Annotated in this window: 49 protein-coding genes (2 of these 49 running past the window's edge); 20 read left to right on the forward strand and 29 right to left on the reverse strand. The window is 60.7% G+C overall.

What is annotated here, in order from left to right; translation table 11 throughout:
* The 7 genes from AB1462_RS07300 to AB1462_RS07330 form a co-directional block, all read right to left on the reverse strand.
* Positions 1–1,089, reverse strand: the 5' portion of a protein-coding gene (locus AB1462_RS07300) for an amino acid deaminase (protein WP_367246470.1). The gene continues 120 nt to the left of window position 1, outside the view; 1,089 of the gene's 1,209 nt are visible here — the first part of the coding sequence; the start codon lies at positions 1,087–1,089; its stop codon lies beyond the left edge, outside the window.
* 9 nt (positions 1,090–1,098) lie between these two features.
* Positions 1,099–1,863: an IclR family transcriptional regulator gene (locus tag AB1462_RS07305; RefSeq protein WP_090409928.1), complete on the reverse strand. Its 765-nt coding sequence runs from the start codon at positions 1,861–1,863 to the stop codon at positions 1,099–1,101.
* A gap of 106 nt (positions 1,864–1,969) precedes the next feature.
* Positions 1,970–2,359 (reverse strand): RidA family protein, encoded by a 390-nt coding sequence (locus AB1462_RS07310; RefSeq protein WP_090403356.1) that lies wholly within the window; start codon positions 2,357–2,359, stop codon positions 1,970–1,972.
* 16 nt (positions 2,360–2,375) lie between these two features.
* The gene (locus AB1462_RS07315) at positions 2,376–3,158 is read right to left on the reverse strand and encodes an amino acid ABC transporter ATP-binding protein (protein WP_090403354.1); all 783 of its coding nucleotides are present in this window, start codon (positions 3,156–3,158) and stop codon (positions 2,376–2,378) included.
* Entirely contained in the window at positions 3,155–3,817 is a 663-nt protein-coding gene (locus tag AB1462_RS07320; RefSeq protein ID WP_090403352.1) for an amino acid ABC transporter permease, read from the reverse strand. Before AB1462_RS07320 ends, AB1462_RS07315 begins: the two co-directional genes overlap by 4 nt.
* A gap of 11 nt (positions 3,818–3,828) precedes the next feature.
* The gene (locus AB1462_RS07325) at positions 3,829–4,491 is read right to left on the reverse strand and encodes an amino acid ABC transporter permease (RefSeq protein ID WP_090403350.1); all 663 of its coding nucleotides are present in this window, start codon (positions 4,489–4,491) and stop codon (positions 3,829–3,831) included.
* 52 nt (positions 4,492–4,543) lie between these two features.
* A complete protein-coding gene (locus AB1462_RS07330) occupies positions 4,544–5,392 on the reverse strand; it encodes a transporter substrate-binding domain-containing protein (RefSeq protein WP_027608633.1) in 849 nt (282 codons plus the stop codon).
* 333 nt (positions 5,393–5,725) lie between these two features.
* On the opposite strand from AB1462_RS07330, the gene AB1462_RS07335 reads away from it, so the two are divergent.
* The 4 genes from AB1462_RS07335 (at position 5,726) to AB1462_RS07350 (ending at position 8,300) form a co-directional block, all read left to right on the forward strand.
* Positions 5,726–5,974, forward strand: a complete 249-nt coding sequence (locus tag AB1462_RS07335; RefSeq protein WP_259193116.1) for a hypothetical protein — start codon at positions 5,726–5,728, stop codon at positions 5,972–5,974.
* Between the two features lie 77 nt (positions 5,975–6,051).
* Complete coding sequence (locus AB1462_RS07340; protein ID WP_259193117.1) at positions 6,052–6,399, forward strand: co-chaperone YbbN; 348 nt, start codon at positions 6,052–6,054, stop codon at positions 6,397–6,399.
* A gap of 192 nt (positions 6,400–6,591) precedes the next feature.
* Complete coding sequence (locus AB1462_RS07345) at positions 6,592–7,335, forward strand: hypothetical protein (protein ID WP_367246471.1); 744 nt, start codon at positions 6,592–6,594, stop codon at positions 7,333–7,335.
* Between the two features lie 11 nt (positions 7,336–7,346).
* Complete coding sequence (locus AB1462_RS07350; protein WP_259193120.1) at positions 7,347–8,300, forward strand: hypothetical protein; 954 nt, start codon at positions 7,347–7,349, stop codon at positions 8,298–8,300.
* 26 nt (positions 8,301–8,326) lie between these two features.
* Here AB1462_RS07350 and AB1462_RS07355 read toward each other — a convergent pair whose 3' ends face one another.
* The 3 genes from AB1462_RS07355 to rpiB form a co-directional block, all read right to left on the reverse strand.
* Positions 8,327–9,889 carry a TerC family protein gene (locus AB1462_RS07355; RefSeq protein WP_259193121.1) on the reverse strand — a complete coding sequence of 521 codons (1,563 nt, stop codon included), beginning with the start codon at positions 9,887–9,889 and terminating at the stop codon, positions 8,327–8,329.
* Positions 9,890–10,259: 370 nt separating this feature from the next.
* Positions 10,260–11,240, reverse strand: coding sequence for a sugar-binding transcriptional regulator (locus AB1462_RS07360; protein ID WP_027608636.1), 981 nt, complete (start codon positions 11,238–11,240; stop codon positions 10,260–10,262).
* A 63-nt stretch (positions 11,241–11,303) separates the two neighbouring features.
* Positions 11,304–11,765, reverse strand: coding sequence for a ribose 5-phosphate isomerase B (gene rpiB, locus AB1462_RS07365; RefSeq protein WP_016969738.1), 462 nt, complete (start codon positions 11,763–11,765; stop codon positions 11,304–11,306).
* A gap of 283 nt (positions 11,766–12,048) precedes the next feature.
* Between rpiB and AB1462_RS07370 the strand changes: the two genes are divergently transcribed.
* The 7 genes from AB1462_RS07370 to dhaL all read left to right on the forward strand — a co-directional run bounded on the left by AB1462_RS07370 (position 12,049) and on the right by dhaL (position 19,343).
* Positions 12,049–13,536, forward strand: coding sequence for a sugar ABC transporter ATP-binding protein (locus tag AB1462_RS07370; RefSeq protein WP_090403344.1), 1,488 nt, complete (start codon positions 12,049–12,051; stop codon positions 13,534–13,536).
* A complete protein-coding gene (locus AB1462_RS07375; RefSeq protein WP_027608638.1) occupies positions 13,533–14,510 on the forward strand; it encodes an ABC transporter permease in 978 nt (325 codons plus the stop codon). The genes AB1462_RS07370 and AB1462_RS07375 overlap by 4 nt, the downstream gene beginning before the upstream one ends.
* A gap of 36 nt (positions 14,511–14,546) precedes the next feature.
* A complete protein-coding gene (locus AB1462_RS07380) occupies positions 14,547–15,554 on the forward strand; it encodes a substrate-binding domain-containing protein (protein ID WP_090403342.1) in 1,008 nt (335 codons plus the stop codon).
* 150 nt (positions 15,555–15,704) lie between these two features.
* The gene (locus AB1462_RS07385; protein WP_315338493.1) at positions 15,705–16,460 is read left to right on the forward strand and encodes a GolD/DthD family dehydrogenase; all 756 of its coding nucleotides are present in this window, start codon (positions 15,705–15,707) and stop codon (positions 16,458–16,460) included.
* Positions 16,461–16,488: 28 nt separating this feature from the next.
* Entirely contained in the window at positions 16,489–17,604 is a 1,116-nt protein-coding gene (locus AB1462_RS07390) for an alcohol dehydrogenase catalytic domain-containing protein (RefSeq protein WP_090403338.1), read from the forward strand.
* 86 nt (positions 17,605–17,690) lie between these two features.
* Positions 17,691–18,692 (forward strand): dihydroxyacetone kinase subunit DhaK, encoded by a 1,002-nt coding sequence (locus tag AB1462_RS07395; protein ID WP_090403332.1) that lies wholly within the window; start codon positions 17,691–17,693, stop codon positions 18,690–18,692.
* Between the two features lie 3 nt (positions 18,693–18,695).
* A complete protein-coding gene (gene dhaL / locus AB1462_RS07400) occupies positions 18,696–19,343 on the forward strand; it encodes a dihydroxyacetone kinase subunit DhaL (RefSeq protein WP_090403330.1) in 648 nt (215 codons plus the stop codon).
* Here dhaL and AB1462_RS07405 read toward each other — a convergent pair.
* On the reverse strand, positions 19,300–20,196 hold the full coding sequence (locus tag AB1462_RS07405) for a LysR family transcriptional regulator (RefSeq protein ID WP_367246472.1): 897 nt from the start codon (positions 20,194–20,196) through the stop codon (positions 19,300–19,302). The genes dhaL and AB1462_RS07405 overlap by 44 nt on opposite strands.
* Positions 20,197–20,346: 150 nt before the next feature.
* On the opposite strand from AB1462_RS07405, the gene AB1462_RS07410 reads away from it, so the two are divergent.
* The gene (locus tag AB1462_RS07410; protein ID WP_367246473.1) at positions 20,347–21,855 is read left to right on the forward strand and encodes an MFS transporter; all 1,509 of its coding nucleotides are present in this window, start codon (positions 20,347–20,349) and stop codon (positions 21,853–21,855) included.
* Positions 21,856–22,196: 341 nt separating this feature from the next.
* On the opposite strand, the gene sohB is transcribed toward AB1462_RS07410, so the two are convergent.
* Complete coding sequence (gene sohB, locus AB1462_RS07415; RefSeq protein WP_090403324.1) at positions 22,197–23,222, reverse strand: protease SohB; 1,026 nt, start codon at positions 23,220–23,222, stop codon at positions 22,197–22,199.
* A 195-nt stretch (positions 23,223–23,417) separates the two neighbouring features.
* Here sohB and AB1462_RS07420 point away from each other — a divergent pair, with 195 nt between their 5' ends.
* A complete protein-coding gene (locus tag AB1462_RS07420) occupies positions 23,418–24,128 on the forward strand; it encodes a histidine phosphatase family protein (RefSeq protein ID WP_090403321.1) in 711 nt (236 codons plus the stop codon).
* A gap of 56 nt (positions 24,129–24,184) precedes the next feature.
* The gene (locus tag AB1462_RS07425) at positions 24,185–24,499 is read left to right on the forward strand and encodes an SCP2 sterol-binding domain-containing protein (RefSeq protein ID WP_259193127.1); all 315 of its coding nucleotides are present in this window, start codon (positions 24,185–24,187) and stop codon (positions 24,497–24,499) included.
* A 67-nt stretch (positions 24,500–24,566) separates the two neighbouring features.
* Here AB1462_RS07425 and AB1462_RS07430 read toward each other — a convergent pair whose 3' ends face one another.
* Complete coding sequence (locus AB1462_RS07430) at positions 24,567–27,242, reverse strand: glucosidase (protein ID WP_367246474.1); 2,676 nt, start codon at positions 27,240–27,242, stop codon at positions 24,567–24,569.
* A 69-nt stretch (positions 27,243–27,311) separates the two neighbouring features.
* The gene (locus tag AB1462_RS07435) at positions 27,312–28,721 is read right to left on the reverse strand and encodes an OprD family outer membrane porin (protein WP_315338500.1); all 1,410 of its coding nucleotides are present in this window, start codon (positions 28,719–28,721) and stop codon (positions 27,312–27,314) included.
* Positions 28,722–29,009: 288 nt separating this feature from the next.
* Between AB1462_RS07435 and AB1462_RS07440 the strand changes: the two genes are divergently transcribed.
* A complete protein-coding gene (locus AB1462_RS07440; protein WP_259193130.1) occupies positions 29,010–30,386 on the forward strand; it encodes a VOC family protein in 1,377 nt (458 codons plus the stop codon).
* 158 nt (positions 30,387–30,544) lie between these two features.
* Here the strand turns inward: AB1462_RS07440 and AB1462_RS07445 are convergent, their stop codons facing one another.
* Complete coding sequence (locus AB1462_RS07445; protein ID WP_090403311.1) at positions 30,545–30,769, reverse strand: DUF465 domain-containing protein; 225 nt, start codon at positions 30,767–30,769, stop codon at positions 30,545–30,547.
* A gap of 175 nt (positions 30,770–30,944) precedes the next feature.
* Between AB1462_RS07445 and tkt the strand changes: the two genes are divergently transcribed.
* On the forward strand, positions 30,945–33,008 hold the full coding sequence (gene tkt, locus AB1462_RS07450) for a transketolase (protein WP_315338501.1): 2,064 nt from the start codon (positions 30,945–30,947) through the stop codon (positions 33,006–33,008).
* Between the two features lie 1,120 nt (positions 33,009–34,128).
* Here the strand turns inward: tkt and AB1462_RS07455 are convergent.
* The 5 genes from AB1462_RS07455 to AB1462_RS07475 all read right to left on the reverse strand — a co-directional run bounded on the left by AB1462_RS07455 (position 34,129) and on the right by AB1462_RS07475 (position 38,451).
* A complete protein-coding gene (locus tag AB1462_RS07455) occupies positions 34,129–34,587 on the reverse strand; it encodes a transposase (protein ID WP_367246475.1) in 459 nt (152 codons plus the stop codon).
* A gap of 90 nt (positions 34,588–34,677) precedes the next feature.
* Positions 34,678–35,757, reverse strand: coding sequence for a polyamine ABC transporter substrate-binding protein (locus tag AB1462_RS07460; RefSeq protein WP_090404355.1), 1,080 nt, complete (start codon positions 35,755–35,757; stop codon positions 34,678–34,680).
* Between the two features lie 60 nt (positions 35,758–35,817).
* Positions 35,818–36,159, reverse strand: a complete 342-nt coding sequence (locus AB1462_RS07465; RefSeq protein WP_367246476.1) for a cupin domain-containing protein — start codon at positions 36,157–36,159, stop codon at positions 35,818–35,820.
* Positions 36,160–36,186: 27 nt separating this feature from the next.
* Positions 36,187–37,593: an NAD(P)/FAD-dependent oxidoreductase gene (locus AB1462_RS07470; protein WP_367246477.1), complete on the reverse strand. Its 1,407-nt coding sequence runs from the start codon at positions 37,591–37,593 to the stop codon at positions 36,187–36,189.
* A gap of 48 nt (positions 37,594–37,641) precedes the next feature.
* Positions 37,642–38,451, reverse strand: coding sequence for a helix-turn-helix domain-containing protein (locus AB1462_RS07475; RefSeq protein ID WP_367246479.1), 810 nt, complete (start codon positions 38,449–38,451; stop codon positions 37,642–37,644).
* A gap of 257 nt (positions 38,452–38,708) precedes the next feature.
* On the opposite strand from AB1462_RS07475, the gene AB1462_RS07480 reads away from it, so the two are divergent.
* A complete protein-coding gene (locus tag AB1462_RS07480; RefSeq protein ID WP_003217129.1) occupies positions 38,709–38,981 on the forward strand; it encodes a DUF1652 domain-containing protein in 273 nt (90 codons plus the stop codon).
* A 143-nt stretch (positions 38,982–39,124) separates the two neighbouring features.
* Here AB1462_RS07480 and AB1462_RS07485 read toward each other — a convergent pair whose 3' ends face one another.
* On the reverse strand, positions 39,125–41,572 hold the full coding sequence (locus AB1462_RS07485) for a UvrD-helicase domain-containing protein (RefSeq protein ID WP_367246481.1): 2,448 nt from the start codon (positions 41,570–41,572) through the stop codon (positions 39,125–39,127).
* Between the two features lie 219 nt (positions 41,573–41,791).
* Between AB1462_RS07485 and AB1462_RS07490 the strand changes: the two genes are divergently transcribed.
* Positions 41,792–42,487, forward strand: a complete 696-nt coding sequence (locus AB1462_RS07490; RefSeq protein ID WP_090404366.1) for a pirin family protein — start codon at positions 41,792–41,794, stop codon at positions 42,485–42,487.
* A 63-nt stretch (positions 42,488–42,550) separates the two neighbouring features.
* Here AB1462_RS07490 and pgm read toward each other — a convergent pair whose 3' ends face one another.
* From pgm to AB1462_RS07510, 4 genes are all read right to left on the reverse strand, one after another.
* On the reverse strand, positions 42,551–44,194 hold the full coding sequence (gene pgm / locus AB1462_RS07495; protein ID WP_090404369.1) for a phosphoglucomutase (alpha-D-glucose-1,6-bisphosphate-dependent): 1,644 nt from the start codon (positions 44,192–44,194) through the stop codon (positions 42,551–42,553).
* A gap of 96 nt (positions 44,195–44,290) precedes the next feature.
* Positions 44,291–45,697 carry a PLP-dependent aminotransferase family protein gene (locus AB1462_RS07500; RefSeq protein ID WP_367246484.1) on the reverse strand — a complete coding sequence of 469 codons (1,407 nt, stop codon included), beginning with the start codon at positions 45,695–45,697 and terminating at the stop codon, positions 44,291–44,293.
* A complete protein-coding gene (locus AB1462_RS07505) occupies positions 45,694–47,112 on the reverse strand; it encodes a hypothetical protein (protein ID WP_090404377.1) in 1,419 nt (472 codons plus the stop codon). The genes AB1462_RS07500 and AB1462_RS07505 overlap by 4 nt, the downstream gene beginning before the upstream one ends.
* A gap of 705 nt (positions 47,113–47,817) precedes the next feature.
* The gene (locus tag AB1462_RS07510) at positions 47,818–48,840 is read right to left on the reverse strand and encodes a zinc-dependent alcohol dehydrogenase family protein (protein WP_259194039.1); all 1,023 of its coding nucleotides are present in this window, start codon (positions 48,838–48,840) and stop codon (positions 47,818–47,820) included.
* Positions 48,841–49,108: 268 nt separating this feature from the next.
* Between AB1462_RS07510 and AB1462_RS07515 the strand changes: the two genes are divergently transcribed.
* Positions 49,109–50,023 (forward strand): LysR substrate-binding domain-containing protein, encoded by a 915-nt coding sequence (locus AB1462_RS07515; RefSeq protein WP_090404385.1) that lies wholly within the window; start codon positions 49,109–49,111, stop codon positions 50,021–50,023.
* Between the two features lie 157 nt (positions 50,024–50,180).
* On the opposite strand, the gene AB1462_RS07520 is transcribed toward AB1462_RS07515, so the two are convergent.
* The 3 genes from AB1462_RS07520 to AB1462_RS07530 all read right to left on the reverse strand — a co-directional run bounded on the left by AB1462_RS07520 (position 50,181) and on the right by AB1462_RS07530 (position 56,666).
* Positions 50,181–53,894, reverse strand: a complete 3,714-nt coding sequence (locus AB1462_RS07520; protein ID WP_367246486.1) for an ATP-binding protein — start codon at positions 53,892–53,894, stop codon at positions 50,181–50,183.
* Between the two features lie 24 nt (positions 53,895–53,918).
* On the reverse strand, positions 53,919–55,010 hold the full coding sequence (locus AB1462_RS07525; protein WP_315337723.1) for an ABC transporter substrate-binding protein: 1,092 nt from the start codon (positions 55,008–55,010) through the stop codon (positions 53,919–53,921).
* 537 nt (positions 55,011–55,547) lie between these two features.
* Positions 55,548–56,666, reverse strand: a complete 1,119-nt coding sequence (locus AB1462_RS07530; RefSeq protein WP_367246488.1) for an NADH:flavin oxidoreductase — start codon at positions 56,664–56,666, stop codon at positions 55,548–55,550.
* A 102-nt stretch (positions 56,667–56,768) separates the two neighbouring features.
* On the opposite strand from AB1462_RS07530, the gene AB1462_RS07535 reads away from it, so the two are divergent.
* Positions 56,769–57,152, forward strand: a complete 384-nt coding sequence (locus AB1462_RS07535) for a helix-turn-helix domain-containing protein (protein ID WP_123424552.1) — start codon at positions 56,769–56,771, stop codon at positions 57,150–57,152.
* 421 nt (positions 57,153–57,573) lie between these two features.
* On the opposite strand, the gene AB1462_RS07540 is transcribed toward AB1462_RS07535, so the two are convergent.
* Positions 57,574–57,671 carry the 3' end of a TetR/AcrR family transcriptional regulator gene (locus tag AB1462_RS07540; RefSeq protein ID WP_090404517.1) on the reverse strand. It continues 523 nt past the right edge of the window, so 98 of the gene's 621 nt are visible here — the last part of the coding sequence; its start codon lies beyond the right edge, outside the window — the gene reads right to left on this strand; its stop codon occupies positions 57,574–57,576.

Here is a 57,671-nt window from a genome sequence, read left to right on the forward strand (position 1 = left end):
GCGCAGCTCGACACCTGCCGCGACGGTCATGAAGGCGTGTTGGTCCATCACCGCGGTGACGGTGCAGGCGCTCACATCATCGCCTTCCGCCGGTAGGATCCCGGCCCGGTAGCGTTTGAGCGGCACCGGCAAACCGGCGTCGTAGGCCACGTCGCGCTTGCCCAGGGCGATCACCGCAAAGCCAGGCTCAGGCAACGACTGCACATGGGCCCAGACTTCGAGGGCCGGACGCAGGCCTTCATGAAGGTCGCTGCGGCGGTCGAGCACACAGCATTGCGCCGCTTTGTAGATGCCATGGTCGTGCGCCACGTAGCTGCCGGGGCGCAGCACGCTGAGGAAACGGCCGGCGGCGTTTTGCGTCTCGAAGGACTCGGCGATCAGGTCGTACCAGGCCGAACCTGACGCAGTGATAATGGGCTTGGGCAGGTCGAAGGAACCATTGTTTTGCAGGTCGACAGCCAGGCGCACCAAACTGGCGGCGAAGTCGCGGATGCCGCTGATGGCGTGCTCGCCGTGGATCACGCCTTCATAACCTTCGATACCGGTGAGGGCCAGGGCCGGTTGGGCCTTGATCGCCTTGGCCAGGTCGCGCACTTCCTGCTCGCTGCGGCAACCGCAACGGCCGCCGACCACGCCGTACTCGATCATCACGTTCAGGCGCAGGCCACGGGCGGCGAAGAACAGGCCCAGGTCGGCGACGTTGTCCGGGTGGTCAACCATGCAGTGGAAGTCAAAATCCTTGTCGGCCAGCAGGTCGGCGATCAACGCCATGTTCGGCGCGCCCACCAACTGGTTGGCCATCAGCACGCGGCGCACGCCACCGGCATAGGCGGCGCGGGTCTGCACCGCGCTGGCCAGGGTGATGCCCCAGGCGCCTTGGGCGATCTGGCGCTGGAACAGCGCGGGCATCATGCTGGTTTTGCCATGGGGCGCGAGTTCGGCGCCGCTGTTGCTGACAAAGTCCTGCATCCAGCGAATGTTGTGTTCCAGAGCGTCGCGGTGCAGCACCAGGGCGGGCAGGCTGACGTCGCGGACCAAGTGGGCACCGACGGCAGCGGCGCCCTTTTCAACGGCATTGATGGCAGACATGGAAAACTCCTATTCGTTGATGCGACGGGCCAGGTTGTTGGCGCTGTCGATCAACACCCGGCGATAGTCGTTGTAGTTTTTGCTGGCATCCGCCCGTGGGGCGACGATGCACAGGGTCGCAATGCTGACGCCCTGCGCGTCCCGGACCGGGGCGGCGAAGCAGTGGGTAAAGGTGTCGGCCACGCTGTCGAAGGAAAAGAAGCCATCGAGGGTGGCCTGGCGGATTTGCGCGAGGAAGGTCTCCAGCGGCAGGCGCTGGCCATCCGGCAGGATAAAGTCGTCGTGGTCGATCAGGTCGATGATCTGCTGGTCGCTCAAGTGCCCCAGTAACAGGCGCCCGGACGCCGTCCATGGGATCGGCGCGTCTTCACCGATGTCCGAGGAAATGCGGAAATGCCGCTCGCCTTCACGCATCAGCGCCACCGTGTATTTGCGCCCGTTGAGCAGGCACATCTGCGCGGTTTCGTGGGTCTGGCTAACGATCTCCTGCAAGGCGTGGTCGGCCTCGCGGGTCAGGTCGAAATGGCGCAGGTGCGCCTGGCCGAGGAAGTACAACTGACGGCCGAGGTAGACGTGACCGTCCTTGCCCACGGTTTCGAGGATGCGCCGCTCCAACAAGGAGGCGACCAGCTCGTAGACGGTGGATTTGGGACTGCCGATGCCGCTGGCAATATCATTCGGGCGCAGGGGCTGGCCGACTTCCTTGAGAAAATCGAGGATATCGAATGCACGGTCCAGGCCTTTGGCGCGGCGTTTGATGGTGTCTTCGGTCATGGCAATTTCGGTCCGGTCGAAATGGTAGGGCTGGCGCAGGTCCACTGTGGGAGGGGGCAAGCCCCCTCCCACATTTGATCTCTGGTGGGCTTAAGAGTGGGGCAATTTAGCCCTTTTTCTTGTAGGCCACGCAATCAATCTCGACTTTGCAGTCCACCATCATGTTGGCCTGCACGCAGGCCCGCGCCGGGGCGTGTTCCGGGGTGAAGTACTCGCCGAAGACCTTGTTGAAACTCCAGAAGTCCCGCGGGTCTTCCAGCCACACGCCCACCCGCACCACGTCTTTCAACTCGTAGCCGGCTTCTTCGAGGATCGCCACCACGTTGCGCATGGTCTGGCGGGTTTGCTCGATGATCCCGCCGCTGATGATTTCGCCGTCCACCGCAGGCACTTGGCCCGAGACGTACAACCAGCCGTCCGCTTCCACAGCGCGGGCGAAGGGACGAGGCTGGCCACCGCCGGCAGTACTGCCGGCTCCGTAACGAGTGATGCTCATAAAACTTTGCTCCTGATTAAAAACGAATGTTCTTGAGAAATTCCGCCAGGCGCGGCGATTGCGGCCGCTCGAAGATGGCCTTCGACGAGCCCTGCTCTTCAATCCGGCCCTGGTTCATGAAGACGATCTGATCCGAGACTTCATAGGCAAAACGCATTTCGTGGGTGACCAGCAACATGGTCATGCCCTCTTCCGCCAGGCCCTTGATCACGCTGAGCACCTCACCCACCAATTCCGGGTCGAGGGCCGAGGTGACTTCGTCGAACAGCATCAGGCTGGGGTTCATCGCAATCGCGCGGGCAATCGCCACACGCTGCTGCTGGCCGCCGGACAACTGGCCGGGGAAGTGGTTGCGGCGCTCCAAAAGTCCTACGCGATCCAACCATTTTTCCGCGAGCGCTACTGCCTCGTCCTTAGGCATTTTCTTAACTTTCAATAAGCCCAGGGTCACGTTCTGCAACGCGCTCAAATGTGGGAACAGGTTGAACTGCTGGAACGCCATGCCGGTCATCGCCCGGTGCTGGGCGATCACGCGCTCGGGGTGACGCACGCGCTTGCCGCCGATCTCGCTGTAGCCGATGGACTCGCCGTCCAGGGTGATCTGCCCACCCTGGAATTCTTCCAGCAGGTTGACACAACGCAGCAGTGTGGTCTTGCCCGAGCCGCTGGAGCCGATCAACGTCACCACGTTGCCGCGCTGCATGGACAGGTCGACGCCCTTGAGCACTTCAACCTCGCCGTATTGTTTACGCAGGCCGCGAATGTCCAGCAGCGGTTGGGTTGTTTGAGGTTGGTTCATGGCAAGGCCACCCGCTTTTCAATGTAGCGCCCGAATAACTCGATGGCGTAGTTGATGACAAAGAACAGAAACCCGGCGAACAGGTAGAACTCCAGGGTCATGAAGGTACGCGCGATCACTTGCTGGGTGCTCAACAGCAATTCGGCGACGCCGATCACCGAGAGCAAGGTCGAGGCCTTGACGATTTCCGTCGAGGAATTGACCCAGGTCGGCAGGATCTGCCGCAGTGCCTGGGGCAACAGCACGTAGGCGAGTGACTGCCGGAATGTCAGGCCAATCGCCTTGCCGGCTTCCAACTGCCCACGGGGAATGGCTTGCAGCGCACCGCGCACGATTTCCGAAACGTGGGAACCGCAGAACAACGTGAGCCCGACGGCGCCGGCCTGGAATGCGCTGATTTTCCAGCCGAGCGCCGGCAGCATGTAGAAACACGCCAGCACCAGCACAAACACCGGGGTGCCACGGATCAAATCGACATACAGGCGAAACGGCGCACGCATCCAGAACTTGCCATACGTCAGCACCAGCCCGGCGAAGATACCGATCAGGGTGCCAAAGATAATCGCCAGCACCGAGCAATAAATGCTGGTCTGAAACCCCGCCCAGAGGGTATCCCGGGCGATCCACAACTCATGCAGCCAGCTGGGAGACTCGTACATGGAAACCCTCCTTAACGACGGATCGCCAGACGCTGTTCCAAGTAACGGAGCAGCATGGCAATGAGGTAACAGGCCGCCACGTAGAGCGCGGTCGTGACCAGCCAGGTTTCAATCACCCGGTAGCTTTCGACGTTGATCTTGCGGGCGTAATAGGTCAGCTCGGGCACCGCGATGGCGGCGGCCAGCGAGGTATCCTTGAACAGCGAAATGAAGTTGTTGGACAGCGCGGGCAACACGTTGCGCAGCATCACCGGCACGGTGATATAGGCGCGGATCCGCCATTCACCCAGGCCGATGGCCAAGCCGGCTTCGCGCAAGCCCTTGGGAATATTCAACAGCCCGGCGCGGAACACCTCGGTCAGGTAGGCACCGGCGTACAGCGACAGGGTGATGATGAACGACGGGATCTTGTCCAGGCGGATGCCCAGGCTGGGTAAGGCGAAGTAGATCAACAGGATCAGCACCAGGATCGGCGTATTACGGATCACCGTCACATAGACCGAGGCGAAGATGCGCAACGCGCGGTGCCTGGACAGCATGGCAAACGCCATCAACAGGCCGATCACGCAGCCGATGGCGATCGACAGCAAGGCCAGTTGCAGGCCCAGGCCGAGCCCCGCCAGCAAGGTGTCGAAATCGCGCCACACGGCGGCAAAGTTCAACTGATAGTTCATGGTCAGCAGTACCTGATTGGGGCGCCGTGACGGCCGCCCCGATTATTCCGAATCACTTGAATTCAACAGGGAAACCAATCGCCGGCTCTGGCAGGTCTACACCGAACCACTGCTTGAACGAGGCCTTGTAGGTGGGGAACTCCACACCGGTCATGGCTTCATGCAGCGCGGTATTGACGAAGTTCAGCCAGTCCTGGTCGCCACGCTTGACCGCGCACGCATAGGTTTGCGGGCTCCAGGCGTAGGCCGGGCTGCGGTAGCGGCCGGGGTTCTGCACCATCAGGTACTTGACCGAGGACTGGTCGGTGGCGGCGGCATCGGCGCGGCCGGAGTTCACGGCCTGGTACATCAAGTCGACGCTGTCGTACTGGTCGACCTTGGCCTTGGGCAATGCCTGGTGCACCAGTTCTTCGGCGTACACGTTCTGCAGCACGGCCACGGTGACGCCATCGCCCGCCGCCTGCAGGTCTTCGATTTCCTTGTACTTGCTGTTGTTCGGCAGCAGCAGGCCCACGCCTTCGCGGTAGTACGGCAGCGTGAACGCCACTTGCTGCGCACGGCTGGCGGTGACGGTGATGAACTGGCAGCTCATGTCGACCTTGTCGGTCAGCAGGTTGGGAATGCGGGCGTCGGAGGACTGCACCACAAACTCGACCTTGCTCGGGTCGTTGAACAAGCCCTTGGCCACAATGCGACCGATATCGATATCAAAACCCTGCAACTTGCCATCCGCTCCCTGGAAGTGCCACGGCGCATTGGTACTGCCTGTACCCACGATCAGGTGCCCACGCTTGAGCACATCATCGAGCTTGCTGTCCGCCGCCTGCACGATGCCTGCGAGGGAAGCCGATGCGGCGAAGAGAAAAACACACGCTTTAAACACGGAAGGTCGGTGATGCATGACAAGCACTCCAGGAGTTGTGTATTCCGCTATACCGGAACTTAGTATGTAACAACGGAACAGACAGCAGAAAGTGTGCCACACGTACCGAGTGAAACCTATGGCTTGGATAAATTGCTTAGTAATCAGGTAGATAAATCGCAATCTGAAATGCGGCGTTGCGCCAGCACTTGCAAGCGGATTGCTACCCAAGGCCTCACACGGTGGTGACAGCACGATTCAAGTGCGTCACCGCCCCGTTACTACGCACATCGACAGTGCACTCGCCCGATGGAAAATCCACTGTGCTGGACTAGCCTTTGGCACACCCCTCATGACAAGGACCGCAGTCCGATGAAGTTCAGTCTCACCCTGGTCTTGCTGTGTTTTCTGGCGGCCGGCAGCGCCTCGGCCAACAACGACCGCCGCGAATGCAAAGAAGAACTGCGCAACCTCAAGGAAGCCTTCGACGCCAACTACAGCAGCCAGAATCACCATGGCTATCGCCGCGCCAAGGCGTCCCGTGACAATGAGGAATACCGCAAGTGCGCTAGCCAGGCGCGCAAGGCCCGGGAACGTGCGGAGCGTGATGTGGACCTGTGAAGGTTGACAGTAGACGGTAGTGATCTCGCGGTTTAGCGTGCCAAAAGTGGCACTCCAACCTTCCCAAGGAGATCAGCATGGGCATTGCAACATCGATCATTGCCAGCGCCAAGGACTACCAGCGCACGCTAGCCGAGCACCCCCTGTTGTTCATGCTGTTTGTTTCCCCCCACTGCCCCGCCTGCGCCGAAGCCACCCCGCTGTTTGAGCAGATCGCCAGCAGATACGTCGATCAGGTGAAAAGCATGGTCCTCGACACCGAACACACACCCAGGCATCCGGAGGTCAACGGCACGCCGACCTTACTCATCTTCAAGCAGGGGCAACTTGTAGACAAACTCAAAGGACTTGGCCCCCAGGAGGACCAGGAACACAGGGTGAATGAGCTGTTCAGCCACTACGCTAAAGAGGCTTCGACCCGCTGACTCTCGCCTGGGCGCGAGCATGCGGCACGCGCTCAACGTGCTGTTCTTTTTACTGATAGTGCTTTACCGGAGGGCCACTTACTGGATAATGGCCCAATGCCTTTACTGCGTCACCCTTGACAGACCTCTCCCACTTCCGCTCGCACCGCCTCGGCAGCCAGCGTCACTGCTACAATGGATTTTAAAACCCGTATGGATACTCCGCTTCTTCCGCAAAAACGCCTGAATATCGCAATCACTAAAGTCATGGCCGGCATCAGCGCCACACTGGGCACGATGTGGGCGCTGATCACCTACGTGTTCCCGGACCCCAGCGTGTTTGGTTTTGGCTTTCTCAATTGGAAGAACCTGATCCTGGTGATCAGCGTGTTCCTGTTCTTGGCCGCCCTATCTATCGGCTGGCAGGCACGACGCTTACCTGAGGCGATTAAAGGCACGCTGTCGGTTGCCCTCGCGATACTGCTCGCGGGTGGTTTCTTTATCCTGGGCAGCGAATACGCTAAACCCACTTTCGAGTTTGCCCAGTCGCAAAAGCTGATCATCGAAAATGACGGCGCCAACCTATTTGGTAAACGTATCGAGCTGGTCGATGGCGTGCGTATCGAACTGGTGGAGTGCGAACAAATCGGCCAGTCCCCCAATTGCGTGCTGGAGCTGACCAACACCAATGTGGACCGCGATGTGCGCGACCTCAAGCAGAGCACCCTGTTTGAAAAGACAGGGGGCTCAGTGGATGTCGAACAGTTGCAGGTCGGCCAATCGAAGACAGATCAATGGAACAGCTTCCCTCTGGTACGCAACGTGCCGACCCGCATCACTCTGGTGTTTCAGCCCGTACGCGGCAAATTGGACAGTATCCCGGCGCTCAAGGTCAGGTTCCGCAGCCTTAAAGGCGAGGACAATGTGGTTAAGTTCAGTGGTGTGGCGGTTAACTGAGGGGCATGGATATGAGCGATCCGCTTGACGCAGTGAAACCGGAATCCCCATGGGAAGACACGTTGATTCTGGCTTTCCGAGATATTCAATGGGTGCTACACAATGAAGAACGCGAGAGCCTGATACTGGAGTCGTGCACGGGTTTAATTCCAGAAAAAAATCACTCTCCAGACCCGTGTGATCCTGCAATTCTATTGTCCCTGTATAAAGCTGCCTTGGAATCCATAGCCAAGGACGTCAAGCGCAAACCGATTACACCGCCATTGCTTGCCAAACTTGATGGAAAGGCAGAAAGCGCCGCCGGAGATGTCGTCACCGCCAGTGGAAAACGCTTCTTTCTGATGGAGTTCAAAGCTCATATCGGAGATAAAAGCACTGAGCACACCAAGTTCATCGGTGTATTGATGCGCCTGCTCGATTGTGTAAAACACAAGCGGCTAATCGAGATATCAGAGCGGGGGCACTACTTCGTATCTGCTGATACTCAAGACTCGGACATTCTAAAACCCCTCACGCTTGAAGCCCGCATTTATTACCAGGTTGTCACTCAACCCGCGAGCAATCGCCCTCCAGCCATAGAGATCAGAACACTGCTCCGCGATTCGTCCTACGGATTAACGCTTCAAGAGATGGCGGATTATCTAAGCTTGCTGTGCAGGGTCCATACCGATGGCGCGGGCGGTGGCAAGCACCCTATGAAAGTGGCAATCGCCAGCGACACTGGCGAGTGCTGGCCGGTGTGCGACCTTGGTGAACTGCACAAACTCTCGGCCTTCTTTGATGCCCAGCCATCCATGCCCCAAAGGTCTAACCCCTCGATACCCGCGGGCATGGCTGTTGTCCTGACAAAAAAATTCCAAAACTATGTCGCGCTTGACTCCGATGAAGAACGGGAGAAACACCTCGAAGTGCAATTTAAGAGAAACAAAAACACGGGCCCACAATCTTTCACTCCGAGTCAATGAATGAGCGCGGCGACAGGTAATTCACATCACCTCCTGACCTGTTGAAGCAATAACACCTGCGTCACCCGCCGCTCCTCCACCGCTGCCACCGTCAGGCGCCAGCCCTCATGCTCCAGGCTATCGCCCACCACCGGCAGGCGGTCGAGCAGGCTCATTACCAGACCGGCCAGGGTCTGGTAATCCTCGGTCGCGACAGCCTTGAAGCCGGTACGTTGACGAATCTGGGTGAGGTTCAAGGCGCCATTCGCTCGGAAGCCAGCGCCCTCCTCGACAATATCCGGCCCTTCGATCTCGCTGGCATCCGGCAATTCACCGGCGATGGATTCAAGAATGTCGGTCATGCTCAACACGCCCATGAAGTCACCGAATTCGTTGATCACGAAGGCAATATGGGTCGATTCCTGGCGCATCTGTTCCAGGGCGTTGAGGATCGAAAAGCTCTCCAGCAGGTTGATCGCCCGACGCGCGAGGTGTTCCAGGTTCGGCTCGTTGCCGGCCAGGTATTCCTTGAGCAGTTCCTTCTTGTGCACGAAGCCCAGCGGCTCATCCACCGCGCCATTACGGATCAACGGCAGGCGCGAATAGGACGAATGCATCAGTTTCAGGCGAATCGTGTCGGGATCATCCGCCAGGTCGATAAAGTCGACCTTGGCGCGCGGCGTCATCAAGGTGCGAATCGGCCGCTCGGCCAGTTGCAGCACACCGCTGATCATCACCCGCTCACGTCGGTCGAACAGCGGCCCTTGCGCTGCATCCGTCTCGCCCAACAGGTCGGCCACGTCTTCATCCACTTCTTCCACCGCCAGGCTGCGGCCGCCGAGCAAGCGCATCACCGCATGGGCCGTCCGCTCACGCACCGGCAACACACCCTGTGCAGATTTCTTGCGACGCGCGCGGGCAATCTGGTTGAACACCTCGATCAGGATCGAGAAACCAATCGCCGCGTACAGATAGCCCTTGGGAATATGGAAACCCAGGCCTTCGGCGGTCAGGGCAAAACCGATCATCATCAGGAAGCCCAGGCACAGCATGATCACCGTCGGGTGGGCGTTGACGAAGCGCGTGAGCGGCTTACTCGCGACGATCATCAGGCCGATGGAAATGATCACCGCGATCATCATCACCGCCAACTCATCCACCATGCCGACGGCAGTAATCACCGCATCCAGGGAAAACACCGCATCGAGCACCACGATCTGCGCCACGATCGGCCAGAACATGGCGTACGCCACGTTGCCGGTGCGCTGGGCCACATGACCTTCCAGGCGTTCGTGCAATTCCATGGTGGCCTTGAACAACAGGAACACACCGCCGAACAGCATGATCAGGTCACGCCCGGAGAAGCTCTTGTCGAACACCTCGAACAGCGGCTGGGTGAGGGTCACCAACCAGGAAATACTCGCCAGCAGGCCCAGGCGCATCAGCAACGCCAGGGACAAACCGATCAACCGCGCACGGTCACGTTGCTCCGGCGGGAGCTTGTCCGCCAGGATCGCAATAAACACCAGGTTGTCGATGCCCAGCACCAGTTCCAGCACAATCAAGGTCAACAGGCCGAGCCAGGCCGTTGGATCCGCTAACCATTCCATTTATAAAGTCTCTGTATTCAGGTGTTCAGAATGCCGGACACGGCAATGCGCGGTCAGTGGACCGGGACAAGGTTATCAGTCGGAATACGGGGTGCTTCAGGGGGAACAGCGGCAGCAAATGTCTTGGGGAAAGACGACTGGGAGGCTCCGAGAGGATGTTCATGCACGTCCTGAAATAACAAAAGGACTTGAATCCTACAGGCGAAATACAAATTTCCCACAATGCAAAACTATTACAAAACCTGTCTTCGAACCCCACACAAAATCATGTGGGAGGGGGCTTGCCCCCGATGAGGGTGTGTCAGTAAATGCAACTGTGACTGACCCACCGCCATCGGGGGCAAGCCCCCCACATTTGAGCACTGACGTGTCAGGTTTTACGGGTTGCATCGTCCAGCGCCAGGATGGTGTGGGCATTCGTCACCGTCGTCGCCAACGTATTGATCACGCCCGACCGCAGCGCCCCCAACGTCGCCGCCGCCTTGGTGTTCTCGCTGGCAATCGCCACCACGTCCGGGATGCGAAACAACTCCTGCACCGTCAACCCGATCACCCGCCCCTGAATCGCGTTGACCGCCGGCTGGCCGTGAATATCGATGAAGTCATAGCCCATCATGTCGCCCACGGTGCCGGACAGCCGCGCCTGGGCAATCTCCTGGGGCGAGAACCAGCCCATGCGCACCATGTTGCTGTTCTCGCTCATGTCACCGATGCCGATCAGCGCCATGTCTGCCCGCCGCGCGCGGTCGAGGGTGGAGCGCACCGTGTCGTTATTGATCAACACACCGCGCAGCTCCGGGTTGGCCACCAGGGCCGGGGCGTACAGGCTTTCACTCTCGCCGCCAAAGCGCAGGGCCAGGCGTCGGCAGATATGGTCGGGGTTCATGTATTCACCGGCCTTGAGCGAACCACCGATGGCGCAGACAAATGTGCAGTTGCGCGTCACCGGCAGGAACACGTTATCGGCCACGGCACCGACATTGCGGCCCATGCCGACGGCGACGATCATGCCGTCGCTCAAGGTCTTGTTCAGGTAGTTGGCCACCAGGCTGGCGACGGCCGAGCGCTGGGTATCGGGATCGCTGTGATCGACCGCGATCAACGCACGATCCAGCTTGAAGCGCGCCACCAGCGCCTGTTCCAGCTCGTTGTTCATCGCCGGGTGCTGCAATACGCGCACCTCGACAATGCCTTCGTCCCGCGCACGTTTGAGCAGCCGGCTGACTTTTGCCCGCGACAGGTCGAAACGCTTGGCGATGGCTTCCTGAGTGACGTTCTCGAGGTAATAGAGCATCGCCACTTCAGTCATCTGATCAATATCACTGGCCATGCGCTGGGTACTGTCACTCATGGGGACGGGCTTCCGTTTCGGCGTCAAAGGCGCATTCTCCCGACTCTTGCCCTGCTACGTCCACTATTGATGCCCATCGCGCTCGATCGCATTGATGCGCTCGACCTTGGCCCCGGAACGTGCCGCCTCGAACTCCGACTCCAGGAACGACTTGACGATGCTTTTCGCCAGTTCGGCGCCGATCACCCGCGCGCCGATAGACAGGATCTGCGCATCGTTGCTCTTGCGCGCCCGCTCTGCCGAGTAGGTGTCATGGGCCTGGGCCGCACGAATCCCGAGCACCTTGTTGGCCGAGATCGCCATGCCGATCCCCGTGCCGCACACCAGCACGCCCAGGCGCTGCTGCCCGGCATTGATGGCGGTGGCCACGGCCAGGGCGATGTCCGGGTACAACACCGGCGCGGTGGAATGGGTGCCGAAGTCGGTCACCGGATAGCCCAGCGCCTCGATATGGCGCTTTAACAGCTCCTTGAGCTCAAAACCCGCTTCATCGCATCCGATAGCCACCGGGAAAGGTGTGTTCATGGCGTCTGGCTCCGCTGCCGTGATCGTGCTTACGACTGATCAATTGATCACTCAATGAAATATCTCTCATCCATTTCGCGGGCTTTACCCCCTTTCTGTCAAGCATGATTTAACTGACTCGCCAGTCAAAGCGCTCTAAAAAAGGGTAATCTCCGCAAAAGAGCAGAATCACAGCATTTACATGAAAGAGATTGACTGATCAGAATTTCATTTGATACACATATGATCACAGCGAAACATGACTGTGCGACCTAATAAGAATTCACAGCACGAGGACACGCCGATGGCCACGCCATTACTGCTCCAGGCTGAACACGTCGCCAAGGCTTATGCCGGCATCCCTGCCCTGCGTGACGGGCGTCTCTCTCTGCGAGCCGGTAGCGTTCACGCCCTGTGCGGCGGCAATGGCGCAGGCAAGTCGACTTTCCTGAGCATCCTGATGGGCATTACCCAGCGTGATGCCGGCAGCATTCTGCTCAACGGCACCTCCGTACAGTTCAACCGCCCCAGCGAAGCCCTCGCGGCGGGGATCGCGATGATCACCCAGGAACTGGAACCGATCCCCTACATGACCGTTGCCGAAAACATCTGGCTGGGCCGTGAACCGCGTCGCGCCGGCTGTATCGTCGACAACAAGGCCTTGAACCGCCGCACCCGCGAACTGCTGGAAAGCCTGGAATTTGATGTAGACGCCACCAGCCCCATGCACCGCCTGAGCGTGGCGCAGATCCAGCTGGTGGAAATCGCCAAGGCGTTCAGCCATGAATGCCAGGTGATGATCATGGACGAGCCCACCTCGGCCATTGGCGAGCGCGAAGCCGAAACCCTGTTCAAGGCGATCCGCCGCCTCACCGCGCGCGGCGCCGGCATCGTGTATGTGTCGCACCGCTTGAGCGAGCTGGCGCAGATCGCCGATGACTACAGCATTTTCCGCGACGGCGCCTTTGTGGAAAGCGGGCGCATGGCCGACATCGACCGCGACCATCTGGTGCGCGGCATCGTTGGCCAGGAGCTGACTCGCATCGACCACAAAGTCGGCCGCGAGTGTGCCGCCGACACCTGCCTGCAAGTCGACAACCTCAGCCGCGCCGGCGAGTTCCACGACATCAGCCTGCAGCTGCGCCAGGGTGAAATCCTCGGTATATACGGCCTGATGGGCTCGGGACGCAGTGAATTCCTCAACTGCATCTATGGCCTGACCGTGGCGGACTCCGGCAGCGTGACCCTGCAAGGCAAGCCCATGCCCATCGGCCTGCCCAAGGCAACCATCAATGCCGGCATGTCGCTGGTCACCGAAGACCGCAAGGACAGCGGCCTGGTGCTGACCGGCAGCATTCTTTCCAACATCGCCCTGTCGGCCTACAAGCGCCTGTCGAGCTGGTCGTTGATCAATGCGCGCAAGGAAACCCAACTGGCCCAGGACATGGTCAAGCGCCTGCAGATCAAAACCACCTCGTTGGAACTGCCGGTGGCGTCCATGAGCGGCGGCAACCAACAGAAAGTGGTGCTCGCCAAATGCCTGTCGACCGAACCGGTGTGCCTGCTCTGCGATGAGCCGACCCGGGGTATCGATGAGGGCGCCAAGCAGGAGATCTACCACCTGCTGGATCAATTCGTGCGCGCCGGTGGCGCCGCCATCGTGGTGTCGTCGGAAGCCCCGGAACTGTTGCACCTGAGTGATCGCATCGCCGTCTTCAAGGGCGGTCGCCTGGTGACCATCAGCACCGACACCGCCCTTTCCCAGGAAGCCTTGTTGAGTCTTGCCTCATGAATGCCAAAACCATTGCCGCCCCCATCACCACAGCGCCGCGCAACCGCCTGCGCCTGTCCCTCGACCGTTTCGGCCTGCCGCTGGTGTTTATCCTGCTGTGTGTGGTGATGGCGTTTTCCAGCGAGTACTTCATGACCTGGCGCAACTGGATGGACATCCTGCGCCAGACCTCCATCAACGGCATCCTCGCGGTGGGCATGACCTACGTAATCCTGACCAAGGGCATCGACCTTTCCGTAGGCTCGATCCTGGCCTTTGCCGGATTGTGCAGCGCCATGGTCGCGACCCAGGGCTACGGGCTGCTGGCGGCGGTGAGTGCAGGGATGTTTGCCGGTGCGATGCTCGGCGTGGTCAACGGCTTTATGGTCGCCAACCTGTCGATCCCACCGTTCGTGGCCACCCTCGGCATGCTCAGCATTGCGCGCGGCATGACCTTCATCCTCAACGACGGCAGCCCGATCACCGACCTGCCCGACGCCTACCTGGCACTGGGCATCGGCAAGATCGGCCCGATTGGCGTGCCGATCATCATCTTCGCCGTGGTCGCGCTGATCTTCTGGATGGTGCTGCGCTACACCACCTACGGCCGCTACGTGTATGCGGTGGGTGGCAATGAAAAAAGCGCGCGCACCTCCGGGATCGGCGTGCGCAAGGTGATGTTTTCGGTGTACGTGGTGTCCGGCCTGCTCGCCGGGTTGGCGGGTGTGGTGTTGTCGGCACGCACCACCTCCGCCCTGCCCCAGGCCGGGGTGTCTTATGAGCTGGACGCGATTGCCGCCGTGGTCATCGGCGGCACCAGCCTGTCGGGCGGCACCGGCAGCATTGTCGGCACGCTGTTCGGTGCGTTGTTGATCGGCGTGATCAACAACGGCCTGAATCTGCTCGGCGTGTCCTCCTATTACCAGCAGGTCGCCAAGGGCCTGATCATCGTGTTTGCAGTACTGATCGACGTGTGGCGCAAGAAAAAACGCTAGAGAACGACCACTACAACAATAACCGGAGTTCCCCCCATGAAACTTGGTACCACCTTGGCCGCCGCGGCGGCTCTCTCCCTGCTCGCCAGCAGTATCGCAACAGCTGCCGATGGCAAGACCTACAAAGTCGGCGCGGCCGTTTATGGCCTCAAGGGCCAGTTCATGCAGAACTGGGTCCGCGAGCTCAAGGAACACCCGGCGGTCAAGGACGGCACCGTGCAGTTGACCGTGTTCGACGGCAACTACGACGCCCTGACCCAGAACAACCAGATCGAAAACATGGTCACCCAGCGCTACGACGCGATCCTGTTCGTGCCGATCGACACCAAGGCCGGCGTCGGCACTGTCAAGCAAGCCATGAGCAACGACGTGGTGGTTATCGCCTCCAACACCAAAGTCGCCGACGCCTCGGTGCCCTACGTCGGTAACGATGATGTGGAAGGCGGCCGCCTGCAGGCCCAGGCCATGGTCGACAAGCTCAATGGCAAGGGCAACGTCGTGATCATTCAGGGCCCGATTGGCCAGTCGGCGCAGATCGATCGGGAAAAAGGCGAACTGGAAGTGCTGGGCAAGCACCCGGACATCAAGATCATCGAGAAGAAGACCGCCAACTGGGACCGCGCCCAGGCCCTGGCGCTGACCGAAGACTGGCTGAACGCCCACCCCAAAGGCATCAACGGCGTGATCGCACAGAACGACGACATGGCCCTCGGCGCCGTGCAGGCCCTCAAATCCCACGGCCTCACGTCCAAGGATGTGCCCGTCACCTCTATCGACGGCATGCCGGACGCAATCCAGGCGGCGAAAAAAGACGAAGTAACCACCTTCCTCCAGGACGCCCAGGCCCAGTCCCAAGGCGCGCTGGACGTGGCCCTGCGCGCGCTGGCCGGTAAGGACTATAAGCCGCAGTCGGTGATCTGGGAGCGCTATGCCAAGGACGTGAAGTGGGGTGATGGCACGGCCAAGACCTACATCCTGCCGTGGGTGCCTGTGACTAACGCCAACGCCGATGCGCTGTACAAACAAGTCAGCAGCGGTAAGTAGTTATTGACTTGAAATACAGTCAAGTGTGGGAGGGGGCTTGCTCCCGATGGCGGTGTACCAGTGATAGATCAGGTGACTGACCCACCGCCATCGGGGGCAAGCCCCCTCCCACATGAGATCTTCACTGTTTTCGAAAATGGAGTCATGTAAATGTCTGGATTCTGGAACCAAGCCTTCGACCTCAGCGGTCGTTGCGCGGTGATCACCGGCGGCGCCGCCGGTATCGGCCTGGCTTGCGCCAGCCTGCTGGTGGAGCGCGGCGCCCGCGTGGCCTTGCTCGACCGCGACCCGGCGGTGGCTGAAGTGGCCGCGAGCCTGGGCGCCGGGCATCTGGGCATTGCCGTCGACCTCAGCCAGATCAACCAGGTGCAACACACCATCGACCAGGTCTTCGAACACTTCCAACGCCTGGACTACCTGATCAACAGCGCCGGCGTGGCCCTGCTGGACAAGGCTGTCGATGTCAGCGAAAGCGCCTGGGACACCACCCTGGACATCAACCTCAAGGCCAGCTTTTTCGTGGCCCAGGCCTGCGCCCGGCACATGCTGGCCCAAGGCAGTGGGCGCATTATCAACCTCGCGTCCCAGGCCGCAGTGATCGGCCTCGACCGGCACGTCGCCTACTGCGCCAGCAAAGCGGCCATCGTCGGCATGACCAAGGTGCTGGCCATGGAATGGGCACCGCACATCAACGTCAACGCCATCTCCCCCACCATCGTCGAGACCGCGCTGGGCAAGAAGGCCTGGGCCGGAGAAGTCGGCGAACGCGCCAAATTGCAGATCCCGGCGGGCCGCTTTGCACAACCGGAAGAAATCGCCGGGCTGGCGCTGTACCTGCTCAGCGATGCCGCGCAGATGATCACCGGCGCCAACATGGTGATCGACGGCGGCTACAGCATTCAGTAATTCATTTTATCTGTCGTGAGGCTCTGTCATGTCCACCGTCACCGAACGCACACCCGAACAACTCTCCCCGGTCATCCCGAAAACCATGCAGGCCGTGGTTTGCCATGGCCCGGAAGACTATCGCCTGGAAACCGTCGACGTACCCACGCCCGGCCCTGATGAAATCCTCACCAAGGTCGAGCTGTGCGGCATTTGCATGGGCGACATCAAGACCTATCGCGGCGCGCCGTCATTCTGGGGCGATGCCGAACAACCGCGCTACGTAAAGCCGCCGATGATCCCCGGCCATGAGTTCGTCTGTCGCGTGGTCGCCCTGGGGCCCGGCGCGGAAAAACGCGGCGTGAAGGTCGGTGACCGAGTGATCTCGGAGCAGATCGTGCCGTGCTGGGGCTGCCGCTTCTGCAACCACGGCCAATACTGGATGTGCCAGAAACACGACCTCTATGGTTTCCAGAACAATGTGCAGGGCGCCATGGCCCAGTACATGATCTTCACCAAGGAAGGCATCATTCACAAAGTACCGGAATCCATCGCCCCCGACGAAGCGATCCTGATCGAACCCCTGGCCTGCTCACTGCATGCGGCGGAGCGCGCCAACGTCGACCATGACGACATTGTGGTGGTCGCCGGTGCCGGCACCCTGGGCCTGGGCATCATCGGCGCCGTGCGCTTGCGCAACCCGAAAAAACTCATCGTGCTCGACATGAAACCCGAACGCGCCGCCCTCGCCCTGCGCATGGGGGCCGACGAAGTGTGGAACCCGGCCGAAGTCGACGTCATGGCCAAGATTCGCGCGATCACCGACGGCTACGGCTGCGACATCTATATCGAGGCCACCGGGCACCACAAGGCAGTGAACCAGGGCCTGGCGATGCTGCGCAAGCTGGGCCGATTCGTTGAGTTCAGCGTATTCAACGACGAGGCGACGGTGGACTGGTCGATCATCGGCGACCGCAAGGAGCTGGACATCCTCGGCTCGCACCTGGGCCCGTATATGTACCCGCGGGCCATCGACTTTATCGGCAACCGCAAGATTGATATGCGCGACGTGGTGACCCACAAATTCGCCCTGGCGGACTTCAAGGAAGCGTTTGCGGTGATGGAGCGTGGCGACAAGTCGCTCAAGGTTGTACTCGAGCCGTAAGACCACTAACTATCCAAATGTGGAAGGGGGCAAGCCCCCTCCCACACTGGCTAGCGGTGAACCAATAAAAAACAGGAACCCGCGTTATGAATCGAGTCATCAACGATCCGGACCAAGTGGTCGAGGACATGCTGCGCGGCATCCTGGTCGCGCACCCCGAACTGCGCCAATACGAGAGCAACCCACGGGTGATCGTCAAGGCCAGGCCTTCCGGGCCAGGCCGTGTCGGCATTGTCACGGGCGGAGGTTCCGGCCATGAGCCGGCGTTTCTCGGCTATGTCGGCCCCGGCCTGGTCGATGCCGTGGCCGTCGGCGAAGTGTTCTCCTCGCCCACCGCCAAGAGCTTTTTCGACGCCTTTCGCGCCGCCGACCATGGCGCTGGCGTGGCCTGCCTGTACGGCAACTATGCCGGCGACAATATGAACGTGAAGCTGGCGATGAAAATGGCCGCCAGCAAAGACATGCGCATCCGCACCGTAGTCGCCAACGACGACGTGGCTTCCGCGCCCAAGGCCGAGATCGCCAAGCGCCGTGGCGTGGCCGGGGAAATCTTCATGTGGAAGATCGGCGGCGCCGCAGCCGCCCAGCATTACGACCTGGACGGTGTGATTCGCGTCGCGCAGAAAACCGTCGACCACTGCCGCTCGATTGGCATCGGCCTCACGCCCTGCACCATTGCCGCCGTGGGCAAGCCGAACTTCCAGATCGCCGACGGCCAGATGGAACTGGGCATCGGTCATCACGGCGAACCGGGCATTGAGGTTGTCCCGATCGAATCCGCCGCCGCCATGGCCGAGCGCATGCTTGCGCCGATCCTCGCCGACCGCGACTTCAGCCAGGACGACAGCGTGGTGGTGCTGGTCTCCGGCCTCGGCGCCACGCCGGTGATGGAGTTGTATATTTTCTACGCCGAGGTCGAGAGACAGCTCAAGGCCAAGGGCTTGAAGATTCACCGTTGCTACGTCGGCAACTACTTCACCTCCCTGGAAATGATGGGCGTGACCCTGACCCTGCTCGGCCTCGACGCGGAGCTGAAAACCCTGATCGACCAACCCTGCCGCTCCATCGGCATGACCCAGGCGGACTGAACCATGAGCCAGCATTTTTCCAGCCACGACGGCAGCGCCATCGTCACCGACCTGGTCAGCGTGATTGTGGCCAACCGCGAATACCTCAGCGAAGTCGACGGCGCGATTGGCGACGGCGACCATGGCATCAACATGGCCAAGGGCTTTGCCCATTGCGGGCGCACCCTCGAAGGTCGCCAACTGAGCCTCGCCGAAGCCCTGGATGAACTGACCCTGAGCCTGATGGAAGGCATCGGCGGCTCCATGGGGCCGCTGTATGGCAGCCTGTTTATCGGTATGGCCGACGAAGTGCGCGGCCATGATGACATCGACGCCGCCACCTTCGCCCACCTGCTGCGCGGTGGCTTGACCTCGTTGCAGGACATCACCGAAGCGGGCGTCGGTGACAAGTGCCTGATGGATACGTTGATCCCGGCGGTGGAAGCGTTTGAGCGCGCGCATGCCTCGGGGGCGTCGTTCAACGATGCACTGGAGGCGATGAAAACCGCCGCCTCGCAAGGGCGCGACTCCACCAAGGACCTGGTGGCGAAGATCGGTCGCGCCAGTCGCCTGGGCGAGCGCTCACTGGGCGTGCTGGATGCGGGGGCGGTGTCGTGCTGCCTGATCCTTACGCGTCTGGCGGATTCAGTGCAGCCGCGCCTGAGTGTTTGACCTGCTGGATATACCGCGCCACCGCCGGCGCTTTCTCGAAGCGCCGGTGAATCAGCGACAGCCACGACGATGCATCGCTGCCCTGAATGCTGCGGTACACCACGCCCGGCAACTGCACATGCGCGACCATTGATGCGGGCACCACCGCCACGCCCTGGCCCATCGACACCAGCGCCACCACCGCGACCAGCCCGCCCGGTTGCGGCCCCAGGCGCGGCGCATAACCGCCTTGCGCGGCGATATGCAGGGTGCCGCTGATTTGCTCCGGCAGGATAAATGTCTCGTTTTGCAGGTGTTCGCAGCCAATGGCCGCGAGCCCCAGCAGCCAGGAATCCTGGGGCAACGCCAAGACAAAACCTTCGCTGTCCAGGCGCACCGCCTCCAGCCCTTCGGGCAACGTCATCGGCGAGCGGATGTAGCCGATGTCGTAGCGCCCGTCCGCCACCGCACCCGGCAGCGTGGCCATGGCGCATTCGCGCACAGTCACGCTCACGTCGGGAAATGCCTGGCCGAACGCGCGCATCTGCCGCTGCAACAGCCCGGAGTACACCGCCGAGGCCACATAACCCAATTCGATATGGCCGATCTCGCCACGCCCGGCACGCTGGGCATGCCGTTGGGCGAATTCGAACTGGCGCACGGTGGCTTCAGCTTCGACCAGCAAGGCCGCGCCGGCTTCGGTGAGGCTGACTTCGCGTTGCTGGCGGATAAACAGGCGAGTGCCCAGGCTGGTTTCCATGTCCTGGATCTGCCGACTCAGGGTCGGTGGCGCGACCCCCAATTGCTCGGCGGCGCGGGTGAAGTTGCGCTGCCGGGCCACAGCGAGGAAGTAGCGAAAATGGCGGATGTCCATAGCAGGATTAGCTCAAAGGTAATGAAGTATTCCATACCGGCTAACAATGTCAGCAATGGCCGGGGATAAGCTTGAAGCACCTCAACACTAGAGAGCCCTTGCGATGTCCGTCAACTGCATTCCCCATATTGCCTGTAAGGTAATCCAATCATGAGCCGGGTCAGCCCGCGCCTGACGTTGCTGACCGCATCCGGCGTCTGCTCGCTGATCGTGCTCGACACCAATATCGTCGCCGTGACCCTGCCGAGCATCGCCCGCGACCTGGGGGCGAACTTCGCCGATATCGAGTGGGTGGTCAGCGCCTATATGCTGGCGTTTGCCGCTTTGCTGCTGCCGGCCGGGAGCATTGCTGATCGGTTCGGCCGCAAGAAATCCCTGGTCTGGGGCCTGAGTGTTTTTATCCTCGCCTCCCTTGGCTGCGGGGCGGCGCCGAGTGCGTTGTGGCTGGACATCGCCCGTGCGGTAAAGGGCGTGGGCGCAGCGTTATTGCTCACTTCGGCCCTGGCCTCCATTGGTCACACCTTCCACGATGAGGTCGAGCGGGCCAAGGCCTGGGCGTTCTGGGGGGCCTGCATGGGCGTGGCGATGACGGCCGCGCCGACCGTGGGCGGCTTGATCACCGAGTACCTGGGCTGGCGCTGGATTTTCTACCTCAACCTGCCCGTGGGCCTGGCGCTGATGGCCTTGGTATTGCGCGCGATTCCGGAATCCCGCGATACCCAATCCGCCCGCCTCGACCCGTGGGGCAGCCTGGCCTTCAGCGCGAGCCTGTTGTGTCTGATCTGGGGCCTGATCGAGGCCAACCGCGTCGGCTGGGACAACCCGCTGACTTATGCGCGCCTGATCGGCGGTGCGGTGTTGCTCGGTGTGTTTGTGGGGGTCGAACGTGTGCAACAGCGCCCCATGGTGGACCTGCAACTGTTTCGCCACCCGCGTTTTATCGGTGCCTTGCTCGGGATGTTTGCCTACGCCGGGTGCGCCCAGGTGATGATGACGTTGCTGCCGTTTTATCTGCAGAACGGCCTGGGTTTGTCCGCAATTGCCTCGGGCCTGGGCATGCTGCCGTTCGCCTTGACCATGCTGGTCTGCCCACGGATTGGCGCGCGCCTGGCGGGTCGCTTCGCACCGGCAACGATGATGGCGGCCGGATTGACCCTGGTGGGCTGCGGCAACCTGTTAAGTGCCTGGGCGGTGAATATCGGCGGCTACGTGCCCTTCGCCCTGGCGATTGCAGTCACCGGGGCCGGGGCCGGTTTGCTCAACGGCGATACGCAGAAAAACATCATGGCCTGCGTGCCACGGGACCGTGCGGGCATGGCCTCGGGCATGAGCACCACCATGCGGTTCAGCGCGATCATGTTGGCGATTGGCGTGTATGGCGCACTGCTGAGCAGCAACAGTGAGCAGTTGTTGCGCGCAAGTATCGACCCGCAATGGCAGGCGCAGGTGACGGGAATTGCTTCGCGGGTGGTGGCTGGGGATATGCCGGCGGCAATGGGTCTGTTGCCGGAATCCGCCCGGACGGTGGTGCAACCGCTGGCGCGGCAGGCGTTTGTGGACGGGTTCAGCGGGGTGTTGTGGGTGGCAGGGTTATTGGGATTGCTCGGAGCGCTGGTGGTGGGGAGGCTGATGCGCAAGCCGATACCCACACCGAACTAAATGTGGGAGAGGGCTGACCCTAATACCAGTCAGTTAAGGAGGAACACTGTAACTGTGGCGAGCGGGCTTGCCCCGCGTTGGGCTGCGCAGCAGCCCCAATAAGAGCGCTGCAGTGTGCCAGGCAGGTCCGGGGCTGTGTTTTGGGGCTGCTTCGCAGCCCAACGCGGGGCAAGCCCGCTCGCCACAACAGCCCTATCTGCCGGGCGTTCAGCGTTGAGCTAAAGTTGTGTAGATACCTATGCCCCTATGAGGGTGTGTCAGTAAATGCAACTGTGACTGACCCATCGCCATCGGGGGCAAGCCCCCTCCCACAGGGGACTGCATGCATTCTGAACGTCGGGTTACCAGAACCGTTGCTGGGTCAGGCGGCTCCACCAGGTCAGCAGCACCCGGTCTACCGAGCCGCTGGCCGCCAGGCCCACCCGCTCCTGCAGGCTTTTACGCTCGGCATAGTGCAGGTGGAACACCTCGGCGGTCTTGGCCTTGGTGGCCAGGTATTCGTCGCTGGTTTGCAGTTCGTCGACCAGTTGCTTATCCAGCGCTGCAACCCCCAGCCAAACTTCACCAGTGGCCACGTCATCAATCGCCAGCTGTGGGCGATAACGCGACACGAAGTTCTTGAACAGCTGATGGGTGATGTCCAGGTCTTCCTGGAACTTCTCGCGGCCCTTCTCGGTGTTTTCGCCAAAGACCGTGAGAGTGCGTTTGTACTCGCCGGCGGTCAGCACTTCAAAGTCGATGTCGTGCTTTTTCAGCAGGCGGTTGACGTTGGGCAGCTGCGCCACCACGCCAATGGAGCCGAGGATCGCAAACGGTGCGCTGATGATCTTCTCGCCGATGCACGCCATCATGTAGCCGCCGCTGGCTGCGACCTTGTCGATGCACACGGTCAACGGCACGCCCGCCTGGCGGATACGCGCCAGTTGCGACGACGCCAGGCCGTAGCTGTGCACCATGCCGCCGCCGCTTTCCAGGCGCAGCACCACTTCGTCCTTGGGCGTGGCCAGGCTCAGCAGCGCGGTGATTTCATGGCGCAGGCTCTCGGTGGCCGAGGCCTTGATGTCGCCGTCGAAATCCAGCACGAACACCCGTGGCTTGGCCTCGGGTTTCTTCTTGCTGTTCTTCTTTTCGGCTTTGCTTTCGGACTTGCGCAGGGCCTTGAGCTGCTCCTTGTCGAGCAAGCTCGACTCGAGGCGCTCACGCAGGCCCTTATAGAAGTCATTGAGCTTGCTGACCTGCAGTTGGCCGGCGGCTTTGCGACGCCCTTTACTGCGCAGTGCCGCGAAGCTGATCAGTACCACCAGAATAGCGACCACCAGGGTGACGGTCTTCGCCAGAAAGCTCGCGTATTCAGCCAGAAAATCCATGTGTCTCCTTAAAAATGCACTGCGCCAGGCGCGGATTGCCCAAGCATACCGACGGGACCGCCGGGCGACCAGTGCTCAAACAACCAGCAGGTGCGCGCTCTAACGGGGTTTTAAAACAAGCGTATGTTTTTTCATTGACAGCTCCCTGGCATCCTCATAACCTCGCCAGACTTTCAACGTACCGGGAAAACGGACGTGGGCAGCATCTATTTGATTCGACATGGCCAGGCCTCCTTCGGTGCAGACGATTATGACGTCCTGTCGCCCGTCGGCGTGGAACAAGCGCAAGTGCTCGGTCGTCACCTGGCGGATATGGGCCTGGTGTTCGACCGTTGCGTGGCCGGCGACCTGCGCCGCCAGCAGCACACGGCCACCGCCGCCTTCGATCAATACAGCACCCTAGGCCTGCCTGTTCCTGCATTGGAAACCGACAGCGCCTTCAACGAATTCGACGCCGACGCAATCATCCGCGCCCTGCTCCCCGACCTGCTCAGCAGCGAACCCGACGCCCTGGACATCCTGCGCAACGCCGCGCAAAACCGCAGCGAGTTCCAACGCATCTTCGCCCTGATCATTGAGCGTTGGCTGGCCGGCACCTATGACACGCCGGGGCTGGAAAGCTGGCTGGGCTTCGTGGAGCGCGTCCAGGGTGGCCTGCAACGCATTCTTGAAGCAGCGGACAACACGCAGAAAATCGCCGTGTTCACCTCCGGTGGCACCATCACCGCCCTGCTCCACCTGATTACCCGGATGCCTGCCGCCCAGGCCTTCGAACTGAACTGGCAAATTGTTAACACCTCGCTCAACCAGCTGAAATTCCGCGGTCGCGAGGTGGCACTGGCTTCCTTCAACAGTCACACCCACTTGCAACTGTTGAAGGCGCCGCAACTCATCACCTTCCGATGAAATGCGGCCAACCGTGACCCCAAGGTCACTGGACTCACCATAAAAGGATCGAAACCATGACTGACGTAGCTAAAGCCGTAGAAGCAATGAAAGCCAAATTCAACCCAGCCGCTGCTGCCGGCCTGGACTTGGTGTTCGGTTTTCGTATCGACGACACCCAGAACTTCTCGCTGATCGTCAAAGACAGCACCTGCGAACTGCAAGAAGGCGAAAACCCTGACGCCCAAGTGACCCTGGTCATGGACGGCGAGACCATGAAAGGCATCGTCGACGGCTCCACCGACGGCATGCAGGCCTTCATGGGCGGCAAGCTGCGCGCTGAAGGCGACATGATGCTGGCCATGAAGCTGAGCGAACTGTTCCCGGCCTGATTCACGGGCAACCCTGAATCGCTGTGGGAGGGGGCTTGCCCCCGATGGCGGTTTGTCAGTCGCTTCATCAGTTGACTGATTCACCGCTATCGGGGGCACGCCCCCTTCCACATTTGGGCTGTAGCAGCAACGCCACCAACGCACTCCACCCGGTCTGGTGTGATGCGCCCAGCCCTCGCCCGGTCTCGCCATGGAAATACTCATGGAACAACACCAGGTCGCGACTGGCCGGGTCCGCCTCCAACTGCGCATACCCGGCCATCGATGGCCGTGCACCGTTTTCATCCCGCAGAAACAAACGAGTCAGCCGCTGGCTGAGGCTGTCGGCCACTTCCTCCAGCGATGCCAGATACCCACTGCCCGTCGGGTATTCCACCGAGAAGTTGTCCGCGTAATAGCGGTGAAATTCGCGCAGCGATTCGATCAGCATGTAGTTCACCGGCATCCACAATGGCCCGCGCCAGTTGGAATTGCCGCCGTACAAGCGCGAGTCGGATTCACCCGGCTGGTAACGGGCGCACAGGGTGTCGCCATTCATCTTCAGCGCCAATGGCTGCTCGGCGAACGCCTTGGACAGGGAACGCACGCCAAAGGCCGAGAGAAACTCGTCATCATCGAGCATGCGCCGCAGCAGATCCTTGGTGCGCTCGCCACGCAACAGCGCGAGTAACAGACGATTGCCCTGGCCCGGTTCGTTCCAGCGCGACACCAGCTTGGCCAGGTCCGGCCGGTGATGCATGAAACCCAACAGCCGCTCACGCAACCCCGCCAGCCCTTCGTGTTCGCGCTGTTCCAGCACCAGCACGGCAAACAACGGCATCAGGCCGACGATGGAGCGCAGGCGCACCGGCTCGTTCTGGCCGTCGGGACGGTGCAGTACGTCGTAGAAGAACAGGTCCTGTTCGTCCCACAGGCCTTCGGCGCTGTCGTCGACACGGTTGATGGCGCCGGCGATGTACAGGAAGTGCTCGAAAAACTTCACGGCAATATCAACGTACACGACATTGCGCTTGGCCAACTCCAGGCCGATGCGCATCAAGTCCAGCGCATACGCCGCCACCCAGGCGGTGCCGTCGGCCTGATCGAGCTGATAACCCGGCGGCAACGCCGCCGAGCGGTCGAACAAGGCGATATTGTCCAGCCCCAGGAAGCCGCCCTGGAACAGGTTGCGGCCTTCGGCGTCCTTGCGGTTGACCCACCAGGAGAAATTCAGCAGCAGCTTGTGGAAGATCCGCTCGAGGAAATCCAGATCGCCCACACCGGTCAGCGCCTTGTCCTGCTGATACACGCGCCAACTGGCCCAGGCATGCACCGGTGGGTTGGCGTCGTCGAAACGCCATTCATAGGCTGGCAGTTGACCGTTGGGGTGCATGAAGCGGTCCTTCACCAGCAACAACAACTGTTTCTTGGCATACCCAGGATCAATCAGTGCAAACGCCACCGCCTGGAAACCCTGGTCCCAGGAGGCGTACCACGGGTATTCCCAGGTGTCGGGCATGGACAGGATGTCGAAGTTGGACAGGTGCCGCCAATGGGTATTGCGGATATGCAGGCGCTCGGGCGGTGGCGCGGGCTGGGCCGGGTCGCCGTCAAGCCACTGGTTCACATCGAAATAGTAGAGCTGCTTGGACCACAGCAAGCCGGCCAGGGCCTGGCGCTGCACATTGCGGGCGTCGTCATCGACGATGCCTTGCTGCAAGGCGGCGTAGAAGTCATCGGCCTCCTGGCGACGCTGTTCAAACAGTTTGCGCGCGTTGACCTCGGGGGCATCCACGGGCGCAAAGCGCAGGTAAAGGCTTTTGCTTTGCAGGCCCGCCAGTTCAAGGATAAAGCGCGCGGCAACCTTGGTACCGGTGTCGCGACGAATCGCAGCATCCAGCCCTTCGACCACGTAATCGTTGACCCCATCCTTGAACGGCCCCGGCGCCGCTTGCCCGTCGAGCAACGGGAAGTTGCTTTCGTTTTCACAGAACAGCCATTCCAGGCCTTCCTGGCCCCAGGCGCTGAGATGCCGATCGGGCAGTTCATGATGACGGGCCAACACGTGTTCGCCCTCCAGCCTCAACTGCGGCTTGCGCGCATCAACGGTCCAGCTCCAGTCATTGCGCGCCCACACCTGCGGCAGCACCTGCAGGCGCGTCGGCTGCTGCGAACGGTTGTGCACGGTGACGCGCATGAAAATATCGTCGGGCTGGTGCTTGGCGTATTCGATGCTGACGTCGCAGTAGCGGTTGTCTTCGAACACGCCGGTATCAAGGATCTCGTACTCGGCATCGTCCAGCCCACGCCGGGCGTTTTCGGCGAGCAGGTCGGCGTAGGGAAAGGCGGCATGGGGGTATTTGTAGAGCATGCGCATGTAGGCATGGCTGGGCACGCCGTCGACGAAAAAGTACAGCTCCTTGACGTCTTCACCGTGGTTGCCCTCGGCGTTATTCAGGCCGAACAGGCGCTCCTTGAGGATCGCGTCGCGCTCGTTCCACAGGGCCAGGCCCAGGCACCAGCGTTGTGCCTTGTCGCTGAAACCGGCCAGGCCATCCTCGCCCCACCGATAGGCGCGGCTGCGCGCATGTTCATGGGGGAAGTAAGTCCAGGCATCGCCGTCGGCGCTGTAGTCTTCGCGCACCGTGCCCCATTGGCGTTCGCTCAGATAGGGGCCCCACTCGCGCCAACGCTCGGCATTCTGCGTCGCCAGGCGTTGGCCTTCAATCGTGTCCAGTATTCGGGTGTCGGGTGTGGCCGTCATCGGGTCCTCCATCGCCTACCAGGTGAGGAGCAGTGTAGAGCCCAATGACGCCCGGGCGCACATGAAGACTTAGAAGATGGCGTACGTGTAGTTGAAGATCAGGCGGGTCTGGTCCTGATCGGCGGTGCCGGTGTTTTTGCCGTGATAGGTACCGGTACGCAAGGTGGTACCGAAGCCTTTCAGAGGACCGGCCTGGACTACATAGTCGAGGCGCAAGTCGGTTTCGTTTTCTTTCTGGTCAGGGCCACCGGCCACCTTCGACTTGATATCCGTACCGTCCAGGTAGGCCACGGACGCTTTCAAGCCCGGCACGTAGGCCTTGAAGTCATACGCGTACTGCCCGAAGTTGACCTGCTCGCCCGCCCGAGAGAATTGGCCCACCACCGCGTCGGTGAACAGGTAGAAGTCGCTGCCGCCGGCACCTTGGGCGTGCGGGTCGGCAAGGCTGCCCTGGTTGACCCACACAAAGCCACCGTCGCCACCCACGCCGATATGGCCGAGCATCAGGCTGCTGCCGCCCAGTTGGTAGGTGAACGCGGCACTGTAGGTTTTGTTGTCCACTTCGTTCGCGTGCTTGGCGTAGCCGCCGTTGTTGTTGAACTGGTAGCCGCTCTCGCCATTCTTGCCGTCGCTGCTGCTGTCGAAGTAACGCAGATCGGTCTTGAACGACTGATCGTTACCCAGCGGCAGCACATGGACCAGGCCAACGTAGTTCTGTTTGTAGAAGTCCTGCAGGTTGGCGTAGTAGTACTGCAACGTCAGGTTTTTCGCGATGGCGTTGTCGGACGAACCAAACGGTTTGTAGTCCACCCCACCGAATTTGAAGCTGTCGCTGTCGCGCGTACCGCCGGCCACGCTCAAGCCCGTGGAGTTGCTGGAGGCACGGCCTTCGACGCGGTTCAGCTCGCCGCCGGTGAAGGTGACGTTGGGAATATCGCTGGAGGTAAGGATGCCGCCGTCAAAGGTTTGCGGGGCCACGCGGCTGTCGTTGGAGACCAGGATCGGCAGCACCGGCGCCAAGCCACCACCGACATGCAACTCGGTCTGGGAAATGCGGAACTTCACGTTGCCGGCTGCGCGACCGAAGGCATCAGCCGGCTCGGTGCCGTTGTTCCTGGTCGGGAAAAAGCTGTTGCCGTTACCCGCCAGGCCCGGGCCCGCGGTGTGACCATCGCCACCGTCCAGGCGCAGGGCACCGAAGGCCATCACGTCGAAACCCAGGCCAACGGTGCCTTGGGTGAAACCGGATTTGTAGTCGAAACGCAGCGCGGTTGCCGCTTCGCGCAAGTCGTTGTTAGTCCCCGAGCGGTTATCCGCGCTGTAGTACATGGTCCGCGAACTGACGGACGCATGGCTGTCTTCGAGAAAGCCGCTGTGGCCATTGCCCGTGCCCAGCGAACCGAGCCCGAAGTCATCCGCGTAAGCCTGTTGTGCAAGAACGGCGGCCGTGATCGACAACGCCAGTGTAGAAATTTTCATTAACTGCGGCCCCTGAATGTTTTTTTATCGTGCTTGGCGTGCAAACCCGTTGTGGGCTCTGCAAACGTGACGATTCTTTCATGCCGGCCTGGACGGACCTCGTGAAGCTTTCTTTAGAAAAGTGCCTGGAAAATGAAATTTCCTTGCCGCCGTTTTTTGTCATATTCACGTCATTTCATTCATTTGCAGAATGAAGTCCAGAGGATTCTTCGTTTGCACGCCCGCCCACAGCCCAACAAAATCCAGGCATAGGCCGCGCCCATCTCCATCGCCATCAGGAATTTTTCTATGCACGCCACCGCACATGTCAGCCCCGACGAGATCCGCAAGGGCTTTTCCAAGGCCATGTCCGACATGTACCGAGATGAAGTTCCCCTGTATGGCGCACTCATGGAGCTGGTCGCCGAGACCAACACCCGCGTACTCGACACCGAACCGGGCCTGGCGCAACAGCTGCAACGCACCGGCGAGATCCAGCGCCTGGACATGGAACGCCATGGCGCCATCCGCCTGGGCACCGCGGCGGAACTGGCGACCATCAGCCGCCTGTTCGCGGTGATGGGCATGCAGCCGGTGGGCTACTACGACCTGACACCCGCCGGCGTACCGGTGCACTCCACCGCCTTCCGCGCCGTGCATGAAAGCGCGCTGCAAACCAGCCCGTTTCGCGTGTTCACCTCGCTGCTGCGCCTGGAGCTGATCGAAAACCCCGAGCTGCGTGCGTTTGCCGAAACCGCCCTGGCCAAGCGCTCGATCTTCACCCCCCGCGCCCTGGCGCTGATCGAGCAATCGGAGAAAGACGGCGGCCTCACTGCTTCGGATGCCGATGAGTTTGTGCGCCAGGCCCTGGAAACCTTCCGCTGGCACCACACTGCGACCGTCACCGGCGCGCAGTACCAGCAGCTCAGCGACCAGCACCGCCTGATCGCCGACGTGGTGGCTTTCAAGGGCCCGCACATCAACCACCTGACCCCGCGCACCCTGGACATCGACCAGGTCCAGGCCGCCATGCCCGGCAAGGGCATCACCCCCAAGGCCGTGATCGAAGGCCCACCCCGCCGCCACTGCCCGATCCTGTTGCGCCAGACCAGCTTCAAGGCCCTCGACGAACCCATCGCCTTCACCGATGCCCAGGGCAGCCACAGCGCGCGCTTCGGCGAAATCGAACAGCGTGGCGTGGCGCTGACGCCCAAAGGCCGCGCGTTGTACGACCAACTGCTGAATGCCGCGCGCGACGAACTGGGCGCCTTCCCCAACGAGGGCAACGCCGCGCGTTACATGCAATTGATGGAGCAGCACTTCCAGGCCTTCCCGGATAACCACGCGCACATGCGTGAACAGGGCCTCGCTTACTTCCGCTACTTCGCCACGGAAAAAGGCCTGGCAGCACGCGGCCAGGCCGATCAACCGCGCACGCTGGAGGCACTGGTCGCCGCCGGCCATGTGGATGTCGAACCGTTGGTGTATGAGGATTTCCTGCCGGTGAGTGCGGCGGGGATTTTCCAGTCGAACCTGGGGGACGCGGCGCAGAGTCACTACGCCGCCAATTCGAACCAAGCCGAATTCGAGAAGGCCCTGGGGCGCAAGACGATTGATGAATTGAAGCTGTATGGCGAGACGCAGCAGCGCTCGATGGATGAATGCACCCGCACGCTGCTGGGGTAAAAACCGACAGTGCCCACCCGGCTCACCGGCGCAATCCTTGCGCCGCAACAGTCCCTTGAGCGGGGTGGGCGAGCGGCATCATAGGTAGGCGGGACAGCGATGTCTTTCAGTCAATTCTGAAAAAATCTGCACAGCCGATGGCAGGTGTGGTTCTCTGCTTAACCCAGTCGCCCCACAATCTCGTCTTTGACCAACAGTCGTTTCTTCTTCAGCTTCTCCACATCCTCATCGCTGGCTTTGGCCGATTCCGCCTTAAGCACCTCCCCGTCGGCAGCGTCGTATTGAGTGAGCAGCGAGTCCAGGCGTTTGTCGCTCGCCCTGCGTTCGTGAACGTCTTCCTTGCTCAACCCCAAATCCTGATACAGGTCGTGTTTCACTGGCATGGCGTACCTCCGCAAGTTGATCAATGGCTTACACCCTTGAAGCTAGCCCATTCCGACGGGTCTTGTCATGTTTAGGCTCAATCCATCCCCGTTCGTCGCGACGCAGGCAATGGGATCAAACCTTTGCCACGTCCAGCCCTCCACTGTAGATCGCCACCCGAGGGAGAACGGTTTCATGACTCACGCTGCCACTGCTGTCGACACCCAATGCATCAACACCCTCCGCACCCTGGCCATGGACGCTGTGCAGAAGGCCAACTCCGGCCACCCCGGCACGCCCATGGGCCTGGCCCCGGTGGGCTATACGCTGTGGAGTCGCTTCCTGCGTTACCACCCCGAGCATCCCGACTGGCCCAACCGTGATCGCTTTGTGTTGTCGGTGGGGCATGCGTCGATGCTGCTGTATTCGCTGCTGCACCTGGCGGGTGTGGTCGAGATCGATGCCCATGGCAAACGCTCGGGGCAGCCGGCGATCAGCCTGGACGACATCAAGCAGTTCCGGCAGATGAGTTCCAAGACCCCGGGCCATCCCGAGTACCGCATGACCACCGGCGTGGAAACCACCACCGGGCCGCTGGGCCAAGGCTGCGCCAACAGCGTCGGCATGGCCATGGCCGAGCGTTGGCTGGGCAAGCGTTTCAACCGCGATAACCAGGTGCTGTTCGACTACAACGTCTACACCCTGTGCGGTGACGGCGACATGATGGAGGGCATCAGCAGCGAAGCCGCGTCGATGGCCGGGCACTTGAAGCTCGATAACCTGTGCTGGATCTACGACAACAACACCATCAGCATCGAGGGCCACACCGAGCTGGCCTTCAGCGAAGACGTGATCAAGCGCTTCCAGGCCTATGGCTGGCACACCTTGCACGTGACCGACGCGAATGACTTACAGGCCTTGAGCGAGGCGCTGCAAACCTTCCAGCGCACTACCGGCGCGCCCACCCTGATCGTGGTCGACAGCGTGATCGGCTATGGCTCGCCGCACAAACACAACACCGCCGCCGCCCATGGCGAGCCATTGGGCGATGAAGAAATCCGCCTGACCAAGGCCGCGTATGGCTGGCCCGAAGACTCCAGTTTCCTGGTGCCGGACGAAGCCCGCAACGTGTTGCGTGATGCGCTGCTGGAGCGCAGCCGGCCGCTCTATGAAGCATGGAACCAGAGCTTGTCGCAGCTTGATCAAGCCGAGCCGGCATTGGCCGACGAGTTGCGCCGCATGCGCGCAGGCGAAATGCCGCAGCATTGGCAAGATGACCTGCCCAGCTTCGACAGCGACGCCAAGGGTGTGGCCAGCCGTGCCGCCGGTGGCGAAGTGCTGAATGCGTTTGCCCGGCACATCCCCTGGCTGCTCGGCGGCTCGGCGGACCTCTCGCCCTCGACCAAGACCAACCTCACCTTCGACGGTGCCGGGCGCTTCAGTGCCGACGACTACAGTGGGCGCAACCTGCACTTCGGCATTCGCGAACACGCCATGGGCGCGATTGCCAATGGCATGGCGCTGTCCTACCTGCGGCCGTACACCTCGACGTTCCTGGTGTTCAGCGACTACATGAAGCCGCCGATCCGCCTGGCCGCGATCATGGAGCTGCCGGTGGTGTTCGTGTTCACCCATGACTCGATTGGCGTGGGCGAAGATGGGCCGACCCACCAGCCCATCGAACACCTGACCCAACTGCGCGCCACGCCGGGGCTGCTGACCCTGCGCCCCGGCGACGCGAATGAAACCCTGGAACTGTGGAAGGTCGCGCTGGCGCAGACCCACAGGCCAAGTTGCGTGGTGCTCTCTCGCCAGCCACTGCCGACGTTGGATCGTACGAAGTATGCGGCGGCGTCGGGTGCGGCCAAGGGCGCGTATGTGCTGGCAGGGGCTGATGATCCTAAGGTGATTCTGTTGGCAACGGGCAGTGAAGTCAGCCTGGCGGTTGCAGCTTATGAGCAGTTGAAAAGCGAAGGGATTGCCGCGCAGGTGGTTTCAATGCCCAGCTGGGAACTGTTCGAAGACCAGGACCAAGCCTACCGCGACAGTGTGTTGCCGCCGGCAGTGAAGGCACGGGTGGTGGTGGAACAGGCCGGGCCACTGGGCTGGGACCGCTATGTCGGCCAGACCGGCGCCAAGGTGGTAATGAACAGCTTCGGCGCGTCAGCACCGCTGGCGAAGTTGCAGGAGAAGTTCGGGTTTACGGTTGAGAACGTGGTGGAGCAGGCCAAGGCACAGATCCAACTGACCCAACACTGAGCAACATGTGGGAGGGGCGGTGCGACGATTCAACTTGCTCCCGATGGCGGTCGGTCAGCCACAAATGCATCAACTGACACGCCCTCATCGGGGCATAGGCATCTACACAGCTTGAGCCGAGCCACCTGCGTAGCAGCTGTCGAGCCTTGGCGAGGCTGCGTGAGGCCCTCACAAACACCCAGCATCACGATGAATCGCCGCGAGAACGTGGATGGTCAGTGATATCGGCGGTGCGCCCAACGCAGCCTCGCTTGCGCTCGGCAGCTGCTACGGGAGCGTGAGATGGCGCGTAGCAGCTGTCGAGCCCTGGCGAGGCTGCGTGAGGCCCTCATAAACACCCAGCATCACGATGAATCGCCGCGAGAACGTGGATGGTCAGTGATATCGGCGATGTGCCCAACGCAGCCTCGCTTGCGCTCGGCAGCTGCTACGGGAGCGTGAGATGGCGCGTAGCAGCTGTCGAGCCCTGGCGAGGCTGCGTGAGGCCCTCACAAACACCCAGCATCACGATGAATCGCCGCGAGAACGTGGATGGTCAGTGATGTCGGCGGTGCGCCCAACGCAGCCTCGCTTGCGCTCGGCAGCTGCTACGGGAGCGTGAGATGGCGCGTAGCAGCCGTCGAGCCCTGGCGAGGCTGCGTGAGGTCCTCACAAACACCCAGCATCACGATGAATCGCCGCGAGAATGTGGATGGTCAGTGATGTCGGCGGTGCGCCCAACGCAGCCTTGCTTGCGCTCGGCAGCTGCTACGGGAGCGTGAGATGGCGCGTAGCAGCTGTCGAGCCCTGGCGAGGCTGCGTGAGGTCCTCACAAACACCCAGCATCACGATGAATCGCCGCGAGAACGTGGATGGTCAGTGATGTCAGCGATGTGCCCAACGCAGCCTCGCTTGCGCTCGGCAGCTGCTACGGGAGCGTGAGATGGCGCGTAGCAGCTGTCGAGCCTTGGCGAGGCTGCGTGAGGCCCTCACAAACACCCAGCATCACGATGAATCGCCGCGAGAACGTGGATGGTCAGTGATGTCGGCGGTGCGCCCAACGCAGCCTTGCTTGCGCTCGGCAGCTGCTACGGATTTGCGCGGTGTTGGATAAGACGGTATCTACGGGATACATGGGCTTTTAAAGCCACCAGACATCCCACAGCGGGTAGTCGTGAACACGCCTGACCAGCCCTGCACGAATGGGGTTACACACCACGTAACGTGCAAAGTCTTTCAAGTCCGCTTCGCGCCGAACACCACGGTCATGATAGCCCTTTTGCCATAACCGCCCCTTACGACCTAGAGCACCGTTAACCGTTAGGCTGCTGCGCGATTTAATTCGACACATCAGTTCCGCCAACGTCCGCTCATGGAGTTGAACCAGCCAATGCATATGGTCTGGCATGACCACAAAGGCCAGAGAGTTAACCCAATCATCCTCGTGGGCTTCTCGAAACTGCTTCACAACCAGGCGCCCGAGCCGCCAATCGTCGAAGATTGGTTCACGCCGGTTCACTACGGCGGTCAGTAAGTAAACGCCCCCTGCTTGTGACGCTCTACCGATTCGCAAACGGCCTGATTTGTTCGATGTGAGCATTCCTTGCCCCCGTTCTATTGAAAGGAGGCAAGGACGCTACAGAAAAAAACAGCTAAACAGCGAACCCAAAAAGCGACGAGATATTACCCGTCAGCGGCCCATACGAATGGTGTTCCACACCCGTGTGCGAATCCGGTCGATATTCAGCGGCATCGCTTCCAGCGCGAATAACTTGCCCATCATTTCATCGCTGGGGTAGATCTTGGTGTCGGCCTTGATCTCAGGGTCTACCAGACTATCCGCTGCACTGTTGCCGTTGGCGTAGTGCACGGAGTTGGTGATGTCCGCCATCACCTGGGGCTCCAGCAGGTAGTTCATGAACGCGTAGCCGGCCTTTTCATCGGGGGCATCGGCGGGCATGGCCACCATGTCGAACCAGATTGCGGCGCCTTCCTTGGGAATCTGATAGCCGATCTTCACGCCATTCTTGGCTTCCTTGGCGCGGCTTTCGGCTTGCAGTACGTCGCCGGAGAAGCCGACCGCCACGCAGATGTCGCCATTGGCCAGGTCGCCGGTGTATTTCGAGGAGTGGAAGTACGCCACATAGGGCCGCACTTTCATCAGCAGCGCCTCGGCTTTTTTGTAGTCTTCAGGTTTTTTACTGTGGGGTGGCAGCCCCAGGTAATTAAGGGCGATAGGCAGCAGTTCCGGGCCGTTATCGAGGATGGCTACCCCGCATTTGCTGAGCTTTTCCATGTACTCGGGCTTGAAGATCAAGTCCCAGGAGTCCACCGGTGCGTTATCGCCCAGCACCGCCTTGACCTTGTCGATGTTGTAGCCGATACCGGTACTGCCCCACAGGTACGGGAAGCCATGGGCATTGCCCGGGTCGTTGTTTTCCAGGGCCTTGAGCAGCACGGGGTTGAGGTTTTTCCAGTTGGGCAACTGGCTCTTGTCGAGCTTCTTCAAGGCGCCGCCCTGGATCTGCCGCGCCATGAAGTGATTGGACGGGAACACCACGTCATAGCCGGAGTTACCGGTCATCAGCTTGCCATCGAGGGTTTCATTGCTGTCATACACGTCGTAGCTGAAGCCGATACCGGTCTGCTTCTGGAAATTCTTCGTGGTGTCCGGCGCGATGTAGCTGGACCAGTTGTAGATCTTCACCGTCTCGGCGGCCTGGCTGATAGAGGCCACCAACATCAAGGGCAACAGGGCAATGGCTTTCATGGTTCGATTTCCTGGCGATTTTAGGGCTGTTTTTATGGCAGGCGGTCAAGGATCAAAGCGTTACAAAATCAGTACGTAGGTCTTGCGCACGGTTGCCTGGATGTCCCAGATGCCGGTGCTGTTGGCCGGCAACATCAGTGCATCGCCGGCTTGTATGTGAGCGATTTCACCGTTGTCAGGGGTGAAGGTGCAGCGCCCCTGGATAAAGTGGCAAAACTCCTGGGATTTGATCTGCCGACGCCAGCGGCCCGGGGTGCATTCCCAGATACCGGTCTCGACGCCGTCGCTGCGTTCAACGCTAAGGGTCGAGGCCACGGCGATCGGCTCGCCCAGGGGCACGGCCACCGGTGACGAGTCCGGCAAGTGGGCATTCAGCGTGTCTTTGAATTGAGTGATGCTCATGGGGTTTTCCCGTGTAGGTGAAACGACTTAGTGCATGAAACCTTCCATGAACCCGGCCACACCGGTCGCCAGTTTGCGGCGCCAGGGGGCGGTGTTGGGGTTGGCCAGCACCTGGTCTTCATGGACAAAACTGCGAATGATCGCGTTGTAGCCGAGCCAGCGGCACGGCTCCGGCTCCCAGGCTTTGAGCGCGTCGAGGCCGCGCTCGCGGATCACCCAGGGCTGGTGGATGAGCGGCGTGTCGCGCCCGAGGATCAGGTCGGCCAAGGTGCGACCGCCCAGGTTGGTGGCACCGACGCCCTCCCCGCCGTAACCACCGGCCAGGGCGATGCCGGTCTTGTGATCGCAGAGCATGTGCGGCCGGAAACTGCGCGACATGCCGAGGTTGCCGCCCCAGGAATGGGTAATCCGCACCTTTTTCAGCTGCGGGAAAAGTTCGCCGAACAGGTAGCGACGTAACGCCACTTCGCTGTCAGTCAAATCGAAGTTATGGCGCAATTTGCCGGCGAACTGGTAACCGCCCCGGGCACCGAACACCAGGCGGTTATCCGCCGAGCGTTGGCCATAGGTGACCTGGCGGCTACTTTCGCCAAAGGCCTGGCCGTGGCTCAGGCCGATTTCATCCCAAGTACTGGCGGGTAGCGGTTCGGTCGCGACGATCAGGCTTTGCACGGGTAACTGGTACCGACCGAGGAGTGGCAAGGTATTGGCGTAACCCTCGACAGCCGGCACCACCCAGGCAGTACGCACGCTGGCCCTGGCGGTACGCAGGCTGCCGGATTGCCAGTGGGTGACCGGACTGTTTTCATAAATCGTCACGCCCATGTTTTCCACCACCCGCGCAAGGCCGCGCACCAGCTTGGCCGGGTTGATCGTGGCGACATGGGGTGCATGGATACCGCCATAGGGCTTTGCGATGCGGATCTGTTCAGCCAACTGTCGAGGGCTCAGCCAGCGGTAGTCGGCTTCGGTCAGGCCTTGGGCGTAGAGCTTGTCCAGGTAAGCACGCAGGCTGCCTTCTTGCTCGGGGTAGCGTGCGGCGCAGTACAGCGCGCCGCCCTTGCGGTAGTCGCAGTCAATGCCTTCACGGGCCAGCACCTGGGCCACTTCGTCGGGAATGCCATGCAGCAAGTCGAAGGAGGGCCGGCGCTGTTCAGGCGCAAGGCCGGCCAGCAGGCGGTCTTCGCCCAGCAGATTGCCCATCAGCCAGCCGCCGTTACGGCCCGAGGCGCCGAAGCCTGCGGTTTGCGCCTCGATAATCGCGATCTTCAGCTCGGGCGCCTGGCGTTTCAGGTAGTAGGCGGTCCACAGTCCGGTGTAGCCGGCGCCGGTAATGGCCACATCGACGTCCAGGTCATGCTCAAGGGCCGGCCGCGCCAACAGCGGGTCGTCCAGTTGGTCCATCCATAAACTGATAGTGCGCCATGCCGGCATGCCAAGCTCCCCAACCACGTTTCGATGGGGGGATCCTAGAACTCCGGGTTATTCGCTGTCTTGCGCGCGTGCACGCAGGGAAATTTGTTTGACGTAGGCCTTGGGCGATTGGCCGGTGTGCTGGCGGAAGGCGCTGTAGAACGCCGACAACGAATTGAAACCGGCGGCGAAGGCCAGGTCGTCGACCTTGATCGGTGGCTGTGCTTTATCCAGCGCGGCCAGCAGATGCTGGAGCCGAGCCTGGTTGACATAGCGGTAGAAACTTTGCCCCAGCACCTGGTTGAGCAGGTAGGAAATCTGATTGCGGCTGTAGCCACATTCCTTGGCGACGCGCTGCAGGTCCAGTTCCGGGTCCAGGTAAGGCTGCTTGCGCTCGAAGTACTGCTGCAAGTCATTGGCCATATGCCCCAATTGCTGGGGCGACAGGCCCAGGCGGCTGACGCTGGGACGCTGGGCTCGGGAGGGCTGTTCATGCACCAATGACGCGTACTCATTGACGCGCCAGATCAGACCATCGCGCACGGTGATGGCCTCGCTGGTACGAAATGACACCAGTCCCTGACCACCACGCAAGGTGATGCGGTACTGGATGAACGCGGTATCGCCATCGGCGCGAATGCGGTCGGTGTGCTCAATCGCCTCGTCAGCTTCGCGGGGCATGCTGGCTTGCAGGTATGCGCGCAGTTCGGCGTAACCGACTACACGGTTCTGGAGAAAGTCGTGGTACTGGATGTCCGGGTGGTAGTAGGACATCACCCCATCCAAGTCGCGATGGCGCCAACACAGATGGTGGCGCAACACCAGGTCGCCCGTGGCGTGGGTGTGCTGGCAATCATCGTCGGGGGCAATGTCGGGCATGGAGGACTCTGCGGCGAATAAACCGTGGAGATTGCCGAAGTTCAGCGGGGTCTTCAATGCACAATTGCAGCGCCTGACTGATGGCCTTTTGCCCTGCATTGGTAAGTCATGACCTACATCAATCTTTAGGAAAACAACCGCCGAACGGGGCGAAAAAAGTCACCTTGCACTTACGAACGAATGCTATTTTTAAGCTCTTCGACGCCACGACCAGTGACGGTCATGGCCCCCCTGCCGCGAGCTAAAGGAAGCGCTCAATGAACAAGGTGGGCAACATGAACAAAGTGACGTTCCCCAACGCCTGCCAGCTGATGCGCTGGCATTTTCATCCGATGGGCTTCGAGGCGAGCATGGACGCGCCCGGCAGTATGATCGCCCGCCTGTTCGACCGCGCCAGCGGCGAGACGCTGATTGCCATTGCCGGCATCCCCTGCGCCACGGTGATGAATGCCGCCGATGTGGAGCGGATTATCGAGGCGGTGGAGGATGAATTGGAGTCGTTTGTGCCGCCGTTGTCGCTGAGGGCCTGATCCCGGCCCAGCCAACAAAAAGAAGCTCAACTGTGGGAGGGGGCTTGCTCCCGATAGTAGGGTGTCAGTCACCACCTACAGTGACTGAACCAGCGCTATCGGGAGCAAGCCCCCTCCCACATTGGAATCGCATTTGTCCCCTACTAATGGCGCTGATCGTCGAAAAACGCTTTCTTGCCGTCAACCCGCTCCGAGGCCTTGGGCACATTCACTGCCTGGCCTTCGGGCTTCTCCACGTACCAGTAGCAATGGCTCACGGCCCGGGTAATCCCGACGTAGGCCAGGCGCAGCACTTCGTCCTTTTGCGCAGTGTCATAGGGCTCGCTGTCCCCGTCCTTGCCCAAGCCCGCCATGCGGTACACCTGGTTCTTGTAGGGCGAACTGGTCAGATGCTGGCAATCACCGAGCAGGAACACCGCATCCGCCTGCAGGCCCTTGGCGCTGTGGTACGTCAGCTGCTTCAACCTGCGCGCCGCCGCAGGCAAGCTAGAATCAACATTAACAATCGACTGAATATTCTCTTGAATCAGTATCTTATCGCTACTTTTTCGATACAGCATTAACACTGAATCGCCCCTTTGATAATGCTCCAGCAGCTGCCGACCCAGCGCTGCATCGTCGCGCTCCACTACTGTGACCGGCACCAACGCTTTTGGCGTGCCGCTGGCCTTGGCCTTTTTCCCGGGGATGGCCGGCGCGGCGCGCACAATATGTTCGGCGGCGTCGATGATGTGCTGATGGCTGCGGTAGTTCTCGCTGAGCATCACGCGGGTCGTGCTCGGCGATGGGAATTCCTGGTTGAATTCCATGAAGTACTTGGGCGAACTGCCGCGCCAGCCGTAGATCGACTGCCAGTCATCGCCCACGCACAGCAAGGACGATCGTTGCGCGCCACGGCCCACATGCATCGCCGGGCCACGGCTGCGGATTTCCCGCAGGCTGGCGCGTATCCACGAGACGATCTGTGGCGATACGTCCTGGAATTCGTCGATCATCAGGTGCGACATCGGCCGCAGCAGCGGATCGCTGAGCAGCTTGAGGTTTTCCGGGGTGTTTTCGCCAAACAGCGAGAACATGCGGTTATAGGTCATGATCGGCGGCGACTGGTCGAGAAGATGGTCTTCCAGGGCTTTCCAGAAAATGCTCAGGGCTTCAAAGAAGTACCGGTCCGGATCGTCCTTGGCGAAGCTCATCTGGCCGACGGCGGTGGGTACGTCCAGCCCCAGGTTCTCGATAAAGCCGGCCGCCATCACGAAACTGTCCAGCAGCGGCGCCGACGCCAGCTCGCCCTTGACCTTGTAATCAAAGCCGGGACCCGCGCTCGCATCACCGGCGAGGCTGCTTAAAAGACGCTTTGACGAATCATAGCTATCAAGCCATATCAAAGGCTTACGACAGAAAGCTTGAAACAATGTGCGCTTTACCGCCCACTCTGCGCGTACCGACAGCTTCGAGTTAGGCCGACTGATCTGGGCGTTTTCCCTGGAGTCAAAGCCCAGCACCACCCACGCATCCAGCTCCGGGATGTAGCCATGGCAGTGAAACTGCGCGCCATTGATTTCGAAGCGCTGGCGACTGGGCTCAATCCCCTTGATCGGCCAGGCGCCGGCACGAAACCACAGGTCTTCGATCACATCGCAGAGCTCTTCATCGCGCTTGGCCGCCAGTTCGGTTACCGCCATGCGTTTTTGTACATCCGGATGATCGCGCTCCAGCTCCCGCAGTTGCAGGCCTTGGCGCGCCAGCGGTGCAATCAGCTCACGAAACCGCGCGTGCTGGCCATGCAAACGGTGATAGCAGGCATTCATCTGCTGGCGCTGGGCGTCGCTGATGCGCAGGTCGAACGGGTTGCTGTCAGCGTCTTCGAAACCGGCACTGAGGTTTTCGAACGCCTGCAGGCGTTCGAAACCCGGCAGGCTGCGGACCATCGGCAGAATGCGCGAGTGAAAGGTGCGCACCACCGCCTGGGCTTCTTTCATGCCAAGGGGTTGGCCCCACAGGTTGAGAATTTCCATCAGCTTGTTGATGAAGTCTTTGCGCGACTCGCGGGTGAAGGTCACCACGGTCATCGAGCTCAATTCGAAGCCCAGGTAATGGGTGAGCAGCAAAATGCGCAATACCAGCGAGGTGGATTTACCCGCACCGGCACCGGCGATCACCGAGGTTGACGGCGTGTCGCTGAAGATCATCTTCCATTGCGCCGCACTTGGCTGGGCATGGGCCGGTAGCAACCGAGCCACGTCAGCCTTGATGCGTTTCTTCACGTCGGCGCTCAAGGGCAGCCGCCAATCATCGAACAGGCTGTCATCGACGCCGGGCGCGCGGTGCTCATCGGGACGGAAGTCGCGGATCAACAGGACTTGCCGGCCTTCCTCAATGCCATCGGCCTTGCCCTCGCGATAGCCATACTCCACGCCGGCCTCGTGACCACTGCGAAAACCATCGGCCTGCCCATGCAACCAGGAAAACCGGTGCTGCGCGCGCAAACGCGTCAGGCCATGGCCAAACAGGCGCGCGGCGAGGCGCTTGAGCAGAGGCATTTCCGCCAAGGGGCGCAGTTCGGGGGGCAGATCAGGCTTGTGTTGCGACACGCGGACTCCTGCGATGAGCTGGGTTTTGACAAGTGCGCCATGGTCGCCGGAATCGGCGCTCAGTTCCAGCCAATTGCTTTACGGTCATGCAGTTAGGCGATGAAGTGAAAGTCAAAACGCCAGTAACCAATCTAATCCTTCGATAGAATTCAGGCATTTTTTTCGCTTTTTATCGATCATGAGCTCCCGGATCATTGGCGCCATCAACAGGAGACGATCATGTTAGAACTTCGACCTTTCAACGCCCTGGGCGGCGCCCACCATGGCTGGCTTGACGCCCATCACCACTTTTCATTTGCCGAATACCACGACCCCAAGCGCATGCACTGGGGCAACCTGCGGGTGTGGAACGACGACATCATTGCCCCCGGCACCGGCTTCCCGCAGCACCCCCATCGCGACATGGAGATCATCACCTACGTGCGTGAAGGCGCGATCAGCCACGCCGACAACCTGGGCAACAAGGGCCGCACCGAGGCTGGGGATGTGCAGGTGATGAGCGCAGGCACCGGGATCGCCCACAGCGAGTACAACCTGGAAGCCACGCCCACCAAGATCTTCCAGATCTGGATCATCCCGAACGAGGCAGGCCTGCCACCCTCCTGGGGCGCCAAGCCGTTTCCGAAGGGTAATCGCGAAGGGTTTGTAACCCTGGCCAGTGGCAAGGCTGGAGATAACGTGAGCTTGCGCATTCGTGCGGATGCGCGCCTGGTAGCAGCGAACCTGAAAGCCGGGGAAAGCGCGCAATACCGCTTGGACAGCGGGCGTCGTGCTTACCTGGTGCCGGCTACCGGAGTGATTGAAGTCAACGGCTTGCGTGCGCAAGCTCGAGATGGTGTGGCGGTGGAGGATGAGTCGGTGTTACGGGTGACGGCCATCGAAGACAGCGAGATCGTGCTGGTCGACCTGGCCTGAGCCAGCGCTTTGGCCCAATAAAATGTGGGAGTGGCCTGCCCCTCCCACATGGGTTTTGCGGTGTTATTCCGAGATGGCGCCGTCTACCAGCACCTGCGCTTCTTCCACCAGCTGCTTGAGGTGGTCCTCGCCAATGAAACTCTCGGCGTAGATCTTGTAGATGTCCTCGGTGCCCGATGGCCGCGCGGCGAACCAGCCGTTTTCGGTCATGACTTTCAAGCCGCCAATCGCCTGGTTGTTGCCCGGCGCATGGCTGAGGATCTGCTGGATGCTCTCCCCGGCCAGTTCGGTGGACGTCACCTGCTGCGGCGACAGCTTGCCCAGCAGGGCCTTCTGCGCCGGCGTGGCCTTGGCGTCGACACGAATGGCGAATGGCTCGCCGAGGGCATCGGTAAGGCCACGGTAGATCTGGCTCGGGTCCTGGCCTTTGCGCGAGGTCATTTCCGCGGCCAGCAATGCCGGGATCAGGCCGTCCTTGTCAGTGCTCCACACCGTGCCGTCCTTACGCAGGAACGATGCACCCGCGCTTTCTTCCCCGCCAAAGCCCAATGAGCCGTCAAACAGGCCGTCGGCGAACCACTTGAAGCCCACCGGCACTTCGTAGAGGCGACGGCCAATGCGCGCGGCCACGCGATCGATCAGGCCGCTGCTGACCACGGTCTTGCCTACGGCCGCGTCGGCGCGCCACTCGGGACGGTTCTGGAACAGGTAGTCGATGGAGACCGCCAGGTAGTTGTTCGGCGCCAACAGGCCGCCGGACGGGGTCACGATGCCATGACGGTCGTGGTCCGGATCGCAGGCGAAGGCCACGTCGAAGCGCTCCTTGAGACCGATCAGGCCTTGCATGGCGTAGCTGGAGGATGGGTCCATGCGGATCTGCCCGTCCCAGTCGACGCTCATGAAGCGGAACGTGGCATCGACTTCGGTGTTCACTACGTCCAGGTTCAGGCGGTAGTGCTCGGCAATCGCCGACCAGTAGCGCACCCCTGCTCCGCCCAGCGGGTCCACGCCCAGGCGCAGGTTGGCGCTGCGGATGGCGTCCATGTCGATCACGTTGATCAGGTCGGCCACGTAGCTGTTGAGGTAATCATGGCGATGGGTGGTGTCGGCCTTGAGCGCCTGGGCATGGGTGATGCGCTTGACCCCGGCCAGTTTATTGGCCAGCAGCTCGTTGGCCTTGGCTTCGATCCACTTGGTGACGTGGGTATCGGCCGGGCCACCGTTAGGCGGGTTGTACTTGTAGCCACCACTTTGCGGCGGGTTATGGGACGGCGTGATAACAATGCCGTCAGCCAGGCCGCTGGTACGGCCACGGTTGTAGCAGATGATGGCGTGGGAAATCGCCGGGGTCGGCGTGTATTCATCGCCTTCGGCCAGCATCACGTGCACACCATTGGCGGCCAGCACTTCCAGCGCGCTGGCGCCGGCCGGGGTCGACAACGCGTGGGTATCCAGGCCAACAAACAACGGGCCGTTGATGCCTTGGGCTTCGCGATACAGGCAGATGGCTTGGCTAATGGCAAGCACATGCCATTCGTTGAAGCTCAGTTCGAACGAGCTGCCACGGTGCCCGGAGGTACCAAAGGCTACGCGCTGGGTGGAGATCGCTGCATCAGGCTGGCCGGTGTAATAGGCCGTGACCAGTCGCGGGATGTCCACCAGCAACTGGGCCGGCGCCGGCTTGCCCGCAAAAGGACTGATTGTCATGCATAAACCTCGGATAGAAGGATTCGGAAAAATGGCAGTTTACTGAGAGTTTGACTACTGCGCGACGGTATCGATCCTACATCGTTAAGAGAAACTTCAACCAGTCTGCGCCTGGCGCAATGCCTCGCTCAATGCCGCCAGGGCAATATCAAGATTGGGTTGCCCGTGAAAGGTGTGACTCAGGCGCAGGTTCTGCTGGTGCAAGCCACTGACACTGAACAGCTCGCCAGGCGCGATCACCACCTGCCGTGCCAGCAGGCGCTGAAATGCCTGGCGCATGTCCACCGCTCGGGTGGACGCCAGCCAGAACGTGGCACCGGCGGCCGGCATCCGATAGGTCACTTGGTCACCCAAGTGCTGCTCCAGGCGCCGGCTCATCTGCGCGGCCTGCTCGCCCAAGCGCTGGCGCAACGTGCGCAGGTGCTGATCAATCCGCCCGCTTTGGTACAGGCGGGCAATCGCGCGCTGGCGGATTGACGATAAGCGGAATGAGCGCAGCAGGAACTGGCGCTGCAACTCATTGCTCATGCGCCGGCACAGCAGATACCCGTAGGGAGCTTCCGAGCCGAGCACTTTCTCGAACGAAGAAAACACGATCAGCCGCTCAGGGTTCACCAGTTCGCGCAATGCCGTGTGGGGGGCTGCGAAACCCAGCTCACCAAAGGTGTCGTTTTCAAGCAACCAGCAACCGTACTGACCCAGCAGATTTGCCACGTCAAGACGCTCGTCGATTGACATGGCCACCCCGCAGGGCAGGCTGACGGAAGACGAGAGCAACACCAGATGCACCGATTCATCGCGCAACAGCCTACCCAGCGCCGTCCTGTCCAGGCCGCCCTCCGGCGTCCAGGGCAGCTCGATGACACGCACCCCGGCGTCCTGCAACAGGCGCAGGATCAGCCAGTCGCAAGGCGATTCCACAATCACAGTGGTGCCCCGCAGGCCCAGCACCTCGATCAGAATGTCCAGCACGCCACGCAGGTCGGCACCGATATACACGTCATCGGCGTGCCAGCAGCGCGTAGGCGACGAGGTATAGCGTGCGGCCAGCGCTGCGCGTAACTCCCACACGCCGCAAGGCTGGGACCAGGGCTGCAGATTTGGCGGGTATTGGCGCACCAGCTCCCGCTCCAGTCGCAGCAGTGTTTCATCCAGGGAACCCAGCAATGCCGGCTCGTCACCACTGAGTACCACCATGCCGGGACGCCGGGCTGCCGCGTAGAGACGGTCAAGCAGATCACCACCCGCCCATACTAGGGAGTTCGCCGACATCGGCCAGGCGTAATAACCGGATTTGGCCACCGAATAGACCCTGCCCTCCTTCTCCAGCAGCGCATAGGCGTACTGGATCGTCGAGATCGACACGTTCAGGCGCTCGGCCAATTGCCGCAACGACGGCAGTTTTACCCGGGTGTCGGTACTGACCTCGTTGATCAGACTGATCATGTAGCGATAGACCGCCTGATACGCAAAATCCGCCTGACGCTCGCCGCGCAGCGTCATCGCCCGAACAATGGCACGGCCTGCGCGGCGCCCTGGGCCGCACCGACGCAAGACGTGCCGTTCTCGCCGGCCAGCGGCCGTTTGCGATACAGGTGTTGCAACAAGGGCATCGGTAAGCCGCTGGTGTCCGTTACCCATTGCTGCAGCATTTCGGCGGAGCCGTTGCCCTGGAGGACCTTGTGCAACTCAGGAAGTGCCACCAGCATGCCCGGATGACAGTGGCGCAAATAACCCTCGAGTCGCTCTCCGTGATGCAGAAACGGCGAGAACAGCAGGCAGGTCAGTTGGGTCTCATCCAGGCCGAAGAACTGCTGGGCGTAAGTACTCCACAGCATGCGCCCTTCGCGGGTCCCGGCCTGCATGAGCAAGTCGTCGGGCATGCGCAGGCGTCGCATGTACGCATTTGCCTGCTTAATAAAGCTTTCGACCCCTTCTTCATAATCCAGCCCGCGCAGGCATTCGGCCTGCAGCCCGCGCAGGTGAGCCATCAGCAATGGATTGGAATAGGCCGGATGGCTGAAGTAAAAACCCAGTGGATCGGGAATATAGGCCATGAACTCGGTCAGCAAGGATGTCGACGCGATGTCGACATCTTCCAGCAGGTCGGCGATGCCGATGTAGGCCAAGTGACGATGCCCCACCGTGCTGGGGTTGTCGCTGTCCATGTAATGCTCACCGAACACATCACGGTAATAACCGGTGCTCCACTCGTCCATGCGCGCGAACAACGCGTTGAGCGACAGCGGATGCCCCTTGGGAACACGGATGCCTGCGCCCTGCGCGGTTTTCTTGAGCCAGGCAAGAAACTGACTTTGCTTGCGCGGGGAGTCGCCACTGACCAGCGCGTGGACGCCGCCGTTGCAGGTGGTGACACGCTGGTAAAAATCACCGACGGCCAGGTAAGTGTCGTTGCACAGTGTGGCCCGACAGTCCCCGGCGCTCAGATGGCCCACCATCAACATATTGCGCTGGCTGATCTTTCGCCCGCTCGCTGAGGCTGGACGCTGGTGATTGAAGGGCTGTACTTCCTGGTTTTCCACCATCAACAACTCGACGCGCGGGTCATCGTGGAGAAACAGCCGGCCGTAGCCGCGATTGAGGGTATCGAGCTGCCCTTCGGTCATGCCCGCATGCCGTAGCGTCGCGACCCTCAGTTGAAAGGTGCGCGGCGCACGACCAGCAATGGTCAGTTGAGCAGCTCGGAGCAACGCCAGGGTATAGCTGCTGACTTCACCACCACCGTGGGCCACCAGAACCTTGAAATCCCCCACCTGCTCCATTCCCCCCGCCGCGACGATGATTCGCTGGACCAATAACTGGAGCGCTGTACGTCCGGAGCGAGTGAAGTGCCCGATCAAACGTTGCAGAACTTGCTGGTAAACATGATTCATAGCCTGTTCGTGAATAGTGCTCATAGTTCTACTACCCGAGTTGAAATATCAGTTTCAAGCAACTGCTGAGAGTGTTTGCTTGACCTATTTTGCGTGTAGGAAAATCGCGCACCGTACTGTGCGTCGATGATTAAACACTAGCACCGCGCAATAAAACGATGTGGGTTGCCCGTGGAGCATCACTCACCTGCACAAGCGCATAACCCAATGAAATAGATGGAAAATTCATTTTTAGCGCTAGACTTAGGACTCTTCCGACAAGCTCCTACGCTTTTTTAACCAGACTTTTAAAGAAGTGTCCGACAATAGACTCAAACAACTTTTCCATTTGCATGGCAGGTACGCTTTATGACCGCGCCCACCTTCCCGAGTCCGCATGTGTGTCGTATCGATAGTTCGAAAAACTATCTGCAGCCGTGCCAGAGATTCAATCATTGCTCAATCCTTGAGATGAAAGTGAAGGCGCAATTATCAGTGCTGGAATAATGATTAATAGATACAGAAGCGAGCCGAAAACCAGCTCAGATGGGCGACCGATGTCGCATAAATGGTGCACATACAACGACGCCGCACTGGGAATCAGGGCGGCGTGAGGGAGGAAGGGCCGGATTTGCGGGCTAAAGTGCCAGGGCGGCACCTTCTGGGGCGGGCGGGTTAAGCCCTGTAAAATGGCGCATTTGCCCCATGCGCTCAGGCGTCGGAGTACTCATTTACGAATACTCCTACAGCTCAAACAGCCGCAACCTGCAACGCAACCCGCTCGCGGCACGGGCATTCGTCCATATAACGGTGCGCTTCGACAAACTGATTGAACGGAAACACCGTGGTTTTCAGAGGAACGAGCACACGATCTGCGGTCAGTTGGTTGATGTCGCGCAACGCGCGCTGCAAGGCTACCTGGTCCTGGATGATGCCCAGTTCCGGTTTGCCGGTGAAGTTACCGATGCAGTGCACAAAGAACTGAATGTTCTTCTGGAACGCCGCACACGCCGGGAACGGTGTCTGGTTACCGCCCTGCAAGCCATACAGCACCAGGCTGCCACGGGGCGCCAGCACATCACCGAGCAACGACATCTGCGGGCCGCCCAAGCCATCGAATACCACATCGACGCCGCGGTTCTCGGTGAACTTGTTGACTTGCATCAGCAGGTCCTGTTCCTCGGTGACGATGACCTTTTCTGCGCCCAGAGAGAGCAGGTACTCGCGCTCTGCGCTGTCCTTGGTGGCGGCAATCACCCGCACACCCAGGGCCTTGCCCAGTTGTACAAACGAAGGGCCGGCGCAGTGGCTGGCGTCGGTCACCAGGGCAAACTGCCCGGGCTTGACCCGTGCCAAGTCCACATACGCAAAGTAGGCAATCAGCAGCGGCGTGTAGTGCACGCTGGCTTCGATGGGGCTCAAGACGTCCGGGTAGCGGGTCAGGGCCGAACGGGGCAGGACGATCTGTTCGCCATACACCGGGTAATCATTGGGGCTCTCGGCCGGAAAACTGGCCACTTTATCGCCCACTGCCAAGTCATCCACGCCGTCGCCCAAGGCCACAACCACCCCGGCCATCTCATGGCCAAGGCCGGATGGAAGACGTGCGTGGGAAGACGCCAGGTTCTGGCGCCACAAAATGTCATACCAGCTGATGCCAATCGCCTCGACACGCACCTGCACTTCGCCCGGTGCGGGCTGCGCGGCTGCATGCTCTTCGCACTTGAGCACCTCGGCCGGACCAAACTTGTGAAAACGGATCGTGCGGGACATCGCAAACCTCGTCAAAGTAACCTCTATTGCCATGAACTCTATCTGGGCTTTACGGCTAAGACCACCGGTCGCCGTTAATAGTCGACATGTCTGTCATTGATTCCGCATCTGAGGAATAGACCTCAAGTATCGTAGGAAAACTCAATTAGCCGGTGCAGAGTACCAGCCTTTCCCCGTAAGATTCATACCGGTCACGCGTCTGAATGGACCTTCAGGGCTCTTATATGGCCGCTCTCGTCAAGTAAAGCTGACTCTTCCAGGACACAAGATGAACCGTAACGACCTGCGTCGTGTCGACCTTAACCTCTTGATCGTATTCGAAACCTTGATGCATGAGCGCAGTGTGACCCGCGCGGCCGAGAAATTATTCCTTGGTCAGCCAGCCATCAGCGCAGCGTTGTCGCGCCTGCGCGGGCTGTTCGATGACCCGCTGTTCGTGCGCACCGGGCGCAGCATGGAGCCATCGGCCCGCGCCGTGGAAATATTCGCCCTGCTCTCCCCGGCCCTGGACTCGATTTCAACCGCTGTGAGCCGCGCCGCCGAGTTCGACCCGGCCACCAGCACGGCGGTGTTCCGTATCGGCCTGTCCGACGACGTCGAATTCGCCCTGCTGCCCCAACTGCTCAAACGCCTGCGCGCCGAAGCGCCCGGCATCGTACTGGTGGTACGCCGCGTCAATTACATCCTGATGCCCGGCCTGCTCGCCTCCGGCGAAATCTCCATCGGCGTCAGCTACACCGCCGACCTGCCGGCCAACGCCAAACGCAAAGTGCTGCGCCGCAGCCTGCCGAAACTGCTGCGCGCCGACAGTGTGCCGGGCTCCCTGAGCCTGGACGACTTCTGCGCCCGCCCCCACGCACTGGTGTCGTTCGCCGGCGACTTGAGCGGGTTCATCGATGAAGAGCTGGAGAAGCTCGACCGCAAGCGCCATGTGGTACTGGCAGTACCGCAGTTCAACGGGCTGGGGACATTGCTGGCAGGCACCGACATTGTCGCCATCGTGCCGGACTACGCGGCCGAAGCACTCACGGCCGCGGGAGGCTTGCGGGCAGAAGAACCACCATTGCCGGTGCGCACGTTCGAATTGCACATGGCGTGGCGTGGGTCGCAGGACAATGATCCGGGAGAGCGGTGGTTGAGGTCGCGGATTCAGATGTTTTTCGGGGATCCCGATAGTCTGTAACGGAGTTCCAGCAAGCTCCATAAAACTTTTATAACAATAGGTTGTTGGCTATATCAGTCCATTGCCGCCTGTCTAAACTCAATCGCTCAGCTCAAGGCCAGAACCGCCAATATCGAGGCGTAGTTGTTCAACGAAGAACCATGTGCCGGTTCGATGTTCATCGTTCACTCTGCGGCACATTGAGGGGAACATCGAGGGTGAAGGTTGCGCCCTGTCCAACCCCGTCGCTGTGCACGCTCAAGCTCCCACCCATCTCATGCGCGGCTAGCGCGCAGCTGTGCAGGCCGAAACCGTGACCGTCTTTGCGAGTAGTGAAGCCATGCGAAAAGATACGCGCCAGGTCCTCTGGCGCAATCCCATTGCCGTTGTCGGCCACCGTAATTCGCAATACTGATCCGTCAACAAGGGAGGCGTGGAGCGTGATGCACGGGCTGCGATCAACCACACCGTCCAACGCCTGTCTGGCGTTGCTGATCAGGTTCACCAGAATCAGCAGCACCCGGTGCCGGTCGAGCGACAGCAGGGGCAAGTCGGCAACCTCCTTGATCACCGTCACGGCCTGACGCGCCAGTGATCCGGCACTCATGCGCAGGGCATCATCGATTAACTCGGGAACCGGCACTGTTTCCACGACACTGACGGCCACGGCATAGGACTGCTGGGCGGCGACAATGCTTTTGATGTGGTCAACACCCTTGGTCAGTCGCTCGAGTTCTTCGATGATGCCCTGTTGCTCCGCCTTCACCACCTCCGCCAGCTTGAGCAGGTAGCCGGGCAGCATCTTTCCTTTTGGGTCGCTGGTGAGAAAAGTGCTCAGGTCATCGACGTGTTCGTTCATCAACTGAGCCACCTTGCCCAGCCCCTGGGCTTTGGAGGTACGCATCTGGCTTCCGACCAGTTCTGCCGATACGTTCACGCTGTTGAGGACGTTGCCAACGTTATGCAGCACAGTCGTGGCGATTTCGGCCATACCCGCTTGACGGGATTTGGCGTGCAGTTCGGCCTGCACCTGGCCCATGCGTATCGCTGCGCGTATGCGAGCCTTGAGCTCCAACGGCGAGAAGGGTTTGGCGATATAGTCATCGGCGCCACTCTCCAGCCCGGAGACGCAGGCCTCACTGCCGCCGCGGGCGGTCAACAGGATCACGGGCAAGTGGGCGAAACCGGCGCTGGCTTTGATTCTGGCTGTCAGGCCAAAACCGTCGAGCTTCGGCATCATCACATCCGAGACGACCACATCGATCGGTCGGCGCTGCAGGAGTGCCCAGGCCTGCTCTCCATCAGCCGCGGTGGCGACAATGTAGTCATTGTGCAAAAGTTCGCTGAGGTAGCTAAGCATTTCAGGGCTGTCGTCTACGACGAGTACCCTGGACTGCGAGGCACGCTCCGGGGACTGCTCGTCGTCTGCGCCTTGCGTCGAAACCTGGTCGTTGCCATTGCCCTGGCGGCCGTCGTCGAAACGCAGGTGGCGCTGCTCGGTTGTGCTCGGTGACGATCGCTCGTGCATGTTGCTGGCTTCGCTCGGCAAGGAGTCTTGCTCAGCCCCTACCGGAAGTCGAACAAAGAAGCACGAGCCTTGTCCGGGCTCACTGTTGACACCGACTTCGCCGCCCATCAGTTCGACCAGATCCTTGACCAGGGCGAGACCGATGCCTGTGCCGCTGTAGTGGCGCGTGGCGGAATTGTCGATCTGGGAAAAGCGCTGGAACAGCAGCGGTAGTTTGTCTGGCGCAATGCCAATCCCCGAGTCTTGCACCGCGAATTCAAATCGCTCGGCATCAAGGTGAGTGACTGCCAGGTGCACGGTGCCGCCAGCGGGCGTGAACTTGATGGCATTGCTCACCAGGTTGAGGAGAATTTTCTCGAAGTGATGGGGGTCCAGGAAAACCGTGCCGAGCGCAGGATCGATGCTGCAGGTTAACGTGCAGCCTTTGCCCTTGGCCGCCATGGCGGCATCTTCGGCCAGCACACCAACCACCTTGCTCAAATCAATGGGCGCCGGACACAGCTCAAACTTGCCCGCTTGGGCCTTGGAGAAATCGAGGATATCGTTCACCCGGTTCATCAAGCGCAGTGCGTTGCGTTGGGCGCGCTCGATTTGCACACGCCAGTCCGCCGGCGGGCTGGTCGCCGCCGAGAGCTGCTCCAGGGGGGCGAGAATGAGAGTCAGGGGGGTGCGCAGTTCGTGGCTGACCGTGGCGACGAAATCGCTCTTTGCCTGGTTAGCTGTCTCGGCCTGGTTGCGCGCCTGAATGAGTTCGACAGCCTGGGCCTCCAGCACCTCGGTCTGTCGGTGCAGCGTGTCGGTCCGTTCAGCGACCATTCTCTCCAAAGAGGCCTGGACTTGCTGTCGTTCGGCCTCGGCCTCGGCCTCCAGCACCCGGATTCTCAGGGCGTTCTCCTGGAACACCCGTACGGCGCGGGTCATGATCCCTATCTCGTCGCCGCGTCCGGCGCTGGCGATCTCGGCGTTCAAGTCGCCGGCGGCAAGCCGGCGCATAACCGAGGCCAGGGCCACGATGGGCTGCGCCACAAACCGCGAGGTGCTCCAGGCGATGGCGCCAGCCAGCAAAATGGCGACGGTGCCCGCGACTATCGTCGCAAGCATGCCGCGATCATTGTGAACCAAGGCGTCAGAGCGCGCTTCACCCGCGAAGCGCGCAACCAACAGGCCGGCGCTCCGTGCCTCGCTTCGAACTTGGTCGCGTGCGCCGCTCAAGGAGTTGCTCGCCTGATGGAACCTGGCGAATGCCGCGCGATAGCCGGCAATCTGGTCGGTAACCGTCAGGGGCGCAGCTTTGGCTTGCAGCCCCATGGACGAAGGGAGAACGCGAGCGAGACGGGTGAGCTCGTCGAGGATGTCGCCGACAGCGCCGGCGACATCGGCCGACGGTGCCAGGCGAAACGACAGCGTCTGCGCCTCCAGAGTAGCAACGCGCTCGGCGAAGCGCTTGGACAGCGCGGCTGCATTGTGCAGTAAACCGGTTGCGGCCTGAATGTCGCTTGCGTCATGGGCAGCGTGCTCCTCCACTTCAGCCAACATTGCCTCAAGGCGCTCGGCCACCTCCCCGACGGCGGCGAGATGCTGCAAAACTTCACCTTCAAGGTGTTTGGGCGACTCGCCGAGGTGCTCGACCGCCAGGCAGGCAGAAGCGAGCGCTGTCGCCAACCGGGCCAGGGTCTCTCTTGCCTGAGGCTCACCCATCACCTCGCGCAATTGCTCGACCACGGGCGGGAGTGCCGCGCAAGCGTTTCGCGCGGTGGTGGCAGCCGCGCCATCGCCGGTCACCAGCCTCTTGGCCACATTGGCGGTGATGATCCGTTCGCTGTTGCGCAGAATATCCAGGATGCGATGGGCGCTTTCGATGTTGCTCACCTGCGCCTCGTGGTCGGCGGTGCGCGCATCAAGCCCCTTCAGCCCATCGGCGATGCCCTGCTCGACGAGGACCGTCGCCTCTCGCATCCGGTCGTAGTGGACTGTCATGTTCTCCGTTTCGCCATCCATGGTCAGGGTCGCCGCCCGCAAGGTGGCGATCGCTGCCGAAAGCCTCTCCAGGCTGCCTTTGAGCGATTCCGCCTCAGCCACCGGAATGGCGCTGAGGCCGGCGATAGCTGTGGCCACCATGCCTTCGGCCTGGAACAGGCTTTCCTGGTCGCGGGTCGCGATAAAGTTTTCCACCCGCCCGGTGGCCCCATTGACCGACGCCAGAATTTCCGCGGAATGGCTGGCAGAGTCCACTGCACGGACCATGCCCCGAAGGCCGTAGAGGTTCACCAGCGACACCGCCAGCATCAGGAACACCAGTGCAGCGACCGCCAGGCCAATTTTGACGGCAATGGGCCTGTCCCTGAACGGTCTGAGTGTCAACATGGCACCTCGCATCCCCGCCCGCCGCTACTGCTTCATAACCTCCGGCACAGGCGCCGGAGGCGCAGTTGTATTGTTGTTGGCCGCGTCGATCATCGCCGTAACGGAAGCCTGGCCGTAGAAAGGATTGGCAGCGCCGCCCACAGGCATAGTGGCGAGCCAGGCGTCCAGGTCTTTCGCATCAATGCGTACCAGCGGCACCTCGACGAACTTCGGCACCTGCTTGCCCGCCAGAATCTGTTGGGCCACCCAGAAACCCACCTGGGAGACGCTCGGGGACGCGGAGACCGAGACAGTTTCGTAGCCATTGGCATCGCGTTCCTGTTTCCACAGGGCGAGTTCATCCTGACGGTTCCCCATCACGATGATCGGCAAAGGGCGTCCCGCCGCCTTGAACGCCATGGCCGCGCCATAACCGTCGCCCCCTTGAGTAGCGACGGCATCAATGCTGGGCAGCGACGGCAGCGCCAGAGCCACCTCCTTGCGTGCGACGGAAGCCGTCCAGTTCCCATACACGGTCTTGGCGAACCTCAGGCCCGGATAGTCGCTGGCGGCCTTGCGAATGCCGTCGCTGATGTTTTTATCGGTAGCGTCGCCGGCAATGCCGCGGATCTCCAGCAGCGTCCCGTTGCCCTTGAGACGCTCGGCGATATAGTCCATCTCCACGCGGCCCATGGCGGACCAGTTGTAATCCACGGTATAGACGCAACGCTCGGTGACCAGGCTGGCCATGACCACCACCACGATGCCGGCGTTGCAGGCATCGCGGATCACCCCGTTGAGGGCCGTGTCGGACGCGGCCAGGATAACGATGGCGTTGACACCCTTGACGATCATGTCCTGGATCTGGGCGGCTTGTTCCGACGCCGAGTTATTGGCGCTGACCACCGGGGCCTCCCGGATCAAGCCATCCTTTTGCGCTTGGGCCGCAATCTCCTGCCAGTTACGCACCATCACCTTGCGAAAATCGCTGCCCGCGTAGGAGTTGCTGAAGGCAATGCTATGACTTGCAGTAGGGCCGTCGACGGCGGCATGGGCAGGAATGGCAGCAATCATCGCCAGTCCGGTCACGCAGCCGGCGAAGCGCCACAACACTTTGTGGATCGGTTTAGTATCCATGCTGTTCTCCATAATGCGCCGATAAACACTGGTTACCAGACTGCTCATTCGGTTGTTCCAATAATAGAACCGGGCATGAAGAACCAGGCATATACAGACTTCTTTCCTTAGCAACCGACAATTGAAACCAGCGAATTGCCTGCAGTGAGCATGAGCATAGTATCAAAGTGCCCACTTCGCGCGCGGCCATGGAGGATTTCGGGCGGCCAGTGCCCTGGATTCGAAAGTCGAAGTCGCCATCCAGGCCGACTGGCAGCCGGCGGGCGTCATCGACTCTGACTGAAAGCCAATCAAATCACCAGGCTCTCAGATCGTGGCGACGCCGTATCACCCGGCCAAAGGGCATCTACGACTTGCACGTAGATGCCCGGGACCCACTGTAATTCAGCCCAACCCCGACGGATGTTGAGTGGTCGTAACAGGTCAGTCATTGAAACAAACGGATTACGACTTCGGCTCGCAAAAGCCGAGGCTCGAGCTCTGATTCCTATAGATTAAAACCTTTGTGGCATAACACTCCCCACTCCGGTGTAAGGCTTAAACCAATTCGGCTAAAGAGGCCGGATTGAAGCCCTTCAGATCTGCGTAATCGCCTTTTTCCACTTTGGCCACCCAATCCTTGTCACTCAGCAGAACACGCCCTACCGCGATCAGATCAAACTCTTCGCGCTCCATGCGCTCGACAAGGCGGTCCAAGCTTGCAGGGGCGGAGCCCTTGCCGGCGAAGGCGTTGGTAACATCGTTATCCAGCCCAACCGAGCCGACGCTAATGGTTGTGGCTCCCGTGACTTTCTTCGCCCAGCCCGCGCAGTTCAGCCCGTTCTCACCATCAATTTCGGGAAACTCAGGGTCCCAAAAGCGTCGCTGCGAGCAATGCAGGACATCAACACCCGCCTCAACCAACGGCAGCAGCCAGTCCTCCATCAGTGCAGGGGTATCGGCGAGGCGCACCCCGAAGTCCTGCTGCTTCCATTGACTAACGCGCATGATGATGGGGAATTCGGGCCCGACCGCATGACGAACAGCAGACACGATCTCAGCGGCAAAACGCGAGCGCTCTTTGATCGTCGGTCCGCCATAACGATCGGTGCGCTGATTGGTGCCGGCCCAGAAGAACTGATCGATCAAATAACCATGCGCCCCATGGATCTCAACGGTGTCGAAACCCAGGCGTTTGGCATCCGCCGCCGCCTTGGCGAACGCAGCAACTGCGTCTGCAATATCCTCTTCGCTCATCGCCACACCGCGCGGTTCATTTGGTGAATCGAGGCCGGATGGGCTCTCAACCGGCGCATCAGGCTCCCAGCCGCTGACGTCACGAACTGCGCCGGTGTGCCAGAGTTGCGGCCCCATACGGCCCCCCGCATTGTGAACAGCATCGATCACATTCTTCCATCCGGCCAGCGCTGCTTCACCGTGAAAAAAAGGGATGCCGGGGCCGTTACGTGAAGCGGGACGATCAATGACGGTCCCTTCTGACAAAATCAATCCGACCCGCCCCTCGGCCCGCCGCCGGTAGTATGCAGCGCTGCCTTCACCGGGGATGCCCTCTGGCGAAAACTGCCTCGTCATCGGCGACATGACAATGCGGTTTTTCACTTCAAGCGAGCGGATGGAAAGAGGACGAAATAAAACGCTGGTATCAGGGTTTGACATTGGATGGACTCCATTTGCTTTTGGAAGCCATATAAGTATATTTTGTAGACCTAATGTCAATTAGGCACCTAGAGTAGCCTAGGTATATATGAGGAAACTTAGATGCTGGAATTAAAGCCGCAATGTTTTTCATCGGAGTGCCCAAGCCGGGCACTGTTCGACCAAATCGCAGACAAGTGGTCGATGATGGTTCTGGCGGTACTTGATGACGGGCCGCATCGTTTTAACGCCATCAGGCGTCGCCTGGAGGGCGTCACTCAGAAGGCCCTGACACAGTGCCTGCGGCGACTGGAACGAAATGGTCTCGTCTCGCGCCAGGTCATCTCGTTCTCGCCCGTGGCGGTCCAGTATGAAATCACCCAACTGGGTCGAACACTGCAGCAGCCATTTCGCGAATTGCATAAATGGACGCTCGACAAATTGCCTGAGGTTGAAACGGCCCGGTTGAAATTTGACGAGGCCGCGCAGGTAAGCCTGACGGAGTGAATGAACTCGAAGGTTTGCCCGCGGTATCCCTGAACCTACCAACGCTACATTAAGTGCCTAAGCGCTGATCCCATATGACAAGGATTAAAATGCGCGAAAACCTTCAGTTTTAAATTGATCGTTCGTGGGTGCCAATTGCGTCATTACGCGACGCCGAGGCAATCATGCAGGTCATGGACGCGGTCTACGCTTCAGCTCGGCAAGGAGGTGCACTTCTGACGCTGACAGGCGATGAATACACTCGCATTCACACCACCAAATCCGAATCCATTTGAGAGTGGCTGATGGCATGGCGATCCCTCAAGGATGGATACGCCACATTTATTCATGTGACCATTTACCACAATAGTCACAATCTCGACAGATGAAGCCGAACTTACAGGGACACATTGGCACAGTGATAGAGCTGATCAGCGTCGGCTCACGGCATCAAGCTACGCAGAATGAGATTGGAGGTGAGGACTGGAGCCAGCTCGACGAAGTCAAGGTTGTATTGCAAAAGCAACGGATTGACGAAAG

The sequence above is a fragment of the Pseudomonas sp. SB113 genome (genome assembly GCF_040754745.1).
GTDB lineage: Bacteria > Pseudomonadota > Gammaproteobacteria > Pseudomonadales > Pseudomonadaceae > Aquipseudomonas > Aquipseudomonas grimontii.

What these genes read in the sequence shown, in the direction of transcription:
- AB1462_RS07305 (WP_090409928.1), bottom strand. Translation starts at nt 1,863, where the DNA reads ATGACCGAAGACACCATCAAACGCCGCGCCAAAGGCCTGGACCGTGCA.
- AB1462_RS07310 (WP_090403356.1), bottom strand. Translation starts at nt 2,359, where the DNA reads ATGAGCATCACTCGTTACGGAGCCGGCAGTACTGCCGGCGGTGGCCAG.
- AB1462_RS07315 (WP_090403354.1), bottom strand. Translation starts at nt 3,158, where the DNA reads ATGAACCAACCTCAAACAACCCAACCGCTGCTGGACATTCGCGGCCTG.
- AB1462_RS07320 (WP_090403352.1), bottom strand. Translation starts at nt 3,817, where the DNA reads ATGTACGAGTCTCCCAGCTGGCTGCATGAGTTGTGGATCGCCCGGGAT.
- AB1462_RS07325 (WP_090403350.1), bottom strand. Translation starts at nt 4,491, where the DNA reads ATGAACTATCAGTTGAACTTTGCCGCCGTGTGGCGCGATTTCGACACC.
- AB1462_RS07330 (WP_027608633.1), bottom strand. Translation starts at nt 5,392, where the DNA reads ATGCATCACCGACCTTCCGTGTTTAAAGCGTGTGTTTTTCTCTTCGCC.
- AB1462_RS07335 (WP_259193116.1), top strand. Translation starts at nt 5,726, where the DNA reads ATGAAGTTCAGTCTCACCCTGGTCTTGCTGTGTTTTCTGGCGGCCGGC.
- AB1462_RS07340 (WP_259193117.1), top strand. Translation starts at nt 6,052, where the DNA reads ATGGGCATTGCAACATCGATCATTGCCAGCGCCAAGGACTACCAGCGC.
- AB1462_RS07345 (WP_367246471.1), top strand. Translation starts at nt 6,592, where the DNA reads ATGGATACTCCGCTTCTTCCGCAAAAACGCCTGAATATCGCAATCACT.
- AB1462_RS07350 (WP_259193120.1), top strand. Translation starts at nt 7,347, where the DNA reads ATGAGCGATCCGCTTGACGCAGTGAAACCGGAATCCCCATGGGAAGAC.
- AB1462_RS07355 (WP_259193121.1), bottom strand. Translation starts at nt 9,889, where the DNA reads ATGGAATGGTTAGCGGATCCAACGGCCTGGCTCGGCCTGTTGACCTTG.
- AB1462_RS07360 (WP_027608636.1), bottom strand. Translation starts at nt 11,240, where the DNA reads ATGAGTGACAGTACCCAGCGCATGGCCAGTGATATTGATCAGATGACT.
- rpiB (WP_016969738.1), bottom strand. Translation starts at nt 11,765, where the DNA reads ATGAACACACCTTTCCCGGTGGCTATCGGATGCGATGAAGCGGGTTTT.
- AB1462_RS07370 (WP_090403344.1), top strand. Translation starts at nt 12,049, where the DNA reads ATGGCCACGCCATTACTGCTCCAGGCTGAACACGTCGCCAAGGCTTAT.
- AB1462_RS07375 (WP_027608638.1), top strand. Translation starts at nt 13,533, where the DNA reads ATGAATGCCAAAACCATTGCCGCCCCCATCACCACAGCGCCGCGCAAC.
- AB1462_RS07380 (WP_090403342.1), top strand. Translation starts at nt 14,547, where the DNA reads ATGAAACTTGGTACCACCTTGGCCGCCGCGGCGGCTCTCTCCCTGCTC.
- AB1462_RS07385 (WP_315338493.1), top strand. Translation starts at nt 15,705, where the DNA reads ATGTCTGGATTCTGGAACCAAGCCTTCGACCTCAGCGGTCGTTGCGCG.
- AB1462_RS07390 (WP_090403338.1), top strand. Translation starts at nt 16,489, where the DNA reads ATGTCCACCGTCACCGAACGCACACCCGAACAACTCTCCCCGGTCATC.
- AB1462_RS07395 (WP_090403332.1), top strand. Translation starts at nt 17,691, where the DNA reads ATGAATCGAGTCATCAACGATCCGGACCAAGTGGTCGAGGACATGCTG.
- dhaL (WP_090403330.1), top strand. Translation starts at nt 18,696, where the DNA reads ATGAGCCAGCATTTTTCCAGCCACGACGGCAGCGCCATCGTCACCGAC.
- AB1462_RS07405 (WP_367246472.1), bottom strand. Translation starts at nt 20,196, where the DNA reads ATGGACATCCGCCATTTTCGCTACTTCCTCGCTGTGGCCCGGCAGCGC.
- AB1462_RS07410 (WP_367246473.1), top strand. Translation starts at nt 20,347, where the DNA reads ATGAGCCGGGTCAGCCCGCGCCTGACGTTGCTGACCGCATCCGGCGTC.
- sohB (WP_090403324.1), bottom strand. Translation starts at nt 23,222, where the DNA reads ATGGATTTTCTGGCTGAATACGCGAGCTTTCTGGCGAAGACCGTCACC.
- AB1462_RS07425 (WP_259193127.1), top strand. Translation starts at nt 24,185, where the DNA reads ATGACTGACGTAGCTAAAGCCGTAGAAGCAATGAAAGCCAAATTCAAC.
- AB1462_RS07430 (WP_367246474.1), bottom strand. Translation starts at nt 27,242, where the DNA reads ATGACGGCCACACCCGACACCCGAATACTGGACACGATTGAAGGCCAA.
- AB1462_RS07435 (WP_315338500.1), bottom strand. Translation starts at nt 28,721, where the DNA reads ATGAAAATTTCTACACTGGCGTTGTCGATCACGGCCGCCGTTCTTGCA.
- AB1462_RS07440 (WP_259193130.1), top strand. Translation starts at nt 29,010, where the DNA reads ATGCACGCCACCGCACATGTCAGCCCCGACGAGATCCGCAAGGGCTTT.
- AB1462_RS07445 (WP_090403311.1), bottom strand. Translation starts at nt 30,769, where the DNA reads ATGCCAGTGAAACACGACCTGTATCAGGATTTGGGGTTGAGCAAGGAA.
- tkt (WP_315338501.1), top strand. Translation starts at nt 30,945, where the DNA reads ATGACTCACGCTGCCACTGCTGTCGACACCCAATGCATCAACACCCTC.
- AB1462_RS07455 (WP_367246475.1), bottom strand. Translation starts at nt 34,587, where the DNA reads ATGCTCACATCGAACAAATCAGGCCGTTTGCGAATCGGTAGAGCGTCA.
- AB1462_RS07460 (WP_090404355.1), bottom strand. Translation starts at nt 35,757, where the DNA reads ATGAAAGCCATTGCCCTGTTGCCCTTGATGTTGGTGGCCTCTATCAGC.
- AB1462_RS07465 (WP_367246476.1), bottom strand. Translation starts at nt 36,159, where the DNA reads ATGAGCATCACTCAATTCAAAGACACGCTGAATGCCCACTTGCCGGAC.
- AB1462_RS07470 (WP_367246477.1), bottom strand. Translation starts at nt 37,593, where the DNA reads ATGCCGGCATGGCGCACTATCAGTTTATGGATGGACCAACTGGACGAC.
- AB1462_RS07475 (WP_367246479.1), bottom strand. Translation starts at nt 38,451, where the DNA reads ATGCCCGACATTGCCCCCGACGATGATTGCCAGCACACCCACGCCACG.
- AB1462_RS07480 (WP_003217129.1), top strand. Translation starts at nt 38,709, where the DNA reads ATGAACAAGGTGGGCAACATGAACAAAGTGACGTTCCCCAACGCCTGC.
- AB1462_RS07490 (WP_090404366.1), top strand. Translation starts at nt 41,792, where the DNA reads ATGTTAGAACTTCGACCTTTCAACGCCCTGGGCGGCGCCCACCATGGC.
- pgm (WP_090404369.1), bottom strand. Translation starts at nt 44,194, where the DNA reads ATGACAATCAGTCCTTTTGCGGGCAAGCCGGCGCCGGCCCAGTTGCTG.
- AB1462_RS07500 (WP_367246484.1), bottom strand. Translation starts at nt 45,697, where the DNA reads ATGACGCTGCGCGGCGAGCGTCAGGCGGATTTTGCGTATCAGGCGGTC.
- AB1462_RS07505 (WP_090404377.1), bottom strand. Translation starts at nt 47,112, where the DNA reads ATGAGCACTATTCACGAACAGGCTATGAATCATGTTTACCAGCAAGTT.
- AB1462_RS07510 (WP_259194039.1), bottom strand. Translation starts at nt 48,840, where the DNA reads ATGTCCCGCACGATCCGTTTTCACAAGTTTGGTCCGGCCGAGGTGCTC.
- AB1462_RS07515 (WP_090404385.1), top strand. Translation starts at nt 49,109, where the DNA reads ATGAACCGTAACGACCTGCGTCGTGTCGACCTTAACCTCTTGATCGTA.
- AB1462_RS07520 (WP_367246486.1), bottom strand. Translation starts at nt 53,894, where the DNA reads ATGTTGACACTCAGACCGTTCAGGGACAGGCCCATTGCCGTCAAAATT.
- AB1462_RS07525 (WP_315337723.1), bottom strand. Translation starts at nt 55,010, where the DNA reads ATGGATACTAAACCGATCCACAAAGTGTTGTGGCGCTTCGCCGGCTGC.
- AB1462_RS07530 (WP_367246488.1), bottom strand. Translation starts at nt 56,666, where the DNA reads ATGTCAAACCCTGATACCAGCGTTTTATTTCGTCCTCTTTCCATCCGC.
- AB1462_RS07535 (WP_123424552.1), top strand. Translation starts at nt 56,769, where the DNA reads ATGCTGGAATTAAAGCCGCAATGTTTTTCATCGGAGTGCCCAAGCCGG.